The 56,792-nt window shown below is 54.0% G+C and carries 54 protein-coding genes, 1 tRNA gene and 1 pseudogene (1 of these 56 running past the window's edge); 41 read left to right on the top strand and 15 right to left on the bottom strand.

Translation table 11 applies throughout. The features are described from left to right. Together HMPREF0908_RS06855 and HMPREF0908_RS06850 are read left to right on the top strand one after the other, a co-directional pair. Nucleotides 1–624, top strand: partial view of a GntR family transcriptional regulator gene (locus HMPREF0908_RS06855; protein WP_006690743.1) — the 3' portion only. Its footprint begins 21 nt before the window's first position; 624 of the gene's 645 nt are visible here — the last part of the coding sequence; its start codon lies off the left edge, out of view; it ends in the stop codon at nucleotides 622–624. 106 nt (nucleotides 625–730) lie between these two features. Continuing rightward, complete coding sequence (locus HMPREF0908_RS06850; RefSeq protein WP_006690742.1) at nucleotides 731–1,486, top strand: creatininase family protein; 756 nt, start codon at nucleotides 731–733, stop codon at nucleotides 1,484–1,486. Between the two features lie 98 nt (nucleotides 1,487–1,584). Here the strand turns inward: HMPREF0908_RS06850 and HMPREF0908_RS06845 are convergent, their stop codons facing one another. The 4 genes from HMPREF0908_RS06845 to amrB all read right to left on the bottom strand — a co-directional run bounded on the left by HMPREF0908_RS06845 (nucleotide 1,585) and on the right by amrB (nucleotide 6,216). Further along, complete coding sequence (locus HMPREF0908_RS06845; protein ID WP_245522928.1) at nucleotides 1,585–3,123, bottom strand: WG repeat-containing protein; 1,539 nt, start codon at nucleotides 3,121–3,123, stop codon at nucleotides 1,585–1,587. A 151-nt stretch (nucleotides 3,124–3,274) separates the two neighbouring features. After that, on the bottom strand, nucleotides 3,275–3,772 hold the full coding sequence (locus HMPREF0908_RS11290; protein WP_006690740.1) for a PQ-loop repeat-containing protein: 498 nt from the start codon (nucleotides 3,770–3,772) through the stop codon (nucleotides 3,275–3,277). Between the two features lie 234 nt (nucleotides 3,773–4,006). Next, a complete protein-coding gene (amrS, locus tag HMPREF0908_RS06835) occupies nucleotides 4,007–4,837 on the bottom strand; it encodes an AmmeMemoRadiSam system radical SAM enzyme (protein ID WP_006690739.1) in 831 nt (276 codons plus the stop codon). After that, nucleotides 4,834–6,216 carry an AmmeMemoRadiSam system protein B gene (gene amrB / locus HMPREF0908_RS06830; RefSeq protein WP_006690738.1) on the bottom strand — a complete coding sequence of 461 codons (1,383 nt, stop codon included), beginning with the start codon at nucleotides 6,214–6,216 and terminating at the stop codon, nucleotides 4,834–4,836. Before amrB ends, amrS begins: the two co-directional genes overlap by 4 nt. A 181-nt stretch (nucleotides 6,217–6,397) precedes the next feature. Here amrB and HMPREF0908_RS10850 point away from each other — a divergent pair. After that, nucleotides 6,398–6,592, top strand: a pseudogene (locus tag HMPREF0908_RS10850) (nuclease); the annotation flags it as partial. A gap of 158 nt (nucleotides 6,593–6,750) precedes the next feature. After that, nucleotides 6,751–7,257, top strand: a complete 507-nt coding sequence (locus HMPREF0908_RS06825; RefSeq protein ID WP_245522927.1) for a hypothetical protein — start codon at nucleotides 6,751–6,753, stop codon at nucleotides 7,255–7,257. Nucleotides 7,258–7,330: 73 nt separating this feature from the next. Here the strand turns inward: HMPREF0908_RS06825 and HMPREF0908_RS06820 are convergent, their stop codons facing one another. After that, the gene (locus HMPREF0908_RS06820) at nucleotides 7,331–8,050 is read right to left on the bottom strand and encodes a DUF554 domain-containing protein (RefSeq protein WP_006690735.1); all 720 of its coding nucleotides are present in this window, start codon (nucleotides 8,048–8,050) and stop codon (nucleotides 7,331–7,333) included. A gap of 355 nt (nucleotides 8,051–8,405) precedes the next feature. Here HMPREF0908_RS06820 and HMPREF0908_RS06815 point away from each other — a divergent pair, with 355 nt between their 5' ends. The 5 genes from HMPREF0908_RS06815 to HMPREF0908_RS06795 all read left to right on the top strand — a co-directional run bounded on the left by HMPREF0908_RS06815 (nucleotide 8,406) and on the right by HMPREF0908_RS06795 (nucleotide 15,019). Then, the gene (locus HMPREF0908_RS06815; protein WP_006690734.1) at nucleotides 8,406–9,767 is read left to right on the top strand and encodes an alanine/glycine:cation symporter family protein; all 1,362 of its coding nucleotides are present in this window, start codon (nucleotides 8,406–8,408) and stop codon (nucleotides 9,765–9,767) included. A gap of 262 nt (nucleotides 9,768–10,029) precedes the next feature. Further along, a complete protein-coding gene (locus HMPREF0908_RS06810; protein ID WP_006690732.1) occupies nucleotides 10,030–11,052 on the top strand; it encodes an ABC transporter substrate-binding protein in 1,023 nt (340 codons plus the stop codon). A gap of 68 nt (nucleotides 11,053–11,120) precedes the next feature. After that, entirely contained in the window at nucleotides 11,121–12,269 is a 1,149-nt protein-coding gene (locus HMPREF0908_RS06805) for an ABC transporter ATP-binding protein (RefSeq protein ID WP_006690731.1), read from the top strand. After that, a complete protein-coding gene (locus HMPREF0908_RS06800; protein WP_006690730.1) occupies nucleotides 12,266–13,957 on the top strand; it encodes an ABC transporter permease in 1,692 nt (563 codons plus the stop codon). The genes HMPREF0908_RS06805 and HMPREF0908_RS06800 overlap by 4 nt, the downstream gene beginning before the upstream one ends. Before the next feature lie 3 nt (nucleotides 13,958–13,960). Continuing rightward, the gene (locus tag HMPREF0908_RS06795; protein WP_006690729.1) at nucleotides 13,961–15,019 is read left to right on the top strand and encodes an ABC transporter ATP-binding protein; all 1,059 of its coding nucleotides are present in this window, start codon (nucleotides 13,961–13,963) and stop codon (nucleotides 15,017–15,019) included. A 348-nt stretch (nucleotides 15,020–15,367) separates the two neighbouring features. Here HMPREF0908_RS06795 and HMPREF0908_RS06790 read toward each other — a convergent pair whose 3' ends face one another. Together HMPREF0908_RS06790 and HMPREF0908_RS06785 are read right to left on the bottom strand one after the other, a co-directional pair. After that, entirely contained in the window at nucleotides 15,368–16,789 is a 1,422-nt protein-coding gene (locus HMPREF0908_RS06790; RefSeq protein ID WP_006690728.1) for a PTS fructose transporter subunit IIC, read from the bottom strand. Further along, on the bottom strand, nucleotides 16,789–17,244 hold the full coding sequence (locus HMPREF0908_RS06785; protein ID WP_006690727.1) for a PTS sugar transporter subunit IIA: 456 nt from the start codon (nucleotides 17,242–17,244) through the stop codon (nucleotides 16,789–16,791). Before HMPREF0908_RS06785 ends, HMPREF0908_RS06790 begins: the two co-directional genes overlap by 1 nt. Nucleotides 17,245–17,427: 183 nt before the next feature. On the opposite strand from HMPREF0908_RS06785, the gene HMPREF0908_RS06780 reads away from it, so the two are divergent. The 6 genes from HMPREF0908_RS06780 (at nucleotide 17,428) to HMPREF0908_RS06760 (ending at nucleotide 22,392) form a co-directional block, all read left to right on the top strand. Beyond that, nucleotides 17,428–19,320 carry a BglG family transcription antiterminator gene (locus tag HMPREF0908_RS06780; protein WP_006690726.1) on the top strand — a complete coding sequence of 631 codons (1,893 nt, stop codon included), beginning with the start codon at nucleotides 17,428–17,430 and terminating at the stop codon, nucleotides 19,318–19,320. Nucleotides 19,321–19,448: 128 nt separating this feature from the next. Then, nucleotides 19,449–19,622, top strand: coding sequence for a hypothetical protein (locus HMPREF0908_RS11040; protein ID WP_006690725.1), 174 nt, complete (start codon nucleotides 19,449–19,451; stop codon nucleotides 19,620–19,622). Beyond that, on the top strand, nucleotides 19,619–20,236 hold the full coding sequence (locus HMPREF0908_RS06770; protein WP_006690724.1) for a peptidoglycan recognition protein family protein: 618 nt from the start codon (nucleotides 19,619–19,621) through the stop codon (nucleotides 20,234–20,236). Before HMPREF0908_RS11040 ends, HMPREF0908_RS06770 begins: the two co-directional genes overlap by 4 nt. A 143-nt stretch (nucleotides 20,237–20,379) precedes the next feature. Further along, entirely contained in the window at nucleotides 20,380–20,514 is a 135-nt protein-coding gene (locus tag HMPREF0908_RS11385; protein WP_281042014.1) for a hypothetical protein, read from the top strand. 160 nt (nucleotides 20,515–20,674) lie between these two features. After that, a complete protein-coding gene (locus HMPREF0908_RS06765; protein ID WP_006690722.1) occupies nucleotides 20,675–20,950 on the top strand; it encodes a hypothetical protein in 276 nt (91 codons plus the stop codon). 80 nt (nucleotides 20,951–21,030) lie between these two features. After that, on the top strand, nucleotides 21,031–22,392 hold the full coding sequence (locus HMPREF0908_RS06760; RefSeq protein ID WP_006690721.1) for a glycoside hydrolase family 26 protein: 1,362 nt from the start codon (nucleotides 21,031–21,033) through the stop codon (nucleotides 22,390–22,392). Nucleotides 22,393–22,417: 25 nt separating this feature from the next. Here the strand turns inward: HMPREF0908_RS06760 and HMPREF0908_RS06755 are convergent, their stop codons facing one another. The 3 genes from HMPREF0908_RS06755 to HMPREF0908_RS10950 all read right to left on the bottom strand — a co-directional run bounded on the left by HMPREF0908_RS06755 (nucleotide 22,418) and on the right by HMPREF0908_RS10950 (nucleotide 23,562). Next, on the bottom strand, nucleotides 22,418–22,957 hold the full coding sequence (locus HMPREF0908_RS06755) for a hypothetical protein (protein WP_006690720.1): 540 nt from the start codon (nucleotides 22,955–22,957) through the stop codon (nucleotides 22,418–22,420). A 98-nt stretch (nucleotides 22,958–23,055) separates the two neighbouring features. Then, on the bottom strand, nucleotides 23,056–23,355 hold the full coding sequence (locus tag HMPREF0908_RS06750; RefSeq protein WP_006690719.1) for a hypothetical protein: 300 nt from the start codon (nucleotides 23,353–23,355) through the stop codon (nucleotides 23,056–23,058). 69 nt (nucleotides 23,356–23,424) lie between these two features. Further along, entirely contained in the window at nucleotides 23,425–23,562 is a 138-nt protein-coding gene (locus tag HMPREF0908_RS10950) for a hypothetical protein (RefSeq protein WP_156778212.1), read from the bottom strand. Between the two features lie 526 nt (nucleotides 23,563–24,088). On the opposite strand from HMPREF0908_RS10950, the gene HMPREF0908_RS06745 reads away from it, so the two are divergent. The 15 genes from HMPREF0908_RS06745 (at nucleotide 24,089) to glpT (ending at nucleotide 40,295) form a co-directional block, all read left to right on the top strand. Then, complete coding sequence (locus HMPREF0908_RS06745) at nucleotides 24,089–25,405, top strand: NCS2 family permease (protein ID WP_006690716.1); 1,317 nt, start codon at nucleotides 24,089–24,091, stop codon at nucleotides 25,403–25,405. 9 nt (nucleotides 25,406–25,414) lie between these two features. Then, complete coding sequence (locus HMPREF0908_RS06740; protein ID WP_006690715.1) at nucleotides 25,415–27,142, top strand: adenine deaminase C-terminal domain-containing protein; 1,728 nt, start codon at nucleotides 25,415–25,417, stop codon at nucleotides 27,140–27,142. A gap of 342 nt (nucleotides 27,143–27,484) precedes the next feature. Further along, on the top strand, nucleotides 27,485–27,964 hold the full coding sequence (locus tag HMPREF0908_RS06735; RefSeq protein WP_006690714.1) for a hypothetical protein: 480 nt from the start codon (nucleotides 27,485–27,487) through the stop codon (nucleotides 27,962–27,964). A 176-nt stretch (nucleotides 27,965–28,140) separates the two neighbouring features. Beyond that, nucleotides 28,141–28,626, top strand: coding sequence for a nucleotidyl transferase AbiEii/AbiGii toxin family protein (locus HMPREF0908_RS06730; protein WP_211204793.1), 486 nt, complete (start codon nucleotides 28,141–28,143; stop codon nucleotides 28,624–28,626). Nucleotides 28,627–28,680: 54 nt separating this feature from the next. Beyond that, nucleotides 28,681–31,869, top strand: coding sequence for a YobI family P-loop NTPase (locus HMPREF0908_RS10945; protein WP_156778211.1), 3,189 nt, complete (start codon nucleotides 28,681–28,683; stop codon nucleotides 31,867–31,869). A 12-nt stretch (nucleotides 31,870–31,881) separates the two neighbouring features. Then, a complete protein-coding gene (locus HMPREF0908_RS11105) occupies nucleotides 31,882–32,145 on the top strand; it encodes a hypothetical protein (RefSeq protein WP_006690711.1) in 264 nt (87 codons plus the stop codon). Then, the gene (locus HMPREF0908_RS11100) at nucleotides 32,142–32,291 is read left to right on the top strand and encodes a hypothetical protein (RefSeq protein ID WP_211204792.1); all 150 of its coding nucleotides are present in this window, start codon (nucleotides 32,142–32,144) and stop codon (nucleotides 32,289–32,291) included. Before HMPREF0908_RS11105 ends, HMPREF0908_RS11100 begins: the two co-directional genes overlap by 4 nt. A 408-nt stretch (nucleotides 32,292–32,699) precedes the next feature. Next, nucleotides 32,700–33,962: an adenine-specific methyltransferase EcoRI family protein gene (locus HMPREF0908_RS06720; RefSeq protein ID WP_006690709.1), complete on the top strand. Its 1,263-nt coding sequence runs from the start codon at nucleotides 32,700–32,702 to the stop codon at nucleotides 33,960–33,962. Between the two features lie 7 nt (nucleotides 33,963–33,969). Further along, on the top strand, nucleotides 33,970–34,152 hold the full coding sequence (locus tag HMPREF0908_RS11435; RefSeq protein WP_006690708.1) for an adenine-specific methyltransferase EcoRI family protein: 183 nt from the start codon (nucleotides 33,970–33,972) through the stop codon (nucleotides 34,150–34,152). A 7-nt stretch (nucleotides 34,153–34,159) separates the two neighbouring features. Further along, on the top strand, nucleotides 34,160–34,390 hold the full coding sequence (locus tag HMPREF0908_RS06710; protein ID WP_006690707.1) for an adenine-specific methyltransferase EcoRI family protein: 231 nt from the start codon (nucleotides 34,160–34,162) through the stop codon (nucleotides 34,388–34,390). Continuing rightward, the gene (locus tag HMPREF0908_RS06705) at nucleotides 34,387–35,478 is read left to right on the top strand and encodes a GmrSD restriction endonuclease domain-containing protein (RefSeq protein ID WP_006690706.1); all 1,092 of its coding nucleotides are present in this window, start codon (nucleotides 34,387–34,389) and stop codon (nucleotides 35,476–35,478) included. The genes HMPREF0908_RS06710 and HMPREF0908_RS06705 overlap by 4 nt, the downstream gene beginning before the upstream one ends. Nucleotides 35,479–35,872: 394 nt before the next feature. After that, a complete protein-coding gene (locus tag HMPREF0908_RS06700) occupies nucleotides 35,873–36,775 on the top strand; it encodes a substrate-binding domain-containing protein (protein ID WP_006690705.1) in 903 nt (300 codons plus the stop codon). After that, nucleotides 36,775–38,172 carry a HAMP domain-containing sensor histidine kinase gene (locus HMPREF0908_RS06695; protein ID WP_006690704.1) on the top strand — a complete coding sequence of 466 codons (1,398 nt, stop codon included), beginning with the start codon at nucleotides 36,775–36,777 and terminating at the stop codon, nucleotides 38,170–38,172. Before HMPREF0908_RS06700 ends, HMPREF0908_RS06695 begins: the two co-directional genes overlap by 1 nt. Further along, complete coding sequence (locus HMPREF0908_RS06690; RefSeq protein WP_040572564.1) at nucleotides 38,150–38,788, top strand: response regulator; 639 nt, start codon at nucleotides 38,150–38,152, stop codon at nucleotides 38,786–38,788. Before HMPREF0908_RS06695 ends, HMPREF0908_RS06690 begins: the two co-directional genes overlap by 23 nt. A 178-nt stretch (nucleotides 38,789–38,966) precedes the next feature. Beyond that, a complete protein-coding gene (glpT, locus tag HMPREF0908_RS06685; RefSeq protein ID WP_006690701.1) occupies nucleotides 38,967–40,295 on the top strand; it encodes a glycerol-3-phosphate transporter in 1,329 nt (442 codons plus the stop codon). A 305-nt stretch (nucleotides 40,296–40,600) separates the two neighbouring features. Here the strand turns inward: glpT and HMPREF0908_RS06680 are convergent, their stop codons facing one another. Beyond that, entirely contained in the window at nucleotides 40,601–41,782 is a 1,182-nt protein-coding gene (locus HMPREF0908_RS06680; RefSeq protein ID WP_040572563.1) for an MFS transporter, read from the bottom strand. Nucleotides 41,783–42,366: 584 nt separating this feature from the next. Between HMPREF0908_RS06680 and HMPREF0908_RS06675 the strand changes: the two genes are divergently transcribed. From HMPREF0908_RS06675 to HMPREF0908_RS06630, 10 genes are all read left to right on the top strand, one after another. Beyond that, nucleotides 42,367–44,337, top strand: coding sequence for a DEAD/DEAH box helicase (locus tag HMPREF0908_RS06675; RefSeq protein WP_040572562.1), 1,971 nt, complete (start codon nucleotides 42,367–42,369; stop codon nucleotides 44,335–44,337). Between the two features lie 17 nt (nucleotides 44,338–44,354). Beyond that, nucleotides 44,355–45,413, top strand: a complete 1,059-nt coding sequence (locus HMPREF0908_RS06670) for a sigma-70 family RNA polymerase sigma factor (protein WP_006690698.1) — start codon at nucleotides 44,355–44,357, stop codon at nucleotides 45,411–45,413. A gap of 60 nt (nucleotides 45,414–45,473) precedes the next feature. Beyond that, on the top strand, nucleotides 45,474–48,641 hold the full coding sequence (locus HMPREF0908_RS06665) for a DEAD/DEAH box helicase (RefSeq protein WP_169304138.1): 3,168 nt from the start codon (nucleotides 45,474–45,476) through the stop codon (nucleotides 48,639–48,641). Between the two features lie 126 nt (nucleotides 48,642–48,767). Further along, nucleotides 48,768–48,956, top strand: coding sequence for a restriction endonuclease (locus tag HMPREF0908_RS06660; protein WP_006690696.1), 189 nt, complete (start codon nucleotides 48,768–48,770; stop codon nucleotides 48,954–48,956). A gap of 32 nt (nucleotides 48,957–48,988) precedes the next feature. Next, a complete protein-coding gene (locus tag HMPREF0908_RS06655; RefSeq protein WP_006690695.1) occupies nucleotides 48,989–49,861 on the top strand; it encodes an ADP-ribosylglycohydrolase family protein in 873 nt (290 codons plus the stop codon). 69 nt (nucleotides 49,862–49,930) lie between these two features. Next, the gene (locus tag HMPREF0908_RS06650) at nucleotides 49,931–50,449 is read left to right on the top strand and encodes a cysteine hydrolase family protein (protein WP_006690694.1); all 519 of its coding nucleotides are present in this window, start codon (nucleotides 49,931–49,933) and stop codon (nucleotides 50,447–50,449) included. A 234-nt stretch (nucleotides 50,450–50,683) separates the two neighbouring features. Next, complete coding sequence (locus HMPREF0908_RS06645) at nucleotides 50,684–50,881, top strand: hypothetical protein (RefSeq protein WP_169304137.1); 198 nt, start codon at nucleotides 50,684–50,686, stop codon at nucleotides 50,879–50,881. A 21-nt stretch (nucleotides 50,882–50,902) separates the two neighbouring features. Further along, on the top strand, nucleotides 50,903–51,322 hold the full coding sequence (locus HMPREF0908_RS06640; RefSeq protein ID WP_006690692.1) for a hypothetical protein: 420 nt from the start codon (nucleotides 50,903–50,905) through the stop codon (nucleotides 51,320–51,322). Nucleotides 51,323–51,379: 57 nt separating this feature from the next. Continuing rightward, nucleotides 51,380–51,934 carry a hypothetical protein gene (locus HMPREF0908_RS06635; protein ID WP_006690691.1) on the top strand — a complete coding sequence of 185 codons (555 nt, stop codon included), beginning with the start codon at nucleotides 51,380–51,382 and terminating at the stop codon, nucleotides 51,932–51,934. A gap of 104 nt (nucleotides 51,935–52,038) precedes the next feature. Continuing rightward, complete coding sequence (locus tag HMPREF0908_RS06630) at nucleotides 52,039–52,401, top strand: hypothetical protein (protein WP_245522926.1); 363 nt, start codon at nucleotides 52,039–52,041, stop codon at nucleotides 52,399–52,401. Nucleotides 52,402–52,582: 181 nt separating this feature from the next. Here the strand turns inward: HMPREF0908_RS06630 and HMPREF0908_RS06625 are convergent. The 3 genes from HMPREF0908_RS06625 to HMPREF0908_RS06615 all read right to left on the bottom strand — a co-directional run bounded on the left by HMPREF0908_RS06625 (nucleotide 52,583) and on the right by HMPREF0908_RS06615 (nucleotide 53,788). Beyond that, nucleotides 52,583–52,656: transfer RNA gene (locus HMPREF0908_RS06625), tRNA-Gly, on the bottom strand. 46 nt (nucleotides 52,657–52,702) lie between these two features. Beyond that, a complete protein-coding gene (locus HMPREF0908_RS06620) occupies nucleotides 52,703–53,134 on the bottom strand; it encodes a hypothetical protein (protein WP_006690689.1) in 432 nt (143 codons plus the stop codon). A 21-nt stretch (nucleotides 53,135–53,155) separates the two neighbouring features. Beyond that, on the bottom strand, nucleotides 53,156–53,788 hold the full coding sequence (locus HMPREF0908_RS06615; RefSeq protein ID WP_006690688.1) for a hypothetical protein: 633 nt from the start codon (nucleotides 53,786–53,788) through the stop codon (nucleotides 53,156–53,158). A gap of 220 nt (nucleotides 53,789–54,008) precedes the next feature. On the opposite strand from HMPREF0908_RS06615, the gene HMPREF0908_RS10835 reads away from it, so the two are divergent. Continuing rightward, nucleotides 54,009–55,766, top strand: a complete 1,758-nt coding sequence (locus HMPREF0908_RS10835) for a methyl-accepting chemotaxis protein (protein ID WP_169304136.1) — start codon at nucleotides 54,009–54,011, stop codon at nucleotides 55,764–55,766. A gap of 122 nt (nucleotides 55,767–55,888) precedes the next feature. Here HMPREF0908_RS10835 and HMPREF0908_RS06605 read toward each other — a convergent pair. Beyond that, on the bottom strand, nucleotides 55,889–56,792 hold a 904-nt coding region (locus HMPREF0908_RS06605; protein WP_006690686.1), incomplete at its 5' end, for a phosphoribosylaminoimidazolecarboxamide formyltransferase.

Here is a 56,792-nt window from a genome sequence, read left to right as displayed (position 1 = left end):
AAATGTTCTATCACATCGTCTGTTTTGGATGCGCTGCGCAAGGAGATTTGCTCCAGTACATACGCGGATGGGCAGTTTATCACAGAAGCCGAAGTATCTCAAAAATATCGGGTCAGCAAGACACCGGCAAGAGAGGCACTTGCCGTTCTATGTCAAGAGAAGCTGCTGAGTAAGATTCCGCGTAAGGGATATATGGTGAAGAAGCTCTCTCTGAAGGAGCTGCGAAAGCTTTATCAATTCCGCAATATCCTGGAACAAGCGGCAGTAGAGCATGCAGTTCGGTACGCTGATGAGGAGGAGATTCGGCAGCTCGATGTGCTGGCTAGTGCGCGGGTGGACACGTCAGATCCGGAGTGGATTCAGGAATATCACCGTGTGAATACAGCATTTCATATTGGCGTTGCCGCAGTGATGCAAAACGAGTATCTCATCGATGTGCTGCGCAATGTGTTGGCGATTCTTCAACGAGATCTGATTGAGGATATGAAATATATCGGTGTTGAAAAGACATTGGAGGCACACAAACTTATCGTAGAGGCAATCCGAAGACGGGACTTGTCGGCGGCTCTTGCGCTCTCTGCGCAGCAGATCAATATTATTGAGCGAAAAGAGCACATGGTATGATAGAAACCGGCTGATGATGAGAGGACGCTCTCGTTACAGTATAGATGACAGCGCACTTCTGTGATGGATGAGCTGTCTGCATGATATGATGTGAGGAGGCAATGTCATGTTGAATGAACTGTGGAGAATGACTGCACATCAGGTAAAAGAAGGGCATTTTAAGAAGGCCGTTCTTGCTGTTGGCGCCTGTGAAGCACATGGACAGCATCTGGCAGAGGGATGCGATACGATCGTTTCCTATAAGCTGGGCAAAGCGATTGCAGATGAATTGGGCGATATGCTGGTACTTCCGCCGATCCCCGTCGGGTACAGCGGACATTATGATTCATTCCCCTTTACGTTGACCCTGCAGTATGATACGGTGACGCAGGTTATCTACGATATTGTGGAGTCGGTACTTCGTAATGGCATAGATACCATTCTTATCATTAACGGACACGATGGCAACATCGCACCGATTGAGGTGGCCTCACGTAAGATCAAGGAAAAATATCCAGGTGCACGCATTGCAGCACTGGATCAGTGGTGGGTTACGGCTGGTGAGCTCCTGCCTAAAGGCACATTCGAGGTCTGGAATGGCCTTGGGCATGCAGGTGAAGGCGAGACCTCAATTGCCTACTATCTGTTCCCCGAATGGTGCGAGCCAGAGCAGGCAACCTGCCGCGTACCGAAGAATCTCCCTGAGCTTATGGGGATCAAGTGGGACTTCTCCGAGCTCACCAACACGGCGCAGACTGGTGATGCGACCAAGGGGACAGCGGAGAAAGGCGAAAAGATGTTCAAGGTGCTGATTGAGTACTGCACGAAGACGATCAAGGCTCTCGATGCGGTAGATTGGCAATTTGAAGCGGATCAAAAGTAGTCGGCATAACGAAACCCCCGTTCACCATTATTGGTGAACGGGGGTTTTACGCATCTCATCTACATACAGCCTGTGGGAAAAGAGAGCCTGTTGTGCTCTTATTTCTTCGTTTGACCGACCAAGAACATGCCCGCGTCCTCGTACTGCGGTGCGATCACCATATTGCCGTTGTGGTCGATGTACCCCCACTTGTCGCCGACCTTGGCGGGCGCAAGCCCTGCGGCGAAGCTGCCGAGCTCCGTCACTGTGCTCGGCGTGAGGAAGGGGACGCGCCCCGTTTTGTCGATGAAGAAGGCTTTTCCGCCCTTGACGACGGCGGCCAGCCCCTCGTGAAAGTCCTGCACGGCATTGTACGTGGGCGCGATGGCAACACTGCCGTCCTTTGTTGCGTAGCCCCACAGTTCCGCCGTATCCTGCACAGCGGCGCGGTCCTCGGAGAAACGGCGCATCATGCGGTAGTTTGCGGGAACGAGATATGCCCCCGTGCGGTCAACGCAGCCCCAGCGGCTCTTTACCTTGACGAGTGCCGTGCCGTCAACGAATGTGCTGTTGTAGTCGTTCTTAATCGAGACGATCATCGTGCCCGTCTTGTCAATGTAGCCGCGCTTCACATTCTCATCGTCGAGCATGAGCGGGTCATAGATGTACTGGCCTGCTGTGCCGGCGACGATGGTGAACACCGCGCCGAGAAAATTCGTCGATTTTACCTTGCGGCGCACCTCGGCGAGCCCGTCATGAAAGGGCAGTGCGCTGTCGTACGGCGCGGCAAAGACCTGCGTGCCCGTCTTGTCGATGTAGGCGAGCCCCTTCTTCCCGCGCACGGCGGCCAGCCCCTCGCTGAATCCTGTGGGGATGTCCCGATACTGCGGCGCGATCACCATCGTGCCCGTCCTGTCGATAAAGCCCCACTTGCCCCCGACCTCGACAGCGGCCAGTCCCTCGGAGAAAATACTCGCCGAGGCGTACTGCGGCGCGATCACCTCTGCGCCCGTCTTGTCGATGAAGCCGACGTGCTTCTTGTCCTCCATGACGCTCGCCAGCCCCTCGGAGAAGATACCCGCATAGGCGTACGACTTCTCCGTCAGGCGGGAGCCGTCCGCGCGGTAAAAGCTCCATCGCTTGTCCACACCCTGCACGAGGGCCGCGCCGTTATGATAGGGGACGATGTCGCGGTGGACGACGGGGAGGATCAGCGTGCCGTCCGTCCCATAGCAGCCCCATTTCTTGTCCGCATCCTGTACGACGATGCGATCCTCTGTCAGCTCCTCGATGTGACGATAGGCGGCGGGGACGACCTGCTTGCCGTCCGCGCGGAGCACGCCCCATTTCTTCCCCTGACGCACGAGGAGATAGCCCTCTGCATAGGGACGTATCTCATCGTACTCAGCCGCGATCACGGCGGCACCCGTCGTCGAGACGGCGCCCCATTTCCCTGCGGTCTTGACGAGGGCGAGCGGTGCCGCATGGACGGCGGCGGACGGCTCCTGCCCGCGGTCGACCAGGATGCCCATCCCCGTGTAGAGCGGGTTGTCGTGGATGGATTCGGCGGCGGCGTGAGGCATCTGTGCCGCGATCAGGCCTGCGGCAGCGAGCGCGGCGATGGCAGTGCGCAGACGCGGCGTCTTCTTCTGTGTCATATTCATTCCCCTTCATTCTTGAAAACTCTCTTATCCTGCTGTTATTCGCGCAGAATCAGTGCTTTTCCTGCCATGAAAATGGATAAAATGAAAATCTTTGTCGCATATAAAACCCCGCACATCATGGGGAGGTGTACGGGGTTTTGTACATTTACATCCGCGCGGTGATCGCGGCGGTCAGGCCGAAGATGATGCCGGGCGCATTCGCAAAGACGAGCGGCCACTCGGGCTTCTTGCGGAAGAGTCCGTAGATGACCCACAGGGTGCAGTTGACGAATGCGACGGACGGCTGGATCCAGTCGCCCGGATGCCCCGACAGATTCCCGATGATCTGCGGGATGTAGGACACATACATACAGATCGAGAGCGCGGATGCGACCGAGCCGAGCGTCGACATCTTGTTCTTGGCGACGGTCTCCCCGACGGCAATCGCGTGTTTTCCGACGGTCTCTCCGGCTTCGATGGCATGCTTTCCAACGGTCTCTCCGACCTTGACGGCATCCGTTCCGACCGTATCTGCGACGGCTTCGGCTGTTTTTCCGACCGTCGCCGCGACCTTGGCGGCGTTCTTTTCGACGGTATCTGCCGCCGCCTGCGCTTTTTTTCCGACGGTCTCTGCGACCGTTTCGGCTTTCTTTTGTTCTTCCATGGCAACCCCCTTTCCCCGTCAGGTGTGTGCAGCACGGCTGCGCGATGTGCTTCTCTCATACCCAGCGTTCTGTTCACTTTAGCACGGCGCGTGAGAAAAAGAAAGGGTTGAACGTCCCGTAAAGTGGGAAGTTCCGTTGGAAATGAATGAGAATTGACCTCGCTTCGGCGTATCGCAGGCTCTTTTTCCTGCCTTGATCACAGGCGTATAAACCTCTGTGCTGCGCAGGCGGTATCAGCAGTTCCCGCGATGGACGCAGCGCAGATGGCGGCGGGCGGCGGCGGCGAGGCGGTCGATGACGGCAAGCGGTGTCGGCGGCAGGTTCATGCGGTGGCGCGGAAAGTAGCGGCTGATGTGGAGCGGGAGGTCGGGTGAGAGCGAGGCAAGCCAGCGTGCCTCCTCGTCCATATCCTCGGCACTGTCGTTCATCTCTGGGACGACGAGGGTTGTCACCTCGACGTGGACGCCCGCGCGGACGGCGTGCGTGATGGTCTCGCGCACGGTCATGAGGTCGCCGCCGAGCCGTCGGTAGAAGTCCTCGCGCCAGCCCTTGAGGTCGATGTTCATCGCGTCGACGTGCGGGAGGAGGCGTGCGAGCGGCTCCGCACAGATCATGCCGTTTGTGACGAGGACGACGGCGAGCCCCGCCGCGTGGAGGAGCGGCGCCGTATCCATGATGTACTCATAGGAGATGAGCGGCTCGTTGTAGGTGAACGCGACGCCGAGACTGCCGTGCGGGGCGGCGCTCAGCTCCTGTGCGAGGGCAGCGAGACGCGCGGGCGATACGTTCTCCGTCGGTATGGCGGCGTCTGCTGCTGCGATGTCCGCGTTCTGGCAGAACGGGCAGGCGAGATTGCACCCATAGCTGCCGACGGAGAGGATCGCGCGGCCGGGGTGGAAGTGATACAGAGGTTTCTTCTCGATGGGGTCGAGCGCGAGCGCGGTCAGGCGTCCGTAGTTCGTTGGACGGATGACGCCGCCGACGTTCGTGCGCGCGCGGCAGAACCCCGTCTCACCCGCACGCAGGCGGCAGGCGTGGGGACAGAGATCGCAGACCGCCGTCACGCGTGACGCTCCGACGTGAACCGCCAGATGCGGATCTCGGCGTCCTCGGGGATGCCACCCTTTTTGCGGGCGGCGCGCAGCTGCTCCTCGGCCGTCTCTGTGCCGGGGGCAGCGGGGAGCATGACGCCCTTGCGCCCGCGCGACTCGGCGATGATGCCGTAGGTTTTCGGGTCGAGCGCATCTGCGCCGTCCACGAGTTCCGGCTCGCTGAGCACATCGACCGTGATGTCGAGCGTGTCCAGTTCCTCCTCCGTCACGGGGGCGACGTGGGTGTCGTTTCGTGCGGCGTGTGCGGCATTGCGCGTGATCTCGTCGGCGATGTTCTTTGCCGACGGCTCGAACGTGCCGTATGTTCCGCGCGGCGCACTGTCCCGCGTGAGCGTCACATAGACCCCCGCGCGCCCCGTCATCTCCTCAGGGAGCTCTGCAGGTACGGGCGGCAGTTTCCCTGTGCGGACGATCGTCTCCACGGCGCGGCGGGCGAGCCGCACGTAGTCGTCCTCTGTCGCGCGGCGTTCCTCGCGGGCGCGCCGCTCCAGCATCTCATATCGCTCCACGAAGCTGCGGCGCGGATCTTCGCGCGTCACCTTGAACGACACGAGCCCATAGCCGACGCCCGTCGTCCCCTGATAGGAGAGCTTTTTGATCTTCAGTGCACGCGCGTCGAGCACGCCTGCCAGCATCCACAGCCCGCGCAGAGCGCACTCCGCCGCCGGCTGATAGATCGCGGGATCCATGCGCAGGAGTTTTAGAAAGTCGCCCTCCTCGAGGTACTTCATGCACGCCTTGTCAAACCGCGGCCCTTCGGGCGCAAAGCCGCGCGGCGCGTCGGGCGTCAGACGGTGGGAGAGGTCACCGCTCGCGAAAAAGACCGCCCGCCGTCCGAGCTCCTCCGCCACGCGGGCGATGCACCGGCCGAACACGTAGTGCTCCTTGGGCGAGAGCCCCGAGATCCCGACGCGCACGAGACGAAAGTCCGTCGTGTGTGTCTCAAGGAAGGAGAGCGGCACCATCACCCCGTGATCGAGCGCGGCACCCCGTCCGCCGACGCCGCCCGCCGCGATCCCCTCGGCGGATGCCGCTTTTGCGAGCTCCTTGGCAAAGGGCTCATCGTAGTCCGCCATGACGCGCAGATCGGGCGCGCCGAACGCGGCGAAGTCCCCCGACGCCATCTCGCCCGGCGCGATGTGGAAATAGTCTGCGTACATCACCGTGTGCGGGCTCGCAACGATCACCGTCGCGGGCGCGAGCTCTGCCGCCTCCTTCATCGCGCGTTCATAAGCGTTAAGTGTCAGTTGGAGCTTTCGCTCCTCGCCCTGCCCGACCTCCGGCAGGAGGAGCGGCGGGTGCGGTACGGCATATGCGGCAACGATGGACATGGAAAGACCTCCTTACGAAATACTACTGTATTTATTCGATGTACAGGAGAAAAGCCCTGCATGATTTCATGGTGTCCTTCGTATACAATGCAGATGAAAATTAAATCTGCCAATCATTTACCAACAACGTTCCAGCGGCATGGCTACTTTTATCGCACGGCGGTGCTGAATTTATCAGTGCTTCCTTCAGGCAGAAGCAGAGGGGGTCAATGCTATGTGTGAACTGATGGAAAAATTTGGTGAGAAGAAGCTGGAAGAGGGGCGTTGTGAGGGAATGCTGGACAGGTCACGCTCGCTGCTCAAGCTGAACGTCCCTGTCGAGGTAATCGAGGCGTCGAGTAGTTTGACGTGTGCGGAGATTCTAGGGAATCGCTGATAGAGAGCCTCTCAGATTGACATGCTTCATGTTATCCGTACCTCTTGTGGATATGGATTCGACAGGAGACATGGAAGCCTCTGCTTCTTTTGATGGTTTTTATGCTATACTAATGATATCGATGGTTTCTCAGTAAGTGGACAGAGAGGATGAGAGAGATGAAAAAGGGATTGATCCTGTTGGCGGTCTTCATGTTCGCCCTGACAGGAATTTCTATGGCAGCGGGCATCAACCAGATCAATCGGGATGGGCACGTTCTGAACTATTCGGACATTGCACTTGGCGGTATTATGGCGGGAACAACGCGCGCGGAGGTCGAGGAGATATATGGTGCGCCGACCACGCGGACAGAGCCGGAGTGGAGTGATGCGCGGAATGACATGATAGATACGTATACCTATGGGACGTCTTTTCGAGTGATGTTTATTGGGGACCGTGCCGAGTTCATCAACACGGATGCGCAGAACGGCATCGCGACGCCGGCAGGCGTGACCGTCGGTGACCCACAGAGCAAGATTTTGCGCATCTACGGCAAACCGTATCGTTACAGCAAAGCAGAAAATGGGAAAGAGACCTTCGTCTACCGTGACCAGTATCACATAGGGCTTGCATTCACCGCCCAAAGGGGCTTTATTACTTCGATTGGAATTGTCGGATCGGAGTGATTCGACCGATGTGTCGACATATGTATGAAAACAGCCTCCTGTATCGATCATGATGCAGAAGGCTGTTTTTCACTCACACCATCCCCCGGAGGGCGGCGATGACGAGGGCGGGGAGGAAATTCGCAACGCGGATGTTCGGCAGGCCGAGGAGATTCGTCCCGATGGCAAAGATGAGGATGTTGCCGACGCAGCTGAGCCCGGCGAGGGCGCTGTCCGTCATGTAGGGGGTGAGCAGCCCCGCGAGGGCGAAGATCACGCCCTGAAAGAGCCCGACGGAGACGGAGGAGAAGATGCAGCCCTTGCCGAGAGTCGCCGTGAGGAGCATGATGATGACGCCGTCGAGGACGCTCTTGGTAAAGAGGACGGACGGGTCGCCGAGCAGGCGGTCGTTGATCGAGCCGATGACCGCCATGGCGCCGATGCAGACCGTGAGCGAGGCGGTGACAAAGCCCTCGATAAACCGTGTGTCGCCCGCGCTGCCCGAGACGCGCTTCAGCCACGCGCCGAACGCGGTCATGCGCACCTCGATGTTCAGCAGCTCGCCGACGAGGCCGCCGACGATGAGGCTCGTGATCATCATGTAGATGCCGCCGAGCGCGAGCTGCCCGTCCGCATTGGCGCTGAGCATCGTGCGCAGCGTGCCGTCGAGCCCGAGGAACATCACGGCGAGCGCACAGGCACGCATCAGCGTCTCCTGTACGCGCTCCGCGATGAAGTGGCCGCAGCCGAGCCCCAGGATGCCCCCGAGCGCGATGGCGGCGACGTTGGCGATGATTCCGATACCGGGGAGCATCGTCCCACCCCTTTTCCCATTTCGTGATGGTATATTCTACTCCATTTCACGGTGGATGTAAAATGAAGATATGTGATGTGACGATCCGTATCAATGGTGGAGGGGGGGGGCAGCGCCTCATCTGGCCGATCCCCCGAAGGGGGGCACGCCCCCTTCGGCTCGCTGCGCTCGCCACTTCCCCGTAGATGGGGAAGCTATTATGCCGTTACTCCCCGAAGCCTCCCCCGTATGACGGGGGAGGGGGACCGCTTGCGGTGGTGGGGGCACACTGATTCCTGTATACATACAGATTCCATAGACATTTAGCACTTTATCATGGTAAAATGTGCGCATATTTTTTTCGGAGGGATCTTGTATGGAATCGTTTCTTCCCGTACTGAATGCGGTGGACTCCTTCCTCTGGGGGGCGCCGCTCATCGTCCTGCTCGTGGGGACAGGCATCATGCTGACGCTGCGTCTCTCGCTGATCCAGGTGCGCCGCCTGCCGCGTGCGCTCGCGCTCATCCTGCGCGCGAAAAACCGCGGAGAGGGCGACGTGTCGAGCTTTAAGGCACTCTGCGTCGCGCTTGCCGCGACCATCGGTACGGGCAATATCGTCGGCGTCGCGACGGCGGTCAAGGTCGGCGGCCCCGGTGCGATTTTCTGGATGTGGATGGCGGCGTTCTTCGGCATGGCGACAAAGTATGCGGAGGGGCTGCTCGCCGTGAAGTATCGTACGACGGATGAGCGCGGCGAGATCGCAGGCGGCCCGATGTACTACATCCGTCACGGCATGGGGGAGAAATATCGCCCGCTCGCAGGATTTTTTGCGTGTGCGGCGGTGCTCGTCGCATTCTTCGGCATCGGGACATTTCCGCAGGTCAACGCCATTGTGGACTCGGCAGAGCTGTCCTTCGGCGTGCCGCGTCTCGTGACGGATATCGCCCTCACGGTGCTGATCGCGGCGATCACCATCGGCGGCCTTCGGAGCATCGCCGAGGTCGCCGCGCGCATCATTCCCTTTATGGCGGTTCTCTACGTGGTGATCAGCGTCGGCATCATCGCGATGCACATCGACGGAATCCCCGCGGCGATCGGCCTGATCCTCGACGGGGCATTCACCGGCACGGCGGCAGCAGGCGGCTTTGCGGGCTCCACGATCATGATGGCGATGCAGAACGGTATCGCACGCGGCGTCTTCTCCAATGAGTCCGGTCTCGGCTCTGCGCCGATTGCAGCGGCGGCGGCAAAGACGAAGGAGCCCGCCGAGCAGGGCCTGATCTCCATGACGGGCACCTTCATCGACACGATCATCATCTGTACCATGACGGGGCTCGTCCTCGTCCTCACAGGAGCATGGCAGAGCGACACGGCGGGCGCGGCGATGACGGGCGCGGCATTCACGGGCGCGTACGGGCACATCGGCGGCGCACTGCTCACCATCTCGCTCGCTCTCTTCGCCTTTACGACCATCCTCGGGTGGAACTACTACGGCGAGCGCGCCATCCTCTACCTCGCGGGCGTGCGTGCGATCCTGCCGTACCGCCTCGTCTTTATCGCGCTCATCGCCTGCGGTGCCTTCCTGAAACTCGAGGCGATCTGGGTCCTCGCCGACATCGTCAACGGCCTCATGGCGATCCCGAACCTCATCGCGCTCATCGCTCTCTCGGGCGTCGTCGTCCACGAGACGCGCCGCTACTTTGAAAAGCTCGAGCGCGGGCGGCGGTTTATGAAGTAAATGTGAATGGGCTGCTGTACGAAGCTGGAAAGCTTTGTGCAGCAGTTTTTTTAAGTATGGATGAAGTTTACAACATCATGAAGGATTTCATTTCATCAGCGCTTGCTAAAAAATGTAAATCGTGCTAATTGACAGAAGAGATAGGCAGGAATATAATGTGACATATAGAATTGACGTATTCAAATTTCTTTCATGAGGTTCTCGTTTGTTCATGGGGAAAGAAGAATGCGTGGAGCGGCTGTTTATTTAATGAGGTGAATGTATGAGAAAATGGAGTATTCTCACCGTCTTGGCGGCGATGCTGTGCACCCTGCTCGCAGCGGGATGCGGCGGCGGTCCGCAGCAGAATGCTGCGAGTGACGGAAAGAACAAGCTGGTCATCTACACGTCGATGAAGGAGTCGCTGATCGGCGGCATCGTCGAAGGGTTTAAGAAGAAGTATCCCGACATCGAGGTCGACTATCAGTCAGCGGGTGCGGGCAAGCTGATGGCAAAGATCGCGGCGGAGAAACAGAGCGGGCACATCCTCGCAGACGTGATCTGGACGAGTGAAGTGCCTGACTTCTATAAGATGAAGGCAGACGGCGTGCTGGAGAACTACAAGCCCACTGTCTTCGATGAGCTCGTGAATCCATTCGATGACTATGACGGCACGTTCACGGCAGCACGTCTCGGAACGCTCGGCATCACCTATAACAAGGACAAGATCTCGACTGCTCCGACGCAGTGGAGTGATCTGACGAAGCCGGAGTTTACGAATGCATTTGGCATCGCTGACCCCGCTCTTTCGGGAACGTCGTATATGAGTATTGCACTCCTGCAGAAGCAGTTTGGCTGGGAGTTCTTTGAAAAACTGGCCGCGAACCAGACCCGTATCGGCAAGGGCGCGGGACAGGTCATTGATGACACCTCCTCGGGCGAGCTCGCCGCATGCTTGGGCGTTGACTACATCACGAACAATAAGGTCAACAAGGGCGCACATGTCGCCCTTGCCTATCCGCCCGAGCTGCTCGTTGTACCGAGCCCCGTGGCGATCTTCAAGGAATCAAACAACATGGATGCGGCCAAGAAGTTCGTCGACTATCTGCTGAGCAGTGAGGCACAGCAGATGATCGCCAACGAGGGAACCGTTCCTGTCCGCAACGATGTCGATATGCCGGAGAAGTTCGGTCTGCCGAAGCCGGCAGAGGCCCTCCAGCGCGCCATTAAGGTGAACTATACGGAGATCCTCCCGCAGAAAGAGGAGACGATCAAGAAGTTCACAGAGATTATCGGTAAGAAGTAGCTGCGAAATCGGTCGTTCCTGTGAGGGCGGTGGAATGAAACAGTTCATTCCGCCGCCCTTTTCAGTATATGGGGATGCACGAAAATATTGTGCGCGGTACCCTGTGCCGTGTGGAGGAGGGCTTTATGGATATTATCCGTGTGGAGGGCGTCAGTAAAAGCTATGGCGATCACCATGTCTTAGCCGATTTGTCACTGACGATACGCAAGGGAGAGTGCTTTACCCTGCTTGGGCCTTCGGGCTGCGGGAAAACAGTGCTGCTTCGCCTGATTGCAGGGTTCGAGTCCCCGGATGCGGGCAGGATCTATCTGGACGATACACTCGTTACCGACCCTGCGGAGCAAGTGGAGATACCGCCGGAGCGCCGCGGCATCGGACTCGTCTTCCAGGACTATGCGGTATGGCCGCACATGACGGTCTTTGACAATGTCGCCTACCCGCTCAAGATCGCGAAGCGTCCGAAGGACGAGATCCGTACGCGTGTGATGGAGATGGTGGAGATCGTCGGGATGAAGGGGCTGGAAAAACGCCTGCCGTCGGAGCTCTCGGGCGGCCAGCAGCAGCGCGTCGCGCTCGCGCGTGCACTTGTCGGCAAGCCCTCGCTCCTACTCCTCGATGAGCCGCTGTCGAATCTGGATGCCAATCTGCGCGAGGAGATGCGCTTTGAGATCAAGGCATTGCAGCAAAAGCTGAATGTCACTGTCCTCTACGTGACGCACGATCAGGAGATCGGGCTCGCGATTTCTGACCGCGTAGCGATCATGGATGAGCACGGCGGCATTCAGCAGATCGGTACGCCGTGGGAGATCTTTGAGCGGGCAGCGAATCCCTTTGTGTTTAACTTCATGGGGATTGCGAACTTCCTTCCGGTACGGCGTGAGCAGGACCTTCTCTTTGTCGGTGACGGCACGCAGCGCATCGATACTGAGCTGCCGGAGGGGGATGCCGATCATTGGGCAGCAGGGTTCCGCCCGTCGGATGTCATGCTTTCTCGTACGGGAGACGGGCTGAGCGGGATCGTGCGCCGCGCGAACTTCCTCGGTGCGACGATGGACTATCTGATCGAGATCGATGGGACGCATCTGCGCACGAGTATTGAGACACATCGTGCCATCAGCGATGATTTGATGTTTCGTGCCGGAGATCCGTGTCGGGTGAAATTCCTCAGCCTGCTCTGGTTTGGTGCGGATCAGCTGAAAGAAGAGGTGGGCAAATGAGTGCTGTGAGTCGTCCCCAGAGCTTTGGTATGGCGCAGGTGATCCTGTTCCTTGCCATTGCCATTCTGGTCATTGTGGTAGCCTTCCCGGTTCTGCTGATTCTCTTCAACGCATTCTGGGTGGACGGATCGTTCAACTTTTCGAGCGCGCTGGATATCCTCAAGGAGCCTGAGACGTATCAGGCACTGCTCAACTCCCTCATCATTGCCTCATGCACCACAGTGGGCAGCACGATCGTCGGGACATTCTTCGCGTGGCTCGTCACACGGACGGATTTACCGCATAAGACCTTCATGAAAGGAATGTTCCTCGTCCCCTTTATGCTGCCGTCCTTTATCGGCGCACTCGCGTGGAAGATGCTGCTCTCGCCGAATGCCGGCTTTATCAATCAATTCTTTATCGATCATTTCGGCTTTTCGGGCCCCATCTTCAATATCTACACCTACTACGGGATCAGCGGCGTGGAGATCATGTACCTTTTCCCGTTTGTCTTCATTCAGGTGTGCGGCGCCCTTGAGCGCATGGATCCGACGCTCGAGGAGTCGGCGCGCATCTCGGGCGCGGGGCTTTTTACGATCACGCGAAAGATCACGATCCCGCTCGTCTTGCCGAGTATTCTCTCGGGGGCGCTTCTCATCATGCTCTATTCGATGGCGCATTTCGGCACGGTGGCCGTCCTCGGCATCGAGAACGGCATCTATAATATCCCGACGCTGATCTATGAGCGCATCCATCAGAGCGGCGGCAGTTTTGATGCGATCCGTACGGGAACAGTGCTCGCTACGGTGCTCGTTGTCACGGCGGCGTTCATCATCTGGCTGCAGCGCAGGATCCTCGGCTCGGGACATTATCAGATCATCGGAGGCAAGAGCTTCCGCCCCATGGAGCTGAAACTGCGCGGGCTGCGCTATCCGCTCCTCATCTTCTGCCTCGCGTATATCGCCTTTACAATCCTGCTGCCGACAGCCGTTATTTTCCTGGTCGGCAGTCTCAAAACCTATGGGCTTTCGTTTGCGCTCAGTAATCTGTCGCTGGATAATTACAAATTCATCCTGTTCGACTACAAGGTCACGCGCGATGCGATCTTCAACAGCGTGACGCTCGGCTTCACGGCGGCAGTCATTACCATGTTTGCCGGCGTCATGATCTCCTATGTCATCGTCAAGATGAAGGTGCGCGGCAAGGGTATTCTCGAGTTCCTCGGGATGCTGCCGTTCTCTGTTCCCGGATCGGTTATTGCGCTCGGTGTGATCCTCGCGTGGAGCGGGCAGTTCGGCATCAACCTCTACAATACGGTGTGGATCATCCTGGTCGCCTACATCGCCCGCTACATGGCGTTTTCTCTCAAGGCAAACTCCGCCGCGCTGGAGCAGGTGCATGACTCGCTCGTCGAGGCGTCGCGTGCCTGCGGGGCGACGATGTGGCAGTCACTGCGCGATGTTGTCCTGCCGCTTGTGCGGCCGGGGATGTTCGCCGCGTTCTTTCTGATCTTCCTGCCCTCACTGCGTGAGCTGACCGTATCGATCATGCTCTATGCACCGACGACGCGCACCATCGGTGTCGCGATCTATACGCTGAACGAGGACGGTGAGACGGTCATGTCGGCGGCACTGGCGGGCATTGCGCTCATCATCATCATCATCGGTCAGACGATCATCAATCATTTCACGAAAAAGGCGGGGGTGTAAGGTATGTCGTATGTGCGTTTAGTGGATGTGACCAAACGATTCGGCGACGTCACCGCCGTCGATCACCTCAATTTTGAGATCGAAAAGGGCTGCTGCTTCTCCATGCTTGGCCCGTCGGGCTGCGGAAAGACAACGACGCTGCGCATGGTGGCAGGATTCGAGGACCTTTCCGAGGGGGAAGTGTGGGTCGGCGACCGCCTGCTCTCCTCACCGAAGAAAAATCACTATTTGCCGCCAGAGAAGCGGAACTTCGGCATGGTGTTTCAGGCATTTGCCGTCTGGCCGCATCTGTCGGTCTATGAGAATGTGGCGTTTCCTCTGCGTATCCGCAAGCTCCCCGAGACGGAGATCCGCCAGCGTACCACCGAGGCACTGAAGGCGACGAATCTCCTGTCGGCAGCGGAAGGAAGCCCGGACTTCCTCTCGGGCGGCGGCAAACAGCGCGTGGCACTCGCCCGAGCCCTTGCGATCAATCCCGATGTCATGCTGCTCGATGAGCCGCTTTCGAGTCTCGACCCGCATCTGCGTGAGGAGATGCGCTTTGAGATCAAAGAGCTGCAGATGAAGTACGGCTTCTCCATCATCTACGTGACACATGATCAGTCGGAGGCAATGGCGCTCTCGGACTACATCCTCGTGATGAAGAATGGCGTCATGCAGCAAATCGATACGCCGCTCAACGTCTATAACCATCCGGCCAATAAATTTGTTTTCAGCTTTATCGGCCTCTCGAACTTCCTGAAGGCATCGTGGCAGGACGGGCGGCCTGTCCTCGAGGGACACCCGCTGGATACTTCCTTCGTGCCGCCGGAGGAGCTGCGCAGTGCAGCTGCGATATCTCTCGCCAGCCGTCCGTCTGAGATCGATTTTGCCCCGACAGAGGCGACGGATGCACTGCACGGCATCGTGACGCGCAAGTCCTATCTCGGTGAGATCATCGACTATCAGATACAGATTGGCAGCCAGTTCCTGCGTGTGCAGAAAGGACGCCGCGAGCAGGGACCCGCCGAGGGCGAGAACTGTGCGGTGCGCCTCCTGCGCCCATTCTGGTACGAGGACTGAGAGGGGCAATCCCTTTCCTCTGTCCATCCGAAAACGATCAATATAACCCACTCTCCTTTTCTCGTCTCACAGCAACTACTCTCGATAGAGGTACATGTGAGACAGGAAAGGAGATTTTTTATGCGAAACTATCTGCCGCGCGTGGACCGGATGGTCGGGACGGGGCTGGTCGTCGTCTACGAGACGCGCCGCTATTTCGAGAAACTCGAGCGCGGGCGGCGGTTTATGAAGTAGGAAAATAGAGGGATCGCTGATAAGATGCAGTCGGTGTTTCTATGAGTAATGGAAAAAGCACCTCTGTACGAAGGAGATAACTTCGTTCAGAGGTGCTTTTGTGAGCTGCAGGAATTATTCCTTTGTCGCGTCAAGTTTTGGCTTTGTAAAGAAGAGAATTAGGACGATGATGGCTGCGCCGAGCAGCATATCGAGCACATACCAGAGCTTCCCGTCCACGACGCCTGTGATGGCGACGACGCCGCCGAACGCGACGATGGAGGTGATGCCGTGGAGCATTCCAATCGCGCCTGCAATGGAGGTGCCGATGGCGCATGCGATCCATGTACGGCGGAAGTCCTTGCCCGCAAAGGGGATAGCACCCTCCGTGATGCCTGCCGACGAGAGGAAAAGGGCGGAGATGCCGAGCTGACGATCTGCCGCATCATAGCGGCTGCGCAGGATAAAGGAGGCAAGTCCCATTCCGAGCGGGGGAATGGCGCAACACATACGGAATACACCGTTTGGTCCGAGGATCCCCTCTGCCATTAGTGCGAGGGTAAATGCTGTTGCCGCCTTGCTGCACGCACCGCCAAAATCTGCTGCTGCGAGGAGCCCGATGCCGATGCCGAGGGCGAATGCGCCAGCACCATTCAGCTGATACATGACGTGGATCATGAACTGAACGAATGCATTCAGTGGGACGGTTAGCAGGTAAATATAGAAGATACCTAGTACGAATGTCGTTACCAGAGGGATGATGAAGGTCGGCATCATGGGCTGCAATACCTCGGGGACGGCGATTTTCTTCATCCAACGGACGAAGTAGCCGACGAGGAAGCCGAGGAAGAGCGCCCCGAGAAAGCCTGTAGCAATATGGGACTCGCCCATAGGGGTGTTGGCGGCGTGGCCGAGGATAAAGCCAGGAGCGATTGCCGCCTTACTGCCGATGGCATAAGCGATGTAGGCGCAGAGCACGGGCACCATCATGGCAAATCCTGCCATGCCGAGATCGTATACATTCTGCCAGAACTGATTGCTCGGAATGATGCGGCCGTCCTCCACCGTGCCTGTGATGAGGGTAAAGGAGAACATCATACCACCGGCGATGATGACCGGCAGGAAGTAGGAGATACCTGTGTTGAAATAGCGGAACAGCTCGGTGCCGAGGCTGGTTTTTTCCTCCGGGGCAGGACTCGCCGCGCGGGTACCCGAGGTATGCGCCTCCTGCGGTGCGCTTGCCGCGACGCTTTCTGCGCGGTCGATCAGTGCGGCGGTCTGCTTGATCGCCTCCGTGGGGCTGACCTCGATCACACGGCCCGCCGCGCGTTTCGCGTCAAACCGATCGGCCATCTCGACACTGACGGCGACGGCGAGGATGACGACATCGGCAGCATCGACTTCCTCTTGGGAGAGCTCGTTGTCGATGCCCATGCCGCCCTGCGTCTCGATCTTGCAGTCGATGCCGCGTTTCTTACACTCCTGCTCAAGTGCTTCCTGCGCCATATAGGTGTGCGCAATGCCTGCGGTGCAGGCAGAAATACCGACGATTTTCATTAGAATGCCCCCTCAATTTCCTGCAGCAGCGCGTATATGTCCTTCGTGGAGTTGGCTGTGGAGAGCTGCGCACGGAACTCATCGTGAATCAGCTTCTTGCTGAGTGCAGCAAGGATCTTCAGGTGCAGATTGTTATCTGCCGTACTGCCGACCTTTGGCACGCCGATGAGGAAGACCATGCGGGCATCCTCGCCCTCCTCTGTCCCCCAGCGTACCGGTGTCTTGAGTCGCGCAAAGGCGACAAACGGTGTACTGACCCCCTCTGATTTCGCGTGCGGCATGGCAACGCCATCGATCGTGTAAGTCGCGAACGATGCTTCCCGTTCCAGCACGTCACGCTCATACTGGTCAGCGTCCCGGACGGCACTGTTTTCCCGATGCGTAAGGTGGTGAATGACCTCGTTTTTGGAGGAGAAGGAGTCCTCCAAAAAAACAAGCTGATTTTCATGAAACATAGAAACGCCTCCTTTTTTGCCTTTCGTTGGTCAGTATATCAGAATACGTGCAAACCTCCAGTTCGAAAAATTCCGTAAAGGGTTCGGAAGTCGTGCCCCTTCTCCTGAGGAAACAGAGCGGGTACTTTCGAATGGAGGGAAAATGCGCTATAATTTACAAAAAGTGACGGAGGAGGAACCTGCATGAATCGATGGCTGCAGCTGATGCTGCTTATGCCAGAGGATGAATTCATTACCTACAAGGCACTCTCGGAGGAGCTGGGGATCTCCGTCCGCACGGTGTATGATGACATCACACGGCTGAATGAAATGATGCTGGAGCATGGAGCGCAGCTCGTTGCGCGTACACATCATGGAGTGACGCTCGACGTGCACGATCGCGCGCGCTTCCTTCACTTTCTGGATGCGCTCGGCAGCGGCGATACGATCCTCGGCGATACGTCGGAAGTCCGCATCGGGAAAATCATTCGAACGCTCTTCTACAGTTCTGCTCCGTGCAAGAGTGATAATCTCTGCGAGGCACTCCACATCAGCCGCTCCACGCTGAAGAAGGATCTGCGCGGCGTGCGCGCATTGCTCGGTATGTATGATCTGAGTCTCGTCCATCAGCCCTACGCAGGGCTCTCGATCAGAGGGGCGGAGAAGGATATCCGCCGCTGTCTGGTACGGATGAAGCGGAGGATCCTTGCGGGAGATGGCGGCATTCTGCATCAGGAAGTTCAGCAAACAGGCCGCGTTTTGCAGGAAATATTCAAGCAATATGACTGCCGTATGGCGGCATACTCCTTTCAGGATTTTGTTCTGCATATCGATGTGTCGATCGAACGCATGCGACAGGGGCACGAGATAAGGGATGAGGCTCTTCCGTCACTGCCCGCTGCACCGCAGGATGAGGCGCTGTCGCGGGCGGTTGTCGTTGCTATGGAGACACAGTATCGGATGCGGTTCTCTGCGGGTGAGTGTCGCTATATTTTGCTCCTGCTGATGAGCAGGAAGGTGCTCTCGTGGAAACAGGCATCGACGGCGGCAGCAGATGTCTATGCGGTAGTCATGGAGATGCTCGCCGCCGTACAGCGTACGTTCTGTTATGATTTTTCGCATGATTTCGAGCTGATTGCCAGCCTTTCAACCCACTTGATCCCGCTGCGTACACGTCTCCTGTGTGGGATGCAGCAGGAGAATCCCGTCGGCAGGGAGATTCGCGAGGGCGGGCCGCTGGCGTATGAGATGGCAAATGTGGCGTGCGGCATCCTGCGCAGTGCATATGGCTGTGAGGCCTCTGCCGATGAGACCGGCTATATCGCGCTGTATTTTCATGTCGCCCTTGAGCGCATGCGTGCACAGCGCAGAAAACGCGTCCTCATCGTCTGCGGTGCGGGAAAAGGGGCGGCAATGCTGCTCGCCCACACCATCGAAGAGAACTACGGAAAATATCTTGAGGTGATTGGCACCTATGAAGCGGCGGATTTCTCCGATACTGATCTTCAAGCGGCGGACTATATCCTCTCGACCATTCCCCTTCGTGAGACGCTGCCTGTGCCTGTCATAGAGCTGGGCGATGTCCTGCCGTGGCAGGCGGGCGGTGACCTTCGTGCACACCTGATTCACGATCGTCAGGAGGCAATGCTTGCGTACTTTGCGGAGCAGCTCTTTCTCCCGCAGGTGAGTGCAGCGACGCGGGAGGATGCCCTGCGGAAGATATGCGCTGCGGCAGAGGCGGTAGAAGAGCTGCCACAGGATTTTTATGATGCAGTCATAGAGCGGGAGAATATTGGCGGGACAGCACTCGGCAACCTCGTGGCGACGCCGCATCCTGCGCGCCCCATGGGGGAGCGCAGCTTTGTCGTTGTCGCTGTATTGAATCAGCCGATCCTATGGGGGGAGGAGGATGCGCAGATCCTCTTTCTCATCTCTATGAAGGACGGCGGAGACCGTGACCTTCCTCAATTTTACAAGATGATCGGTCGTTTTCTTACCAATAGGACACTAGTGCGGCGATTGATTAAGCGCCCGACTTTTGACGAACTGCGCACCATATTTTCCGCTCTTGCAGACGAGGTATGCCAGATGGACTGATGTGCTGGTTCTGGTGATTTTGCCGGTAAATATGATATAATTGCCTTGGGGAAGCAACTCTCCTTTTCTCGTTTCACTGCAACTACTCTCGATAGAGGTGAATGTGAGACAGGAAAGGAGAATTTTTTATGCGAAACAATTTGCCGCGTGTGGACTGGATGGTCGGGACGGGGCTGGTCATCGTCGCGATTCTCTCCGTGTTCTATGGGAGCGCAGAGCTGACGAGCAATATCGCGTCGGGGCTGATCGGCTTTCTCGGGCGCACGGTCATGATGCGCGGGGAAAAGGAGGGGACGCGATGAGTGCAGTGCTTCCTGCGTCTGCCATGCGGCGCGTGACCTGCCGTGAGCTGCGCCTTCTCGGGGCGGCGTACCGCCTGCCGCTCGCCTATGCCGCCGCGCGCTGCGCACGCGAGACGAAGCTCTACCTGCACTGGACGGCGGGGCACTACGGGCAGTTCTTCGCGGACTACCATGTGCAGGTCGATGCGGACGGCGGCATCTACGTCATCGGGGACGGCGTACTCGATGATGTACTTGCCGCGACCTATCGGCGCAACAGCGGGAGCGTCAGCATCGCCCTCCTCGGCTGCGTCGGTGCGACGACGGACGACCTCGGGTGCGAGCCGCCGACGGCCGCGCAGATCGAGGGGCTGGCGATGGCGGTGACGGCACTCGCCGACGGCCTCTGGCTGACGATCGATAAGGAGCGCGTCCTGACGCACGGCGAGGCCGCCGATAACGAGGACGGCGTGCGCGCTCATGCGCCCTATGGACCGCGCACGACATGCGAGCGCTGGGACCTCGAGTATCTCGGTACAGCGGAGAGCCCCGCCTTCGCCCCGTGGGCGAAGGACGGCACGCGCGGCGGCGACGTGCTTCGAGGAAAGGCACAGTGGTATCGTCAGCACAAGTAGACCGTCCTGCCAAGGCTGGGAGGACCCTCATATATGATCACGGCACCCCACAAATTCCGATCCATAAAAATAACCGTCAGTCATATAATGCATTCAGCAAATATGACCGGCGGTCATTTTATTGGGGAAATCAAGGGATGATCATGGAACGAACAAAACGCAGGCATTCCTTCCTCGTCATACTGAGCACAGTTGTGGCGTTCGCCTTGCTCTCAACGGACATCTTCCTGCCCGCTCTGATCGATCCCCCTTTGGCCGCGGACGATGCGATAAGCTGACGCCGTATCCTCCCGTCATTTTATGCAGCCATAAAAATTAGCAGTAAGTCCTAACAGAACTTAAATTCATTTTATATCCATTTCCCATATGCACATCGTATTCTATCCCCAGAAACCGTGATAGGTTGACGGCAGCGCCGTCTGAAAGGATGTGGTTCACATGATGACAACAAAGATGATGAAGCGGACTGCGATCGCCGCGATCGTCGGCGCCATGAGCTACGGTGCCGCAGGCGTGGCCGAGGTATCCGCGCACGCGCTCAGTGTACCGGCAGAGCGCGCGTCGTACACGAGCTTTGACGGACGCGATGATGTTCAGCAGCTCGCATGGGGCGGACGGCGCAAGAGCGGCAGCAAGCGCTACTCGAAGGGAAGCATGACTACGGCCGCCATCGCAGGCGCTGTCGTTGGCGCGATCATTGCGAAGAATACCTGATATTCGGAGATCATAGGGCACCCACTCCTACGGGGGCGGGTGTTTTTTTGTGCTATAATATCTGCAAAGGAGGAAATCGAATGATATATTCCGCTTTTGCCGGGGCAATGCGCACATGTGCCCTGATCGGGGCACTGCTCGGTCTTATGCCGTTCTCTGCCGCCGCACATCCCGTGGACGATCCGGCGGATCCTGTCTACCGGGCGCGGACGGTTCTGCCCGACGCGGCAAAGGCGCGCCGCGACGCACCGGCACTCGAGACGCTCCGCGCCGCTGCTCCGCGTACGGTGCATCTCGCCGATGCGGCGGCGACGGCGGAGACGCGCCGGCTCTATGCGTATCTTACAGCGCTCGGGCGCCTGCAGTACACGATCTACGGACATCAGAACGACGCGCATCATAAATTTTTTCGCATCGACAGCGGTACGAACTCCGATACGAAGGACATGACGGGCGCACTCGCAGGGATCGTCGGGCTCGACGCACTCTCGCTGACGGGCGAGGAGCTGGAGCTGACCGATGCGGAGCGCGCAGCGGGCATGAGCTGTGCGGACAAACTCGAGCGGATCGCGGCGGAGGCGTCGAACGAGGGCGCGATCCTGACGCTCTCCATGCACATCCCCAACCTTGCGCGCGCGGCCAAGCGCCCGCAGGCGGGCGGCGGCTATGACTTTTCGGGCTATTCGCCGGACGATCTCTCGGGGCATGTTCTGCACTGCGCCGTTCCGGGCGGCGATCTGCACCCGGTCTATACGGCCTACCTCGATATGGTCGCGGATTTTCTGCTGCGCATGCAGAGGCGCGGCATCCCCGTGTTCTTTCGCCCGCTCCATGAGCACAACGGAGACTGGTTCTGGTGGGGCGCAGCGGGGACGGACGGCGCGGACTATACTGCGCTCTGGCAGTACACGGTCCACTATCTGCGCGATGTGCGCGGCGTGCACAATGTGCTCTACGTCTATGCGCCGAACGCGCCGTTCTCATCGGCGGAGGACTATCTCGACCGCTATCCGGGCGATGCGTACGTGGACGTATTCGGCTTTGACTTCTACGACGATGACAACGATACGCCCGCCTTTTTGAAGCGGCTCGAGCATGCGGCGGCGCTGGTTGTGTCCGCGGCGGATGCGCACGGCAAACTCCCCGCGCTCACCGAGGTCGGCGTTCATAAAAACGGCGGCGGGCTCGCGCTCAGGGGCAATGACGATCCGCATTGGACGAGTGCCGTGGCAGCCGTCGCGCGGCGTCATCATATCCCGTATCTCATGACGTGGGCGAACTTTGAGCAGGAGGAGAAGAACTTCTACCAGCCCTTCATGGTCAGCGATACGCGCGGCCACGAGCTCGTCGACGGATTCATCGACTACTATAATGAGGAGACCTCGCTCTTCGCCGACGGCCTCGGAGATTGGCGGGGATTGCCTGTGCCTGTGCAAAGATGATGTATAGAAACGCCATCGATTCGCACTAGTCCAGTGCGTATACACCGACGGCTACGACATGCTCGTCCATTCGGTGTGACATCATGTAAATGTCTTTCCGTGTTTTTTTGCAGTATACGCGTCCGAGCTGCGTTTTGTCATCGACTTTTTGACGCTGAAAGAGCTTCATCATTTTGTCCGGGGTCAGCCCGTTTGTGAGACAGATTGCGGTGATGAGCTTGGTTGCATCTGCCGTCATCTCTTTGTTGTCCGGTCGGTAGAGCGTCACTGCGCGGTACAGGAGACCATCTCTTGTATAAAATGCGACTTGCGTGGTGCTGGGTGTAGAGGCAAGATAGGCCGTAAAGCCGTCCTCAGAGATCTCTGCAGTGTATTCGGGCGCGGACAGTTCAATGTGAAATTCCTCTCTGGAAAGCCAGCTGTTTAGCTCCGTGAGGAAGGCGTCATAGCTGATGTCATCGCGCAGGGGGATGGGGACGGATTTTTGCGGCGCCGCCAGCGCCGTTCCCGCAAAGAGGAATAAAGTAAGGGTGCAGACGAGTGGGAAAAGCCATTGCCTTTTCATGTGTTTTCCTCCGAAATCTTCTCATTTCACTGATGGACGGCATAGATACTCATCGTTACAAATGGGCCAACGCGGAGATAGTCGGAGCCCATCATCTGCTACCGCGCATTGCAGTAAACGCGACTGACCTTGAACGTCGTTTCCGGCGTGACCCATTTCAGCTCGTCTGGGGCGTATACCTCCTCTGCGGGCTTCCATAGGAACAGTTCAGACATTTCATCGTGTGTCATGCCGCTGGCGAGAGCAACGGCGGCAATCACCGCGATCGCTTCGTTGAGACCCTGCACATCGATCACTTCGGTATCTGCCGCTGCACGATGCACATAGGCGCGGTCGGGCGTCATATAGAGATCGACCGTGACACCGCTCGGCGTATGGGATGTATAGAGCGGTATCATGAAATCGGATTTTGCTTTGTCGTATGCGGGCGGAGTCAGGACGACAGGGGAGTCCTCCCCATGCAGAACCTAGTTCACTCGGTTGACAAAGACCGCGGCATCCGCATTCTCGATCAGCGGGAATTCCTTCTCGGCAGCATGCACAGATCCCCCATATAGGAGCAGCACTGCGGCAAAGAAGATGGAACATAAAAGATTCTTGTACATAATGTGTTCTCCTTCGCTGAATTCAAAATCTAAGGAATAATTCTCCGAACATGTTGAAAATCCTTTTGGAGAGAACTTTATGTATGGGCGGCAGCAGAGCACGTGCAAGCGCTTCTTTTGCATACCGGAGAGGAAGCCGTGAATGCAGCAAATATGTATAATAGCGCAATCACTATGGATACGCACAGCGTAGACTGCCTCGCGACGCAGGAGGGGAAAAGCTCCTCGTCGAGTACTGCATCCGAATAACAGCGGGCTGGCAGATCGTCGATGTGCTCCAGCCGTTTGCGCGCAGGGCGGCTGTCGTCCTCGAAAAGTCTGCTTTCACTGCGGGGATCATTCCTCTGCATTGGCATCTGACACACGTTCGTTGGCGGCACACATCATAATCCTCCTCATATTGAGAAGGACGCGGGATTTTAGAGATGCAGGAAATATTTTCGTCTTTATTATTGGAAAAGTTTGATAACGGGTTTATAATAAAGCGTCTTCAATTTTTTATGATTGCCTTTGGGAGGCGTGTCCAATGAATTCATTCTTTGAGCGGCAGTTTCGGCTGCAGGAGAATCACACAACGGCGACAACGGAGGTCATCGCTGGGCTCACGACATTTGCAACGATGGGCTATGTGCTCGCCGTTGTCCCGCACATGATGGGTGAGGCAGGCGTTCCGACGGGAGCGATGCTCACGGGCATGGTGCTTATGATCTTCGCTGCGACGATGGCGATGGGGCTGTATACGAACCGTCCATTTGCCCTCGCGCCCGGCATGGGCAGTGTCGCGATTTTTTCGATTACGATGGTGCAGCTGCAGAATGTACCAATTGGTGTGGCGAGTGCGATCGTTTTTCTGAGCGGATTGCTTTTTATCATCGTGACAGTGCTTGGCATACGCAAGGCTATTGTCATGACAATCCCGCGCGGCATCAAGATCTCGATCGGTGCGGGTGTGGGCATCTTCCTCGCCGTGATCGGGATGCGCAATGCAAAGCTGCTCGCAGCAAATGCGAAGAAGGTCGCGCTCTCGTTCGGCGATCTCACACAGCCGGTTGTCCTCCTCGCGGCGATCACATTCATCATCCTGCTGGTTCTCTCTGCACGTAAGGTGCGCGGTGGAGCTCTCATCAGTATTCTCGCGGGAACGGTGATCGGTATCCCCATGGGCGTCACCAAGCTCCCCGAGAGCATCTTCCGTATCCCGGACAGCATCGCCCCCATTTTCTTCAACTTTGACCTTGGTGGTGCGCTCAATCTCGCGTATCTGCCGTTCCTCTTTGCGTTCTTCCTGCCGGATTTCTTCTCGAGCTTCGGCACGGCGATCGGCATTGGGGGCAAGGCAGGTTTCCTCGACAAAAATGGCGATCTACCGGGGCTTGACAAGGTCTTTCACGTGGACTCCATCGCCGCGACGATCGGCTCGCTCTTTACGATCCCCGTGCTCATTACCTATCTCGAGTCCGGCGCGGGGGTCGAGGCGGGCGGCCGCACGGGACTGACGGCGTGCACGACGGCCCTCGCATTCCTCCTCATCCTCGCGGTGACGCCGCTCGCACTGATGATTCCTGCAGCGGCGACGGCACCTGTTCTCATCTATGTCGGTGTCAGCATGATGGCGGGTATGCGCAATCTTGACTATACGGATATCGCCGAGTATATCCCTGCATTTCTCTGCGTTGCGTTCACCGCGTTCACGTTCAACATCGCGAACGGCATCTCCGTCGCCTTTATCTCGTTCGTCATTATCAAGCTTGCCATGGGGCGCACGGCGGAACTGCACAAGGGACACTATCTGCTTGCCCTCCTGCTCGCGTATTATTTCTACGCCATTGCAGGGGTAAAATAGGAGTATGGTATGGATATTGACATCCTTCTGACTGATGGAAAGATATACAACAGCTATCTCAAAAAATTCATCCCGGGCAATATTGCCGTCAGCGGCGATCGCTTCGCCTATGTCGGCATGGACGAACTGCCGCTCACACCGCGGTGTACGGTCGATCTCACGGGGCAGTACGTCATCCCTGGGCTGATCGACTGCCATATGCACATTGAAAGTACGATGTGCGCGCCGCGTACGTTTATGAACGGCGCGGTGCGCAGCGGTGTGACGACGCTCATCGCGGAGCCGCATGAGATCGCAAATGTATTCGGTCTCGCAGGCATCCGCGCGCTGATGCAGAGTGCGCAGGACGGCCCCTGCGATGTCCGCATCGCCATCCCCTCGTCCGTTCCGTCGACGAATGACGCGCTCGAGACGGCAGGTGCCGCGATCGATAACGATGATGTCGAGGCGCTCATGCACATGGATCAGGTGATCTGCCTCGGCGAGGTGATGAACTGCCGCGAGGTCATTGCGGACGCGCACTCCAAGACGAATCGTCTGATCCGCCAGATTCAGCACGGCCGGCCGGATTTCTCCATCGAGGGGCACTGCCCGCGCTTCGTCGGATGGGAGCTGGCCCAGCTCCTCTGCCGCGGCATCCGCTCCGATCATACGGATCAGTCGCTCGAGGGTCTCGCACAGCGCGCCGCAAATGGAATGTTCATCCAGTTGCAGGAAAAGACACTGAAGAAGGAGTTCCTCGATTACCTCATGGAGAACCGTCTGTCGGGGCGTTTGGCCCTCGTCACGGACGACACGATGCCCGATGACTTCATGCGGCGCGGGCAGCTGGACCACCTCGTCCGGCGGAGCATGGAGCTCGGCCTTGCGCCCGAGGAGGCGGTCTATGCGGCGACCTATGCACCCGCGCAGCATATGGGGCTGCGGGACAAGGGTGCGATTGCCCCCGGCCACGTCGCCGACTTCGTCGTGCTCTCGGATCTGCGGGCCTTTGAGATCGAGCGTGTCTGGCGCGCGGGACGGCAGGTCTTTGCGCGCGGCGAGGCGTGGGAGGAGCCGGAACGGGACACGTCGTTCCCCGCGCATTTTTACCGCAGCGTGCATCTGGCGCCGCGCAGTGCCGAGGACTTTGTCCTGCGTGCGCCGATCGCGGAGGGGGCGGTGCTCTGCCGCATCCTCGAGGTGCAGGAGCATACGACCTTCGTTGCGGAGGGGCGGGCAGAGCTGCCCGTGCGCGGCGGTGTGATCGACTGGGAGAGCAGCCCCTACAACCTTGCCTGTGTCTTTGAGCGGCACGGTAAAAATGGCGGCTGCGGCATGGCACTCGTCGGTGGGACAGCGCTTACGCGCGGTGCCGCGGCGACCACCTATGCGCACGACAGCCACAACCTGCTCGTCCTCGGACAGACCGCGGCGGATATGCAGGCGGCGGCGAACGCCGTCATTGAGGCACAGGGCGGGGTTGCTGCGGTGCGGGACGGCAGTGTACAGGCCTTTGCGCCGCTGCCGATTGCAGGCATCCTCTCTGACCGCCCGCTCCCCGTCCTCGGCGAGCAGATCGCGCACGTTCGCCGCGTCCTTGCGGAAAACGGCTATCGGCATGATAATGCCATCATGTCCTTTGCGACACTTGCACTCCCCGTCAGCCCCGATATCAAGCTGACGGACAAAGGCATCGTCGATGTGCGGCGCGGAGAGATCGTGCCGCTGATGGTGGAGGTTCGGCCAGCAGAGTGAATGTGATTTCACCGACAAAAAGGGACGACGGAGCGAGTATTCTCGCTCTGCCGTCCCTTTAATAGAAGATCGGACACTATGGCCCTTGCTACGTGTCTGGGTCGTTTCCTCTGTAGAAAAAAAGATAGAAATTCTACATTAATGACGTACTTCATTGTATCAATAATTCCGTAAAATGATTGATTTCCTCCTTCTAGTCCAATATAGTTGAACTAGGAGGAGCAGATATGATAAAAACTACAAATATGATATTAGCGGAGCTGAGCTCCTATGCAAATCCCAAAGCAAAACTATCCCACCTCGTCAAAGAGGGAATATACATCCAGATTGTAAGAGGCCTCTATGAAACAGATCGAGATATCTCGAGGCATCTTCTTGCCGGAAACATTTATGGACCGACCATCTTACATTTCTTTTGCGTATGCGTTGGGATTCTGCGGTATGATCCCTGAGGCTGTCTATGTGGTTACAAGTGCTACGTTTGAAAAGAGAAAGAATAAGAAATATCAAACGCCTTTTGGCGTGTTCCTTTATCGAGATGTTCCATCCGCCGTATTCCCTTTGGGCATTAGACGCTTGCAGGAGGGGGACTATTTTTATCGCATCGCAGAACCCGAGAAGGCACTTTGCGATCAGCTTTATACCATGCCGCCGACTGCAAACACAAGGGAACTGTCTGCACTCGTGTTTGACGATCTCCGCGTGGAAGAGACAGCGTTTCAGAGTTTAAGCGCGGAGAAAGTTGCATTTCTCGCGCAGTTTTATCGATCGACAAATATAAGACAACTTGCCACATTATTGAGAAGGAGACTGAGAGCATGAATGCAGGAATTGAGCAGATGCTGCATTTGACCTTGTGGCGTACTTTCCTGCACTGGAAAAAGAAGTGCGGTCATTCGGGCTGAATCTCACCGTCGAAAAAAGAAAAATTACGGGAAAGCAATATCCAGTCAGCGTTTTTGAAGGGGAATACGAAAGAGCATCTGCTATTGTTTTATGTGGATGAAGGTTTCACGGGCGGCGTCTCAAGGGATGAGAAAATCAAGATCAAATTCGAGATCGATGTATGGCCGCCCACACACGCGACGTTCGAGCATCGGTATCAGCTCCGACCATCTCCATACAGCATTGATCTGTACGATTTGCCCTCCTTGTTTGCCGGAAAGATACACGCTGTCATCTGCCGCGCATGGAAAAATAGGGTCAAGGGAAGAGACCTGTACGACTATGTTTTCCTGCTTGCAAAGGGCGCGGCTGTCAATCTGGAGCATCTGCGCGCACGTCTCATTCAGTCCGAGCGCATCTCACCCGATGCCCCTTGTGATCTCCCGGAGATCAAACGGATGCTGTGCGAGCGGTTTGACACTATTGATTTTGCACAGGGGCGGCAGGATGTCGAACTGTTCATTCGTGACAGATCGAGTCTCGATCTATGGAGTGCAGATTTTTTCAAGCAGATCACGGAGAACCTGAGGGGGCGGTAGGTAAAACGTTTTCAAGATATTGGATATTATACAAGATGAAAGATGTGGGAATATATGAGCAGATTATCGTATAAAGCATTGACGCCAACGGATTGCGCAGAACAGGTGGAGGAATATCTGGATGCACTCACATGGGCGCTTCAGCAGAAAGATATCCATAATATTGCTCTTGCGGGAGCATATGGCTCCGGAAAAAGTAGTATCATTGAAACCTTCTTGAGAAACGAACGTGAGAGAAAACACATTATTTTCGATCACCTTTGTAGTAAAAATCGCATCATATCAGACGTATCAATGAAGATATCGATGGCGGAGTTTGAAATTTGTAAGGGAGATACTGACAGACAGGAAAAAACGTGTCGGCATGATGATTCGTCTCAAACCCTGAACGAAGTATCCGAGTGGATCCTTAAGCAGATTTTCTACAAGGTGGAATCAGATAAGATTCCACAGAGCCGCTATCATAAACTCTGCGATAGATCCTTTTGGAATGACTATTACAGTGCTGTTCTTGTTCTCTTTCTGAGCATTTCACTTGTTTTTCTGTTTGTTCCTTTTACCCTCGATCGAGTGGTGGCTCTCGTTGACTGGATGACACTCCGGAGTGGGGGTTCGACTGTAACATCTATGGGTGGGTTATTTCTTTTTGTATTATTTATCCTTGGAATGGCTGTTTATAAGTGGCGATTCCTGTTTTCTCATCTCAAGCTGAAATCTTTGAAACTGCCCGCAGGTACTGGAATCGAATCGGAAAGGGAATCAGAGTCCGTATTTAACAGGCATCTGGATGAAATTGTCTATTTCTTTGAAGTGACGAAATACCGCGTTGTATTTTTTGAGGATTTGGATCGACTAGATGAGCCAAATATATTTGTACGCCTGCGCGAACTCAATACCCTTTTGAACAATAGCGATGCAATATCGAAGAAACCTGTTGTCTTTGTTTACGCTGTTCGTGATGATTTGTTTGGTAAGGAAGACCGAACAAAGTTCTTTGATTTTATCATTCCTGTGATTCCAATCATCAACACGACCAACTCCAGAGAAGCGCTGCTGGAATGGCTGCGAAAAGAGCAAGAAAAAGACAAGTGCTGTCATAATATCTCGGAGCAGTTCATGAGGGATGTGTCCCCCTATATTGCAGATATGCGTATCTTACGCAATATATGCAATGAATTTCTGATCTATAAGGGAACATTGAAGAAAAGTAGAAATACTGCCCTTGCGGATCACAAAATATTTGCAATGATCCTCTTTAAGAATCTCTATCCGCAGGATTTTGCTCATATTCAAGGAGAACAGGGCATTATCAAAGAGGTGTTTGCAGGAAAGCCGTTGTATAGAAACAGAAAAGAAACGGAGTTGCGGCAGTGGTTAGACTCTCAGCGAAACTACGCATCTGAAAAAGAGGTTTTGAGTAAGGAAAAAGAGCTACGCGATTTGTTACATGCTCCCCTTCGCACCATGATTGACGAGTACAATATCGGTTTGGTGAGAGAGAAAGCAAAAAACAACGGCTTGTTGGTATTTCTTGTTTGCCGTGGTTATATTGATGAGGCATACGCAGATTACATCAATTATTTTAAGGGAGAGAGTTATCCCGAGAGTGATCGGGACTTCATACGTACAGTTAAGGAACAAAGAGAAACTGAGTTTTTTTATGAACTCCATAAACCTCTTGCCGTGATTCAAGATCTAAGTGTGGAGGACTTTGGGCAAAAGGAAATTTATAACTGCGATCTCGTGGATGCACTTCTTTCCCATGATGGGGCGGAGGAGAAAAAGGAGGCGCTATACACTAGGCTAAAGTTTTCGGACAAAAGGAGTTGGGAATTCCTCTGTTTTTATGTCGAAAGTGGAAAGCAATCCGGAAGGCTTATTGAAGCGCTGGCAATGCGTTGGACGAATATATGGGTTTCGATTGAAGATTATCGGTGGATATTCGAGGATCAACAAGATTTGTTCCTTGCACGGATTTTGGAAAATGTCCCAAAGAAAAGAATTGGTGAACTCAATGTTAGTGGACTATTGACCAATGTTTTTGAGCGGAATGCAAATATCCTGCAACGGTTAAAGGGCGTAAGAGCAGATTGTATATGCGAAGCATTGGATATACTTTCTGTTCAATTTCATCACCTTGATATTGATGGAGTATCAAAAGTGATTTTGGATGATATATTCACAAAAAATCGTTATGTCCTGAATGTGGATATGGTACAAAATGTAATTGTACATGTTGCGCCCCTCTTGGCGAAAGACTTTCCTGCAAAGAGTTATACAGTTGTTCGGAAAGCCGGATACGCACCTCTTGTGGATCGTGTCCATGACAATCTGATTTTCTATATAAAGGAAGTTATGCTCCAACAAGAACATCTTGCGGACGATGAAGCAGATGTTTTAGCATTATTGGATCGGTTGATCGAAGAGATTGATCTTTGTCAAAGGCTCATTGACAAAGAAAACTTTCGTGTATCCAAATTGCGCGATTGTTGCTATGGCCATCTCCAAAACTACGAGGAAGGTGTTCGTCGGATATGGGATACGATTTTATCGACGAAAAAGCTAGCAGCAACGTGGGAAAATATCTATGTATATTGGTCACAGTTTCAGATAACGCAGGAGCTGCATAAGTTTACCGTGGGAAATGTTGATTCCCTGAGGGAATCAGCGGCAGAGTATCTGGATGGCGATTTTATCCGCGCATTTGTCAATGGCGGATTTGACATGTCGATTCTGCGTATACTTCTGCCTCTGGTACGGGAAGAGCATATCGATGCGAATACGGTCACTGAGGACTTTCTGGAGCAGATCATTTTTGCGCCGGAGTCAAGTCCTGCGCTGAGAGGGGAACTCCTTCAACAGTATGGGATTGGACATATGACGGAGCGGATTGCAAAGAATCTGTATAGCCTACAGTTGCCGATGACAAAGGAAATCTTCTTTGCTGCATGGAACTATCTCAGTCACTCTGAGCGATTGGATCTCATGGCGGCGTGTGCGGATCTTTTGGGGAGCGAAGATTTTGAGCGGTGCTTTGATGATATGGATGAGCCTCATCACGATTTTGTGGATCGTACTAAGCATAAAGTTCGGATTTCCAAGACGGATGTCAATGAGAAGATCGCACAACGATTGAAAGATATTGATTATATTACTAGTTTTGCAGATGAAGCAAATCCTGCAACGGAGGACGATTCTATAGAGGCGACAGTCCTTGTGTGCTGGGTGAAAGCTATCTCATAAGACTTTGATACGATGGCGGACGGAAGTCGTGTCCTGCAGATGGGGGACGGCTACATCAATGGATGCCGTGTGCTCGTTGCGTATGACTTTGCAGGTGTCGGCTCCAATGGGGCGGGGCGGTTTGACATCCTTGAGAGCACGGGAAGCCGCAGTCTCTATCTCACATGGGACATTCGCCATGCGGACACGGACAGCATCAAGCTGAACGACCATCAGATGCTGCACCGCACGGCCCCCCATTCAACGAATCGATTGCGGGCATCCACCTCGGCATGACCTTGGCAGAGGTGACGGCGACCCTCGGCGCGCCTACGCAGGCAGGAAATCTGAATTGCTATGTGAGTACATACGGCTGGTACTATGCGCCCCTGCGCATTGCCGTCACGTTTGACGCGGATACCGTCACCGCATCCTTCTGCTGAAGGGTAGCCGCGTGATCCTGGAGCGTTCGGGGCTGAACTGCGAGAATGCGCCGTATCAGTTCGCACAGGCGTACCATATGAAGCACGTTCCGCACATCAACGATGACGATCGATATTCCGATCGTGGGAACTATGCCATCGGCGGTGAGGAGCACCTCTTCTTCGGTAACCGCATGGAGTACATTATGTTGAGCAAGTATTGGAACAGAGGGCATAGCAAAGCCTGTCTCTGCAAATGTAGGGGCGAGATTTTTGTTTTGTGTTATCAATGTGAGTTCAGGATGCATAAGATGACGTAAATCTTCCCCGAATTTCTAGCAGCCGATGCCTACATCTGTACGGCGGTTTTTCTTTATGTTATAATCGGATTAAGGAAGATGGTTTCATAGAGAGAGTGACGGTAGCGGTATGGCAAAGAATACAGATCTGAATAAGGCGGCAAAAGCGAAGAAGGATGAATTCTATACGCAGCTTTCAGATATTGAAAAGGAGTTGTGCAATTATCGTACGTATTTTGCAGGAAAGGTTGTTTTCTGTAACTGTGATGATCCCTATGAAAGTGCATTTTTCAAGTATTTTGCAATGAATTTCAATGCTCTTTACTTGAAAAAGCTCATTGCGACTTGTTATCAAACCTCTCCTCTGCGCGGCACGGAACTCCAATACTATGAGGAGGGAGGGCAGCAGGGGTTTGCCTCCTTTGTGGATGCCGTATCACCAAAAGATATTTCACGTAGAACCTATAAAATTGAAATCACAGAGGTCAAGGATGAGAATAAGGACGGTAGGGTTGATCTCGCAGATGTGGAGTATCTGATTAAAAATAAGAAAAATACACTCACACTACTCAATGGCGACGGGGACTTTAGAAGTGCGGAGTGTCTGGAACTCCTGCAGGAAGCCGATGTCGTTGTAACGAATCCGCCATTTTCCCTGTTTCGTGAGTTTATTGCTCAGCTTGTCACATATGAGAAGGATTTTCTCATCATTGGAAATATCAATGCGATCACTTATAAGGAAGTGTTTCCACTGATCATGCAGAACAGACTGTGGCTGGGTGCGTCGATCCACAGCGGCGATCGGGAGTTCCGTGTGCCGGACAGTTATCCGCTCAATGCTGCGGGATGTCGGGTTGACGATCATGGAAGAAAATATATCCGTGTCAAGGGGGTGCGTTGGTTCACAAATATTGACTATGATGCGCGACATGAGGATCTGATCCTCTACAAGCATTATACGCCGGAGGAGTACCCGCGCTATGATAATTATGATGCGATTGAGGTAGGAAAAACGGCAGATATTCCATGTGATTATTTCGAGCACATGGGTGTCCCGATTACCTATATGGATAAATACAATCCCGATCAATTTGAGATCATTGGTGCGGACTATCAGGTGGCGGAGCCTGTCGTATTATACAATGGAAAACGAGGGACGGGACGATTTTATTTAGCAGAGGGGGTTGACAAGAATGCTGTAAATGCGCATGATTCGACAGACAGACAGACAGACAGACAGACAGACAGACAGACAGACAGACAGACAGACAGACAGACAGACAGACAGACAGACAGACAGACAGACAGACAGACAGACAGACAGACAGACAGACAGACAGACAGAATGTTGCGGAGATTATACAGCCGCATCATCATCCGTCGGAAGGTGTAACGGTATCATGGGCGTCCCGATCTCCTTCCTTGATAAATATAATCCCGATCAATTCGAGATCCTTGGAGCAAGCGAGAGCGAGGGAAAGGGATTCTCACATGGAATCTGGGATTCCACAAGCGGTGTTGCACAGCCGCTCCTGCACGGCGAACGGAAGTATAAGCGTCTCTTTATCCGATACAGGATGTAATGGCATCATGGGCGTTCCCATTACATTTCTCGACAAATACAATCCCGATCAGTTTGAGATTATCGGCATGGCAAAGCGCGGTGCTGGCGATCCTGCGCTGCGCTCCAAGGTATATACCAAGGCTGACTATCCCAACTATAGTGACCTCAATGCAACGCCGGTGCTGATCGGAGCAAATGGCATACCAAAAAACACATATCCACGTATTCTGATTCGTAGAAGGATGGTATCATCATGAAGATTGAGCTGCAAAAAATCCCTGTTCGAGCCGTCGTGGAGGGATACCTTGACAGCGCGGAGAACGGCGTTGTGGGATATGGCGGAAAACTCAACATCCGACCGGCATTTCAACGTGAATTTATCTATAAGGATAAACAGCGCGATGAAGTAATTCATACGATCAAGAAAAATTTCCCCCTGAATGTCATGTACTGGGTCAAAAGCGGAGGGGAGCATTTTGAGCTTCTGGACGGCCAGCAGCGCACGATCAGCATTTGTCAGTACGTTCATGGAGACTTTTCGATTGAGCACAGAGCGTTCCACAATCTGACTGCTGAGGAGAAACAGCAGATACTGGACTATCCTCTCATGGTCTACATCTGCGAAGGGACGGATCGGGAAAAGCTGGATTGGTTCAAGATCATCAACATTGCCGGTGAGCAGTTGACGGCACAGGAACTGCGCAACGCAATCTATACGGGAGAGTGGCTTGCCGAGGCGAAAAAACGCTTCAGTAAACCCCTGTGTCCTGCACATCAGCTTGCCAAGGACTATTTAAGCGGTTCGGCGATCCGCCAAAATTACTTGGAGACGGCGCTCCGATGGATTGCGGCGCGAGATGATATTGAGATCGAGGACTATATGGCACAGCACCAGCATGATACGAATTGCAGTGATTTGTGGCTTTACTTCAAAGGTGTTGTGGATTGGGTACAGGTTACGTTCCCGCAGTATCGCAAAGAAATGAAGGGCTTGGAGTGGGGAATCCTTTACAATAGGTATAAAGACGGGAAATATGACCCGAAAACACTGGAAGCACGCGTTGCCGCACTGATGGAGGACGATGATGTCACGAAGAAGTCCGGTGTATATGAGTACGTGCTCGGCGGTGCGGAGAAATGTCTGAGTATACGAGCGTTTTCTTCGAGTATGTCCCGTGCAGCATATCAGCGACAAAAGGGAATCTGTCCAAAATGTGGGAAACAATTTCAAATAGAGGAGATGCAGGCGGATCATATCACGCCGTGGAGCAAGGGCGGGAAAACAACCCCAGAGAACTGCCAGATGCTCTGTGCGCCATGCAATCGAAGGAAGAGTAATGTGTGAGTGATGGAAATAGGGAGACGATAGTATCCTATCAATCTTAGAAGATATCCGAAATATAGCGGATGAGATAAACAGCCGTCCTCGCCGAGTTCTTGGCTATTAAACACCAGCATAACGGTTTAATACCTTCTTGGGTGAAGTATACGCTATTGAAACATTCCTTAACTTGCTCTTGCAATTCACGAGAAAATCGAATGATGTATTTTCTCCCTTTTTGGAAATCTATATCACCTTTTTCACCAGATGCTGCTCAACCGCATGATGACGTGATGTGTATATGCAACATGCCTGTCCCTCTGTGGGGCAGGTTTTTTCTCTTGCTGCGGAATATGCTATAATAGGAGAAAAGCAAAGAGAGTGTTTCTCAGACTGTACGCGGCAAAGGAGGTGCATCATGCAGCGGCGATACATTTTTGCGGGACTGGTGCTTGCTTTGTTGGTCGGTGTATTCTTCTCCCTCCGCGCCGAGCAGCGGGCGCTGATCGACTTCGAGCAGGTGGAGCCGATCCCGGGGTACAAGATGGAGATGCGCGAGACGCCGCTGCGGGTGGCGATGATCTCTGTGCTGAACCACGCGCGCACGGAGGGGTATCAGAGCCAAATGGTGCGCAGTCTCGGGCGGCTGCTCGGGCGGCCGGTGCTGCTCCTGCACCGTCGCAGCTACGCCGAGATCAATCAGCTGCTGGCGAAGGGGGATGCGGATGTGGCGTTCCTGTCGAGCGGTGCGTATATGGTGTATGGGAAAAAGGAGGATGTGCGTCTCTTGGCGATGCCGGAGCGTGGCGGAACGAACTACTATTTCTCGTATGTGATTGTCCCGCGTGCGAGCAGCGTTACCTCGCTCACGGAGCTGCGCGGGCGGCGGTTCGTCTATGTGGACCCGATGAGCTACTCGGGCTATCTTGAGCTGCGTGCACATCTGCGGAAAATGGGCGAGGATCCCGAGCGGTTCTTTCGCTCCTCTTACTTTACCTACAGCCACGACGACTCGCTGTGTGCGGTGGCGGACAGCCTGGTGGATGGCGGCGTGATTGCGAGCCTGACGTATGACTACTATCAGGAGTATGCGCCCGCGATGCTGGAGCAGGTGCGGATCGTACAGGTGCTGCCGGGGAGCGGGATGGGGCCTGTGGTGGCGCGGCGCGATCTGAGGGAGGCGGATGCGGTGCAGGAGATCCTGCTGCATCTGGACAGAGATCCGGAGGCAAAGGAGGCGATGGAGCAGCTGCTCATCGACCGTTTCGTGCCGCCGCAGCCGGAACTCTATCCGCGGTTCTCGCCGGAAGAGGGGATCTGATGCAGTATTTTGCAAAGCTCCGCATTGCGGGCAAGCTGACGGTGATCGTGATGGGGATTGTGCTGCTCTTCGCCATTCTCTCGGGTGCGCTCATGCTCGTCACGCTGTCTGACATCATGCGTGCGTCACTGGAGCGGCGCGGGCTGAGTGTGGCGGCAGAGGTGGCGGAGCTCAGCAGCGACGCGTTGCAGACGGGCAATCTCTTTGCGCTCGAGGAGCTGATCCACACAGAGAAGCGCAACAATGACTTTGTATCGTATATCTTTCTGCTGGACACGGACGGACGTGTGATGGCACATACCTTTACGAAGGGAATGCCGCTGCATCTGCGCGAGCTGCACGGGGCGGGCGGCGCAGAGCCGGAGGTGCTGCGCGTGGACACGAGCCTCGGGAAGATCCAGGACATCCGCTGGCCCATCGAGGGCGGTGCGCTCGGCGCGGTTCGCGTCGGTGTGAGCGAGGATGCGCTGCGGGAGCTGTTGGTCTCCAATGTACTGAAAATGCTCGGAATAACGCTGGTCATCCTGCTCCTCGCGGCGGTGCTGATCTTTCGCCTGTCGGAGATCCTGACGCGTCCGCTTCATCATCTGATGGAACGTGCGGAGCATATCTCCAAGGGGCATTTCTCGGGGCGTGCGATCACGTTTCCCGCGACGGATGAGATCGGGCGTCTGGCGAATGCGATGAACGATATGGAGCGGCATCTGCGCGAGGGTGCGCAGGAGCGCAGTCGTCTCCTGCGGCACATCATCACGGCGCAGGAGGAGGAGCGCAAGCGGATTGCAATGGAGCTGCACGACGAGAGCGGGCAGACGCTGACGGCACTGCTCTTTTCCCTGCGTGCGCTCGCGAACGAGACGGATGATGAAAATATGCAGAAGGCACTGCTTGCGATTCGTGACGAGACGGCGGATACGCTCGCGCGGCTGCGCAGTCTCGCAGTGGAGCTGCGCCCGCCGGCACTGGATGAGCTGGGGATCGAGGCGGCACTTGAGAAGCTGGTCGCGGACTATCGGCGCAAGCACGCGGTGGGCATCGAGCTCGTCTGCGCGGTCGAGACGGTACCCGGTGACGTGGAGAGTGTGGCAGTCTATCGGATTGTGCAGGAGTGCCTGACGAACATCGTGCGGCATTCCCACGCGACGCGGGCACTGATCCGGCTGACCGCAGGTGCGCGCATCGTGCTCTATGTCAAGGACAACGGCATCGGGATCACACAGGAGCGCATCCGTGCGGCACGGCGGGAGAAGCATCTGGGGATCTATGGGATCGCGGAGCGCGTGCGCCTGCTCGCGGGGCGGATGGAGCTCTCTGCAGAGCTGCCGGAGTGGACGACGGTCTATCGCATTGAGCTGCGCGGAAGGGGGCTGACGGATGAATCTGATGATTGTGGATGACCATTTGCTGATCCGCGCGGGGATCAAGCTGCTGCTCAAAAACACGTCCGCCTATACGGTGACGGCGGAGGCGGAGAGCGGCGAGGAGGCACTGCGGCTGCTGGCACAGCAGCCGATCGACCTCGTGATCATGGACATCTCGATGCCGGGGATGGGCGGGCTCGCCTGCATCCGCGAGATCCGCGCGCACTATCCTGCGGTGAAGATTCTCGTGCTGAGCATGCACGAGGATGAGGAGTATATCTACAAGGCGATGCAGTACGGGGCGATGGGCTATCTGCCCAAGACCTCGGCGGATAACGAGCTGTTCGATGCGCTGCAGGTACTTTCGCAGGGGCGGCGTTACCTCAGTCCGAACGCGCAGCAGTCACTCATGGATATCATGTTCCGTCCCGCAGAGGAGGCGGCGGATGATCCGCGCAGCGTGCTCACGGCGCGGGAGCGAGAGGTCTTTGACGAGCTGATCCACGGGTATACGATCACGGAGATTGCCGAGCAGCTGCATCTCAGTGTCAAGACAGTGGACACACATAAGAAACATATCTACGAGAAACTCCACTGCAGTCGGCGCAGCGAGCTTGTCACGCTCGCCCTGCGGAATGGGCTTTTGCAGTAGCGAGCCGAGACATATCAAAAGAACCCCACATCAGATTTTTTCTGATGTGGGGTTCTGTATTTCTGATGGAAAAATGGGGAGAAATCCGAGGGAAAAACAGAACTTTGCCGATGGTCGGGCAATGCTGCATTCGCTATACTGCAGACAGCATAAAATTTCACAAAGGAGATGAATTCATATGTCAATTTTTTCACCGGCACCGCACATTGAGCGGCTGCCCGCCGACCAGATTGACGAGCGGTACAAGTCACTCCGACGGCAGGTCTTTCTCGGGACGTTCATCGGGTATGCGACCTTCTATCTGATTCGCAAGAACTTCAGTCTCGCGATGCCCTACATGATTCAGGACTACGGCTACTCCAAGGCGGATCTTGGTATCGTCCTGACCATGCTTTCGGTTGCATACGGCGTGAGCAAGTTCGTCATGGGCAACATCTCGGATCGCTCGAATCCAAAGTATTTTGCCACGCTGGGCCTCCTGCTCAGTGCGCTCGTGACGCTCGCGTTCGGCGTCGTGCCGGGGGTTATGACGAGCATTCCGATCATGTGCGCCCTGAGCTTCATGAACGGATGGTTCCAGGGGATGGGCTACCCGCCGTATGCAAAGTCCATGGTGACGTGGTTCTCCCAGACCGAGCGCGGCGCGTGGTGGTCGTGGTGGAACGTCTCGCATAACCTCGGCGGCGGGTTGATCGCACCGCTGGCGACGGCAGGCATTGCACTCTTTGGCACATGGAACAGTATCTTCTTCTTCCCTGCGCTGATCTCCATCGTCCTTGCCTTCATCACTTTCTTCCTCCTGCGCGACACGCCGCAGTCCTGCGGTCTGCCGCCGATCGAGGAGTACAAGCACGACTACCCGAAGGAGCACGGTGCCGTCATGGAAAAGCAGATGACGGCAAAGGAAGTTCTGATGAAGTACATCATCAAGAACAAGCTGCTCTGGTATCTGGCGATCGCGAATATCTTCGTCTATTTTATCCGTTACGGCGTCGTCGATTGGGCGCCGACGTATCTCGCGGCGGTCAAGGGCTTCTCCAAAGAGAGCTCGCGCTGGGCATACTTCCTCTATGAGTGGGCGGGCATCCCGGGCATGCTCGTGAGCGGCTACCTCAGTGACCGCGTATTCCGCGGACGGCGTGCGCCCGCAACGATGATCTTTATGACGTTCGTCATCGTCGCGATCCTTGTCTACTGGTTCAACCCGCCCGGCAATGTCCTCGTGGACAACCTCGCACTGATTGCCATTGGCTTCCTCATCTACGGGCCGGTCATGATGATCGGACTGCAGGCGGCGGACATGGTGCCGCGTGTCGCAACGGGCGGCGCGACCGGCCTTACGGGCCTCATGGGCTACATCGTCGGCTCCGCGTTCGCGGGCGTCTACATGGGTTTCGTCGTTGACCACTTCGGCTGGACGGGCGGCTTCATCAGCCTCCTCGCTTCCTGTGTCCTCTCGATCTTCTTCCTGTTTATGACCATGGGCGGGAAGAAAAGAACAGAATAAAGGAATCGTTACATTCCCACATAAAAATCCCGCCGCGTTCGGAATGCTCCGAATGCGGCGGGATTTTGTGTGTATTTAGGAATCGCTGATAAAATGAAGTTGGTCAGATTGGCGCAGATTTTTGTCCTGTCAGGGAAGCTGCTGCCGGTGCAGCGGCAGCGATGAGAGTGACTGACTTGTCGAGAGGCTGCTCAGTGATAAGAGATTACATTTCCATGAATAAGGTGATGGGGAAAAAAGGCTACCGCGTCGCTCAAGCTGCTGCGTCATGTCCCTTATGTATGCTTTATCAGTGCTTCCTCAGATCACCGCAGATTCCTGTGATGCACATTTACCGCTGGCAGGTAGACCTTCCGGCAGAGCAGGGCGGCGACGAGTGCGATGGCCGCGCCGATGTAGCCGATGTGGGCGATGTGGTCAGCCCCCGCTGCCAGCCCGCCGATGTACGTTCCGCTGCCGATGCCGAGGTTGAAGATCCCCGAGTAGATCGCCGTCGCGACCGTCGATGCGTCGCGCGGGACCGAGGTGAGCACCTCCGCCTGGAACATCGTATTGTAGAGCGTTGCGAGCACGCCGAGCACCATCGTGAGTACGATCATCGTGCCGACGGATATGGATGCCGCCTGCCAGAGAAAGAGCATGACGGCGACCCCGACCAGGCACCAGCGCAGCAGGGAGAAACGGCACCTGCCGTACATGCGCGAGAACACCAGGCTCGCGATGATGCCGCTCACCCCGAGCAGCATGAGTGCCGCCGTAATGAGATCGGGCGAGAACGACGCGACCGTGTGCAGGAACGGCTCGATGTAGCTGTACATCGTGAAATACGCCGTCGCAAAGAGCGCCGTCATGACGTAGATGCACGCGAGCGCAGGCTGACGCACGAGCGACGGCAGCTCGCGGACACTGACCCCCGCCCCCGGCGTGCGCTGCGGCAGGAGAATCGCGAGATAGACGAACGCGGCAGCGGCGACCACGGCGAGCAGGAGGAACGTCATGCGCCACCCTGCGGCGAGACCGATCACGCGGCCGAGCGGGAGCCCGACAATCGTCGCGACCGAGCTGCCCGTCACGATCATACCGAGTGCCGTCGGCTGATGCTCGCGCGTCACGAGACGCGTTGCGAGCGGCGCGGCGATCGACCAGAAAATCGAGTGCGCGCAGGCGACGACAATACGCGCCACGAGCAGCATATCATAGCTTGTCGCGATCCCTGAGATCATCTGCCCGATACCGAAGAGCGCCACCATCAGGAGCAGCAACTTCTTCAGCTCCATCCGGCAGGTCAGCAGCATCAGCGGCAGCGACAGCAGGGCCACCACCCACGCGTAGATCGTGATCATCTGCCCCGTCGCCGCCTCCGTCATGGAGAACGACTCGGAGATATCGATGAGCAGCGCGATCGGCATAAACTCCGACGTGTTGAAGATAAAGGCCGTAATCGTGATTCCAAACAGCATCATGTACTGGCGCGACAGCATCGTCATAGTGCATCCCTCCCTATCTGTGTTTTCCTTGTGTGACAGTATCCACATTGTAGAGAAAAATAAAAAAAATGCAAGGGGGGAAACGCCCTTTTTTGCGGATTTTCCGCGATCTGTATAAAACTGTAAAATTGTGATAATGGCGCGCGTATTTTACCTGTGTTATAATGATGATATAATTTAAATATAGGAAGCACTGATAAATTCGGCACGACCATCTTGACGCATCTTTTTTGCCCACTTATCGTTAGCAAATCCTCCACAGAGCCTCTGCTATGCGTCCGGTTTGCTGCCTCAATCGGAAAAATCTACGCCAATCTGGCATATCTCATTTTATCAGCGATTTCTTAATTGAATTGATCAGAAAACCGGTAGAGTGACACGGAGTCAATCGAGGTGGATATGAGAGAAGATAGGCGAATCATCTTCGCTTTTATGATTTAGCTGTAGTGTTGTCGGCCCATCAACTATTGAGGCCACTATGTACCGAATGGTCGGCACAATCGTGTAAGAGAATGGCGGATACGCCGCTTCCTACGCGATCATATTTCGTTGAGATTGTAGTTTTTCAGTTACGAGGATGAATGATGGCTGTAAAAGTATCAGTATATGGATCGGATAAGGAGTCCGATGAATATATAGGCGCTCTGAAATTGAAAAAAATAATCCAGGATGGGATGCCAGCCTCCGCAATGGGGGAGATAGTTCTTTTTGCCAGTGCTACGCTTTACGGGCAAACCGTCAAGGATATTGATCTTTTTTTGCTTGGCAATTTAACTAATTATTATGTGGATGGAGAATTTGTTGTTGAAAAAGAAGAACAGAAAAGAATACGCGAAAAAGTAGATGTGCATAGTTTTTGTACTGCAATCGAAATTAAACGTCATGACATTTCTGGTATCGTATTACAAGGAACGGATTTTTATGTTAAATATGGAAACAAATTGCATTGTGTAACAAACCAGTCAAACAAGCAGAAAATTTCAGCAAAAGCATTTTTTGAAAGTGCGTTATCATTTTCTCCGTTTGTTACAAACCTTATCTGGTTTACACAGGCTACATCAAATGATATTAATAGACTGCTCACCAACGGGAGAGGAAAGCTTCCATCGAATGTTTTAGGGGCAGATTTTGACTTCAAGACGTTGATTCGATTATTGTTTCTTCAGAAGCCGCCATTCAGGACACGGTCTGGTTATGTTTTTGATTCGAACTATGAATCTCGCAATGTGGCGGATTTCCATAGGGCATTGATGCTGTTTTCAAGATCAAAGGAGCAGATGGGGGAGCTTACAAGGCGTCGAATAGAAAGGCTAACGACTCAGTCGCTCTCTGGTAGATTACTGATTGATTCTAAAGGGAAGCTGTCGATTTATAGAGGAAGAGCAGGTACCGGAAAAACGGTAAGACTTATACAAACAGCAATCAAGCTGGTGGATGAAGAACAAGTGCGAGTGCTTATCCTGACATATAATAGAGCTTTGGTTTCAGACATAAGACGATTGTTTGCACTGGCGGAACTCCCAGATATGTTTGAGGAAAACTGCGTCACTATCAATACGATGCAGTCGTTTTTCTTTCAGCTTGCGAATAACTTGCTTTATGATGGACGTATGCTCGGGGATGAGTTTTTAGAAAAGTATGATTCTATATTGAGGGAGATGAATGTGTTCCTGTCAGATGATGATGCTATTGGTCTAGCCAAGGAATCTATGGCAGCGGATCAGACGCTTGACTGGGATTATGTACTAATAGATGAAGCACAGGATTGGAAGGCGAGTGAAAGAGATGTTGTCCTGAAACTCTTTGAAAAGGGGAAAACGATCATCGCCGATGGAGGAAACCAATTTGTCAGAAGAGGGCAAATGTGTGATTGGGCTACGGTAAGGGATCGGAACAATATCAAGCTAAAGTATTGTCTGCGACAAAAAGAAAACATCGTGTCTTTTTTAAATGAATATACGCAGCACGTTGATATGCCTAGTGAGAAAATCATATCAAATGGCAAGATGCCTGGTGGAAAAATCATTATCATTTCAGATAATATGCTCTTTGATGTGCACAAGAGGGAAATGGATTCTTTGATTAGGTGTGGTAACATTGCATACGACATGCTTTATTTTGCGCCTCATTCACTCGTAAAAAGGAGCAATGGTGAGTCGCAGTTTGCTTTAATTAGGGAATTTGAGCGACACAATATATTTTTTTGGGATGGAACAAACAGCAGCAATAGAGGAAACTATAGCACGGCAAGCGATGAGGTAAGAGTACTTCAGTATGATTCGGCACGAGGACTCGAGGGATGGACCGTTGTATGCATGGATTTTGATGTTTTTCTTGAAGAAAAGTTGGCAGAGTATATTGAGGGTGAGGTTGACTCGCTGTTATTAGAGAGCCCCGAGGAAAAGAAAAGAAAGTATATATATAATTGGGCGATGATACCTTTCACAAGAGCAATTGACACTCTCGTCATTACGATAAAGGATAAAGAATCATCGACAGGAAAATTATTGAAAGAAATAGCTAACGAATGCAGAGACTATGTCTCCTGGATGTAATCAGACGGGATGATTGAATGAATGAGCAGCTTATTATCGACATGGCTCGACCGTATGTTAAGGACGGTTTTATTACCTATGAAGAGTTTGATTATATATATGAGATACTTTCTCTAAAAGAAAAATATGCTGTAGTAGATATTTTATACAATAACGGCATTGATCTTATAGACGCTGACGAGCAGGATGAGGATGCTGATGATAAGTTTGAAGTTCTTTATGACGATGGACTCTTTAAAGATACGGGATTTAAGGCCCAAAATCCAAAACCTGTTGTTGTCAATGAGGTTGTAAAGCAATCAAATGAAATCTTATGCGCGATGATCCAACAGGGGAATTTGCAAGCGGAGCAGGATTTGTGTGTGAAAAACAAAAAGCTTGTAGATAAGTATGCTTTGGGATATGAAAAGCGATACCGACATAGGCTTGATTTTGATGATATTGAACAGGCTGGCTTTATAGGGCTTATAACGGCGGCAAAAAAATTCGACATCAGCATGGGGTATTCTTTTAGTACGTATGCAGTATGGTGGATAAAACAGGCAATTACAAGGGAAATAATGGATCATGGATTTGTGATTAGAATACCTGTTCATATGATGGAGCAGATAATCAAGGTTGCAGGTGTAGAGAACATGTTTAGTGAACTGAATCGAGAGGAACGCATCGTAAAAGTAATGGATGAAACTGGTTATAAAGAGGAACGGGTAAGAGAATGCATGATGTTGAAGGAATATGTGCTTACTTATTCCTCCTTAAATGTAACGGTAGGGGAAGATGAAACTGTTGAACTGGGAGAATTCCTTTCAGATGATGGTGCCATTTCAATTGAGGAGATGATTGAGAATAAGGAATTACGGAGAATGTTGGATGATGTTCTGAATACTCTTACAGAAAAAGAAAAAAAGGTTATTAAACTTAGATTCGGTCTTGAGGATAACCGACAGTGGACATTAGAAGAAGTGGGAAAGCTGTTTAATGTTACGAGGGAGCGTATTCGACAGATAGAATCAAAAGCGTTAAGGAAGTTACGCCATCCATCGAGATTGCATAATATAAAAAGTTTCCTAGAGTAAAGGAGATTAGAGATGAGCGGGTCAATAATTATTAACCAAATAAAAGATAAGATGAGTACATTGAATATTGACGATAAATCTGTTGTCGTTCTGAAGGGGATTCCTGTTTCTGCTGTTGATCCAGAGGTAGACAAAATTGTTTTATCTGATGTAGTGAGTGATAAGATGGGCTACTTTATGTCTATCTACGGCAAAAGAAAGTTCTTGTCATACGAAGAATTTCTCTTAATATCAGATTTTGCTATCGCACAATATAAAGAGATTATTATCTTGAAGAATAATCTTTATATGGATTTGTATCCAGTAGAGAACTGCTTTACAGATGATGTAAAAAACAGTTTACTTGCGCACTTTGGAGAATCCAAAGTCGATGAAGATGATGAAACTTATATTGGAGATATTGATGAATATATTGCAATATTTGATGGAATCAAAGAATATAATGGCTATCTTCTCGGGGCCTACAATGAACCTTCGTCTTTGAAGAGTAATAAAGTAGTTCATAAAAATGTTTTTGATCAAAAGAAATTTGATATAACATCAGCGCCGGATAATGCATCGTTGGAAATGGACTTAATCGAGGAGAGTGATTATATTGATTTGGTGAAAAGAGTGTTTTCGGAGCCTGATGAGCTGTATATCAGAATATCTAACTATACGGGAAATATGAATCGGCTTAAGGATCATATTGCCCTTTTAGCATATTACTGGAAGGATTATACCGAGATATTCTATATTCAATCGCAAACTGTAACAGATGAATTTGACCATCGAGATGAGTATGGAGATATTTTAAGGAAGTATTGGGGCTATGATTCATATCGAACTTTGCCCGTATATGATATGGTTAAAATTGAACAAGGAGAAAAGTCTGTTATCAATGTATCTCAGGAGTGCATTATATCTAATCTTGTAGAACAGGTTGAAAACTGTGATGAAGATAAGGATTTTAGAGATGTATTTGTTACCGCACCTACTGGGGCTGGGAAGTCGGTAATGTTTCAGGTTCCGGCAATATATCTTGCAGAAAAATTTAATTTGTTGACTATAGTAATATCCCCACTGATCGGTCTTATGAACGACCAAGTGAAGAACCTTGAAATGAGAAGTTATAGGCATGCAAAGACCATAAATTCTGATATTTCGCCGATTATTAAGCAGGATATCATTGATAAGGTGGCAGACAGTCAGTATCACATATTATACATCTCTCCGGAAACACTCCTCAGTAGAAGTGATGTGGAGCAGCTTATTGGAGATCGCACAATAGGGATGATTGTTATCGATGAGGCGCATATTGTCACCACATGGGGCAAGCAGTTCAGACCAGATTATTGGTATCTAGGCGATCATATTAAAAAGTTACGAAAGAAGCAGATTGAGAACAAACAACGATCGTTTGTTGTTGCTACGTTTACAGCTACAGCAATTTATCGCGGTCCTGAGGATATGTACACAGAGACGATAAATAGTCTCCATATGCTGAATCCAATCACTTATCTTGGCTATGTTAAACGAGGGGATATTGATATTGTCATAGATCAGAAAAAGAAAGCTAAGGGAGAGCGTGCAGAGTATGAGTTAGATAAGTTTGAGCAGATCGAGTCTGTCTTAAAACGGGCGATACTCACAAATAAGAAAACGCTTATCTATTTCCCGACGGTAGCACTCATTGATAGATGTTATGAGTTTTTACGAAACAAGCATGAGGTCGAGCACATTGCCGTATATCATGGTTCTATGACGAAAGATAAAAAGCAGGAGAACTACGAGAATTTTTACGAAAAGAAAAAGCTGGTAATGCTCGCAACTAAAGCATTCGGTATGGGAATAGATATTAATGACATAGAATTAGTTGTTCATTTTGCACCGACGGGTAATGTATGCGACTATGTCCAGGAAATTGGACGTGGAGCGAGACGGGAGGATTTAAGAGGGGAAGCTTATTACAATTACAACCGGAGAGACTTCAAATACATAAACATGCTGCACGGCTTGTCTGCTATCCAGGATTATCAGTTGGTTAAGGTTGTAGAAAAGATAAATGAGCTTTATCAGAAGCATAGACAGAGTAATCGTCAAGATATGACAAAAAAGAGGAATACTATGCTTCTGGATGCCGAGAGTTTTTCATATATTTTCAGGTCTCCCATCAGTGATGAAGATGAAAATATTAATAAGGTAAAGACTGCTCTTTTGCTTATACAGAAAGACTTCGAGTCGAAAATCGGATTTTCTCCCGTGACGGTAAGACCGATTCCTATGTTCTCGGTAGGCTTTTTTGAGATTGATCCTAAAATACAGGATAAAATACGCAAAAAGTATCGTAATGATGTGCTAGAGGAGATCGAGTCCAAAAGACATATATGTCGGGTTAGACTAGGTTCTATATGGGATAAGGGCTACAAAACATTATCCTTTCCAAAGTTTAAGTTTTTGTTGTACTCAAAAAAGGGCGAGGAGTTGGATTTTGTAAATGATTACCCTATGACGCCTGCGTTATGTGTTGATGTGATATTCGACAATGACTATGTAAGTACATTTAAGAATGTATGGAGGGCGATTCAGAAGTTCATATTTAAGAAGGTACAATCCAATGAGTTTACATCGATGAAAAAGATTGCTGATGAAATAAAAAAGAAGTGCCATTTTAGTGAGTACAAGGCAAGGACGATAAGCGAAACTCTTATAGCCTCTATGGACTCTTACCGTAAAAATTTTGCAAAGACGCAGACACCGATTGCGAGGGAGAGAACAACCTCTGATGGTAGTTCCTATCAGTTCAATGTTGCTGTAAATTCATATTTCTCGTGGGTAGAAAAAGGGTTTGATAACATTGACCGGGAAACGACGGCTGGAAAGTTATATCTCATCAACGATACAAAAAATCGGACGAAAGAATACAGTGTAATACTTGGCATACTTGAAGCTTTGGATTGTTTGACTTTTGAAATGCTCGGCGGAGCTAACAGTCAGCTTTATATTTATGTAAACCAGGTGCAGGCATTGATTAACATCACAAATGCACCCCATAGCTATCACAACAGACTGCTTGATATGGTAGCAGAAAGACACCTGATCTCGGTGAAGATGCTGACCTATATTTATGAGGGCGGATTCTCAAATGATGAGATGTGGAATATTATTGAGGACTATTTCCTTGGGAAGATTCCGGAAAAGGTTGAAAGGGAGTGTAAAAAAGAGAAACCAGATATGGTTTTTGATTAACGCTAAGTGAGGCATGCTTCTCCTTCGTATTTAGCGATATCCTAAACATACAGAAACTGCGTGGCTGATCTTTCATCTATTCCCCGAGGGGGTGATGCCGCACACCATCGTGGCTGAACTGACAGGATGGGGGATCAAAGGCACATCTACTTCGTCGCGGAGACGAAGGGGACGCTCTCATCGCTCCAGCTCCGCCCCATCGAGGAGGCAAAGATCGCCTGCGCAAAGAAACTGTTCGCGTCGCTGCACAGCGACTGCGTGATCTATGAGCATGTGAATGATTTCCAGACGCTGCTTAACCGCGTGATGCGGTGAGGGGGGTGTGATTCCTTTAAGGAGGCCATACGATGCTGGGAGCGATCATTGGCGATATTGTCGGCTCGCGGTTTGAGTTCGACAATCACCGCAGCAAGGACTTTGAGCTTTTTGCGGAGGGCTGTTTTGCGACGGATGACAGCATTATGACGCTGTCCGTGGCGAAGGCGATCATGGAGACGCAGAGGGAGGCAGCGGACACATCTGCAGCGGATGTCGCGGGGCTCTCGGATGCGGCAGAGGCGGAGGAGGCGTTTTATGCGCGCCTGCGCGCGAATGCGGTGCACTGGATGCGGAGCATCGGGCGGCACTATCCTGACTGCGGCTATGGCGGGCGGTTCTACTGGTGGATGTTTATCACCGATAACCCTGCGCCCTACGACAGCTTCGGCAACGGTGCGGCGATGCGCGTCAGTCCCGCGGGATTTGCCGCGCGCAGCATGGAGGAGGCCATCGCCCTCGCCAAGGCGGTGACGGAGGTCACGCACAACCACCCCGAGGGGATCAAGGGCGCGGAGGCGACTGCCGTCGCCGTCTATATGGCGCGGACGGGGTGCACGCAGCAGGAGATCGCCGCCCATATCGTGGAGCACTACTACGCGCTCGACTTTACCATTGACGGGATTCGGGAGGACTATATTTTTAACGAGACCTGCCAGCATACTGTGCCGCAGGCGATTGAGTGTTTCCTCGAGTCATGCTCCTTTGAGGATGCCATCCGCACGGCGATCTCACTCGGCGGGGACAGTGACACCATTGCTGCGATTGCGGGCGCGATCGCTGAGGCGTACTACGGCATCCCCGGCGCGATCCGCACGCAGGCACTCTCCTATCTCGATGACCGCCTCCGTCCCATCTATGATGAATGGGAGGCGCGCTATAGGATGGAGCAGAGAGCGCACTGAGAGCTGAGAGAACAGAAAAGCTCCCGCGCGCCGACAGCGGCGGGAGCATCAGAAAATGGAGGGCATACAATGAAGAAGGCAATCGTCGTTGTGGATATGCAGAACGACTTCGTGGGCGGCGCACTCGGCACGGCGGAGGCACAGGCAATGCTGCCGCGCATGGTGGAGAAGCTGACGGCGGCGCGTGCGGCGGGGACGGAACTCGTCTTTACCATGGATACGCACGGCGCGGACTATCTCGCGACCCAGGAGGGGGAGCATCTGCCTGTTCCGCACTGCATTCGCGGCACGGCGGGCTGGGCGATCGTGGAGGAACTCCGCTCCTTCGCCGATGCGGCGGCCGCCGTGATCGAAAAGCCCACGTTCGGCGCGACGGCACTCCCCGCCGCCCTCGCGGACTACGATGCGATCGAGTTCGTCGGGCTCTGCACGGATATCTGCGTCATCTCGAACGCCCTCCTCGTGAAGGCGTTCTACCCCGAAAAGCGCATCAGTGTCGACGCCGCCTGCTGTGCGGGTGTCACGCCCGAGAGTCATACGACCGCGCTCAACGCGATGCGGGCGTGCCAAATCGAGGTGCGCGGCTGATTTTATTTCGTTGATACATTCCCAAGCAGCGGATCGGGAGGTGCCGTGGATACGGTATTCCCTGATCCGCTGTTTACTTATACTCTGGAGCACATTTCCTAAAATCAAAAGAAGGAAAATAAAAGAGAAATGCCGAATAAATTAAAAGTGAATAGTCGGTATGTTTTGTTTAATACAAAATAGAGATCGAATAAGGAAGATGTGGTGATAGGAGGTCTGCGCACCATCATTTTTATGACAGCATTATGCTTCTTCGGGATGGTGAGTGTTCCTGCCTTTGCCGGTGCGCCGCTCAATGATCTGTCTGACTATGCGGCCTTTGGTGAGGTGCGCCGCAGTGACGGCGTTGTCGTCAAGTATCCCGCGCCGTATGAGTATTTTGCTTATATGCACAACATATTCGCTCGTCAATTATTACAGCAATATCAATAAGATGAGCGGCATCGTATCGATATGTTTTATTCGGAGACGGACAGGAAGCTGCAGCGCTTCGCGGGACTGAGCGCGGCCTATCAGCGCGGGATGCTGTATTTTATGGAATTCCCACAGAAAAACAACGGCATCTACCTCAGTACCAATGCGGAGGGCAACATTGACGCTCTGCTGATCGAGGTCAGTTATGATACCGGTGCAGGGCCTGCCTTCGTTGAAAATGAGATCCTCATCTCGTTCGTCAGTGCGCTGCTCGCGGCGGACATGCCGGCTCTGCGCACGGCTGCTGCCCCTGTCATCAACGGGCAAAAGGCCTATGTTGATATTTGGACAACCCCATTGAGAACGATGATGGGACAAAGCGGCGAGGGCTTTTATGTTCGCGTCATGAGCCTGCCGAACGATCAGCCGTTCTGCCGCATTGCCATCTTTCGTCCTTGACTGCATCGGGGGACTGTCATCCATCGGACATTGTATGCGTAAAGGAGGTCAGCAAATATGAAAATCCTGCAAAAAATCGCTGCTGTGTTTGTGTTTTGTTCTGCGGTTTTATTTGCATCCTCTGCCGATGCAAGAGTCGTGCAGATCTGCGACATGGGTGCATATGCACTTTATAACGAAGGCAATGCAGTCCTTGCGGCACTTGACCGTCCGTATCGTTTGACCGAGCTGACTCACATTGGCCGAGTTTCCAAAGACAGTGACTATGATCTGTACCTTTCATCCATCGGGGCAAAAGGAGAGGCCGCGGTTGTTTCGTTTTTCTGCAATGACAGAGGCTTTGTTTCCAAGGTCATCATCATGGCAGACGGAAATAAACCGAATACTGTTCCCTATGTTGGAAGTGCTCTTGCCTCGCTGCTGATCGCCATGGGTGTATCTCACGATGAGTTTAACGTGTTGGCAAAGAAGAGTCCGCTCGTCGGCAATGGAACCTATGACACCGTATGGGCGCGTGCACTGGGACGGCGTATTATCCAGGAGATGCATGGTGATACTGATGCAAAAGGGAACCTGATCATTACGGTGCGTCTGACGGCGGAAGACAGTTGATCTGTCCCGTGCAGATGGGACATCGGGCAGGAGTGAGGCGGCAGTGTCCGCTTTTGCGGCCTGTGGTTTGTTCGTTTATATTTCGCAGTAAGAAAGGGATGGTGATGTCTATGTGCAACGGGAAGAATGTATTCGCAGTCATGCTTGCGCTTCTGATCGGACTTGTCATCGCAGGTGGGCCGGCGCGTGCAGATGCCGCGACGATCTACATTTATCAAGGCAAGGGCGTTGGCGTGATGGCGGATACGACCTCGCGCTGGTTTGATGGGAATGCAGGTGGTGTTGCCTGTACCTTTGAGCGTGAGCATACAGGTGTCTTGACGTATCGCTTTACGCGCACAGCAAACGGATGGGAGTATGAGACGTTCGGCACCAGACCATCTTACTACGATGCAAAGCCGATCATAAACGCCATCCTCAACTATATTGTGACGGGGAATACCACGCAGGAATACAACCCGTCATAAATTGCAAGCCGCATAATCGAAATTGTTCTGCCCCCCATAGCTGCGCAGCAATGGGGGATTTATGCTGTTCAGGGGGCATAGACCGTGATGCAGGAATGTGAGATCCAATGAGGGATCATGGATGTGAGTACATTTCGCACAGCAAAAAAGAGCCGTCAGTATGACGGCTCTTGTATTTCTCTGGAGCGGGCGATGGGAGTCGAACCCACCTCTAAAGCTTGGGAAGCTTTCATTCTACCGATGAACTACGCCCGCAGTGGTTGCTATAATAGCAGATTTGGAACTGTTTGTCAAATGCGCCTCACTCCTCGGGCAGGAGCATGGCGAGGTCGGGCATGAGCTTTGTGATGTCACGGACGAAGACGCGCAGGACGCTCGTCATGACCTCGGGGTCGAACGCATCGGGGTTGTGCGGGACGACGACGTCGGCGTGGATGGCGGTATCGGAGGTGAGGTAGAACTTGATGAGGCGGCTGTCCTGATTCTGCCGCATGAGCCAGCCCGTGAGCAGCATGGCGTTCGTGTCGTCGACGGCGTTCTGCGCAAGACGGACGCGGATGGTCGCATAGGCCGTGCTGTCGATGATGACGGCGATGGGCAGGCGCCGCTCCTCTGCCGCAATCTCGCTTTCAAAGACGGTGGTGTCGCGGTCGTCGCCCAATTCGCGGACAGAAAAACCGGTGATGTCTTCCTTTTTGATATATTTCTCGAATGCCTTGGCCGCTTTGATCACGACCAATCACCTCCTAGTATGTTATTCCTCTTCGTATGCAAATTGATCCGTATCCGCATGATAGGCGAGCCGATACCGAACGGCAGGCCTGCCTGTGTCGGTATAGAGCTCGCGGCCGAATGCGAGCGCGATGTACGGATGGTCCGCGCTGTGCTGCACGGATCCGATATAGACTTGAAAATCGTCAGGGATCGGATTGTAGTAGTCGCTGCTGTCGACGTAGATGCGCCAGGCACCGTCCGCCGGCGACTTTCCGACGATAACGCCGCGCCCCGAGGCGGGCGGAGCACCCGGCGGACGCCAGCCGGCACGTGTGTTGATGCTGCAGTAAAAGAACAAATGCCCGTCACTCATAAACGCCCCTGCAGAGCCGAGCCCCAGACGCGATGCCGGTGCACTAAAGTGAAAGACGTTCTGCTTGCCCTCCCACAGGGTAAAATGCAGCTGCGTACCCATCTGTGCGAGCGTTGCCTTGATCTCTGTACCGCCGACCTGATAGTAGGCGCGGCGGACATCGCTGCCCTGCTCCGTGCGCAGGGGCTTTATGATCAGCTGGGCGCCGGAGACGGGCGGCAGTGCCGCGGATGCGGTCACAGCAGCAGTGAGCACGGCGATGGATAGGATCAGCAGGAGGAACATCTGATATTTTTTCATAACCGTTCTCCGCCATCTTCTAACGATATTTTATTATAGCATAGCGCGCGGAAAAGGGAAAGAGAAAAGAAGTGCCCGGCAGGAGACATATTGTGTGAATCTCCACAGAAAACAAAAGTTTTATAAAAAGAGGATTTTTGCGGCAGCGCGCGAACTTCTAATATAAGAGACGCACGAGAGAGAAAGGGCTGTAAAAATGAAATCTTTGCGGAGTAAATTCATGCTGGCGCTGATGGCGCCGGTGATTGCGCTGTCGGTGCTCATCATCGCGCTGCTGCTCATCATGGCAGATATGCGTGGTCGCCACATGCAGGAGCAATTCCGTACGATGCTGTACACGGACTACGACAATATGATCGGCGTCGCGACGGAGCTCGCACGCAGTGAGGTGCAGAGCGCCTACGATATGTACCGGGACGGACGGCTGACGGAGGATGAGGCAAAGGCAGAGGCGATTGCCCGTGTGAAAAAGCTGCGCTATGGAGCAGACGGCAGCGGATATTTCTGGATTGACGACACAGACTGCCGGCTGATCGCGCATCCATTTTTGGAAAACAAGGAGGGCACGGACCGCAGAGACGACCGTGACCCCGACGGCAACTATGTCATCCGCAATCTCATCACCGCGGCGAACGATGGGAGTGGATACAGTAATTTTATGTGGGAAAAGCCGGAGGACGTCGGGACGGGGAAGCTCTCACCGAAACGTGCCTACTCGCTGAAGTTCGCCCCGTGGAACTGGGTGATCTCGACGGGCAACTACGTGGACAACATCGATGCATATCTTGCGGAGCGCAGTGAGGAAAGCCGTGCAGCGACGCATGAGGAACTGGAACTCTCCATCCTCTGCATTGTGGCTGCACTTGCCCTCTGTGCGGTATTGGCACTCAAGGTCAGCGGCAGCGTGACACGTCCTGTCGTTGATATGGTGCGTGCATTCTCGAAGAATGAGGCGGGCAAGATAAAGATCCACCGCGTGGAGACCAGCAGCGCTGACGAGGTGGGCGTTCTCGCAGGCACGATGAATGACTTCGGTGAACAGATTAAGTCGATGGTTGCCTCACTCGGGAAGCGTGCTTCCGATCTGAGCACGATGTCGGGGACACTCAGCACGTCGAGTAAGAATGTACTCAGTGCCGGCGAGGAGCTGAGCCGCACCATCGAAAACATCGCGAACGGCTCGACCGATCAGGCAATGCATACGCAGACGATCAGTGACAACATCCAGTCGATCGAGCACTCTCTCCAGAAAAATGAGGACCTGCTTCGCGATCTGAAAGAGGTGAGCACGCGTGTCGCCGAGGAAAAGGAGCACGGCACGGCTGTGGTGCATGACCTCCTGCAGGAGACGGAGCAGGCAAACGCCAACGTCACGGCAATTACGCGCCTCGTCAATGAAAACAACGAGAGTGCCGGCAAGATCGGCGAGGCGAGTACGATGATCGAGTCCATTGCCGAGCAGACGCGCTTGCTCGCACTGAACGCTGCCATCGAGGCGGCGCGTGCCGGAGAGACGGGGCGCGGATTTGCTGTGGTTGCCGATGAGATCCGCAAGCTCGCCGATCAGTCGAGCAGCTTTACAAAAGATATCAAGGAAATCATCACAGAACTGACGCACAACTCGGAGAACGCCGTTGCGGGGATACAGAATGTGGAGCGCACAGTGGCCGTCCAGACGGAGGCGATCAACTCGACGCGCAGCAACTACATGAGCATCGCATCCTCCATCGAGCGCCTCGAGTGCGCAACAGCGTCACTAGAGGCATCGATGTCGGCCATCTTTGCCAATGTCAGAGAGATCACGCCGCTCGTCACCTCACTCGCGGACGGGGCGCAGAACAGTGCCGCGAGCACCGAGGAAATGGCGGCGAGCATCCAGCAGCAGACGAGTGACATCAACGGCATGGCGGATGTAGCGCGTGAACTCGCCGAGGCGGTGCGCATCATCCATGGACAGATCGAGGCCTTTGACGTATAATCGTCATGGCGTTTGTCCATCATAAACGGGGCTGCGGTACGAATGTTTCGATTCGTACCGCAGCCCCGTCTCTGTCTTTTCGCAGTGCCAAGCTCCCTATAGGATGAGGGCTGTGTTCCTCCTCAGTGATGGAAGAGGCGGATGTGGGTCATTGCCATAGCAATACCGTATTTGTCGCAGGTCGCGATGACGTTGTCGTCGCGGATCGAGCCGCCGCTCTGCGCGATGTAGGAGACGCCGCTCTGATGAGCACGCTCCACGTTGTCGCCGAACGGGAAGAACGCGTCCGAGCCGAGCGCGACACCCGTGACCGTGCGGAGGTAGGCGCGTTTCTCCTCGCGTGTAAAGGGCGCGGGTTTTTCGGTAAAGAGCCGCTGCCAGTCCGCCGCGAGCAGGGCGTAGTCGTCCTCGTCGCCCGCGACGTAGACGTCGATCGCGTTGTCGCGGTCGGGACGGCGCACATCGTCACGGAATGGGAGTGTGAGCACCTGCGGGCTATGGCGCAGCTGCCAGATATCCGCCTTGTTTCCTGCGAGGCGCGTGCAGTGGACGCGCGACTGCTGTCCCGCGCCGACGCCGATCGCCTGTCCGTCCATCGTGTAGCAGACGGAGTTCGACTGCGTGTATTTCAGCGTGATGAGTGCGAGCAGGAGGTCGCGGCGGGCGGCAGCGGGGATGTCCTTGTTCGCCGTCGGGCGATCCGTGAGACAGTCCTCCGTGATCTTCACATCGTTGCGCTGCTGCTCGAACGTGACGCCGTACACGTCCTTGCGCTCGATGGCGGGCGGCGTATAGTTTTCATCCATCTGAAGAACGAGATAGCTGCCCTTGCGCTTGGACTTCAGAATCTCCAGGGCCTTCTCCGTATAGCCCGGCGCGATGATGCCGTCGGAGACCTCGCCGCGCAGGAACTCTGCAAGACTCTCGTCGCAGACATCGGAGACGGCGGCAAAGTCGCCGTAGGAGCTCATGCGGTCCGCGCCGCGCGCCCGCACATAGGCGCAGGCAACGGGCGAGAGCGCGCGC

It is taken from the genome of Centipeda flueggei ATCC 43531, from assembly GCF_000160695.1.
Classification (GTDB): Bacteria; Bacillota; Negativicutes; order Selenomonadales; family Selenomonadaceae; genus Centipeda; species Centipeda flueggei.
Note: the sequence above shows the minus strand (reverse complement) of the source record. Positions and strands in the feature narration are given on the sequence as shown.

What these genes read in the sequence shown, in the direction of transcription:
- HMPREF0908_RS06850 (WP_006690742.1), top strand. Translation starts at nt 731, where the DNA reads ATGTTGAATGAACTGTGGAGAATGACTGCACATCAGGTAAAAGAAGGG.
- HMPREF0908_RS06845 (WP_245522928.1), bottom strand. Translation starts at nt 3,123, where the DNA reads ATGACACAGAAGAAGACGCCGCGTCTGCGCACTGCCATCGCCGCGCTC.
- HMPREF0908_RS11290 (WP_006690740.1), bottom strand. Translation starts at nt 3,772, where the DNA reads ATGGAAGAACAAAAGAAAGCCGAAACGGTCGCAGAGACCGTCGGAAAA.
- amrB (WP_006690738.1), bottom strand. Translation starts at nt 6,216, where the DNA reads ATGTCCATCGTTGCCGCATATGCCGTACCGCACCCGCCGCTCCTCCTG.
- HMPREF0908_RS06825 (WP_245522927.1), top strand. Translation starts at nt 6,751, where the DNA reads ATGAAAAAGGGATTGATCCTGTTGGCGGTCTTCATGTTCGCCCTGACA.
- HMPREF0908_RS06820 (WP_006690735.1), bottom strand. Translation starts at nt 8,050, where the DNA reads ATGCTCCCCGGTATCGGAATCATCGCCAACGTCGCCGCCATCGCGCTC.
- HMPREF0908_RS06815 (WP_006690734.1), top strand. Translation starts at nt 8,406, where the DNA reads ATGGAATCGTTTCTTCCCGTACTGAATGCGGTGGACTCCTTCCTCTGG.
- HMPREF0908_RS06810 (WP_006690732.1), top strand. Translation starts at nt 10,030, where the DNA reads ATGAGAAAATGGAGTATTCTCACCGTCTTGGCGGCGATGCTGTGCACC.
- HMPREF0908_RS06805 (WP_006690731.1), top strand. Translation starts at nt 11,121, where the DNA reads ATGGGGATGCACGAAAATATTGTGCGCGGTACCCTGTGCCGTGTGGAG.
- HMPREF0908_RS06800 (WP_006690730.1), top strand. Translation starts at nt 12,266, where the DNA reads ATGAGTGCTGTGAGTCGTCCCCAGAGCTTTGGTATGGCGCAGGTGATC.
- HMPREF0908_RS06795 (WP_006690729.1), top strand. Translation starts at nt 13,961, where the DNA reads ATGTCGTATGTGCGTTTAGTGGATGTGACCAAACGATTCGGCGACGTC.
- HMPREF0908_RS06790 (WP_006690728.1), bottom strand. Translation starts at nt 16,789, where the DNA reads ATGAAAATCGTCGGTATTTCTGCCTGCACCGCAGGCATTGCGCACACC.
- HMPREF0908_RS06785 (WP_006690727.1), bottom strand. Translation starts at nt 17,244, where the DNA reads ATGTTTCATGAAAATCAGCTTGTTTTTTTGGAGGACTCCTTCTCCTCC.
- HMPREF0908_RS06780 (WP_006690726.1), top strand. Translation starts at nt 17,428, where the DNA reads ATGAATCGATGGCTGCAGCTGATGCTGCTTATGCCAGAGGATGAATTC.
- HMPREF0908_RS11040 (WP_006690725.1), top strand. Translation starts at nt 19,449, where the DNA reads ATGCGAAACAATTTGCCGCGTGTGGACTGGATGGTCGGGACGGGGCTG.
- HMPREF0908_RS06770 (WP_006690724.1), top strand. Translation starts at nt 19,619, where the DNA reads ATGAGTGCAGTGCTTCCTGCGTCTGCCATGCGGCGCGTGACCTGCCGT.
- HMPREF0908_RS11385 (WP_281042014.1), top strand. Translation starts at nt 20,380, where the DNA reads ATGGAACGAACAAAACGCAGGCATTCCTTCCTCGTCATACTGAGCACA.
- HMPREF0908_RS06765 (WP_006690722.1), top strand. Translation starts at nt 20,675, where the DNA reads ATGATGACAACAAAGATGATGAAGCGGACTGCGATCGCCGCGATCGTC.
- HMPREF0908_RS06760 (WP_006690721.1), top strand. Translation starts at nt 21,031, where the DNA reads ATGATATATTCCGCTTTTGCCGGGGCAATGCGCACATGTGCCCTGATC.
- HMPREF0908_RS06755 (WP_006690720.1), bottom strand. Translation starts at nt 22,957, where the DNA reads ATGAAAAGGCAATGGCTTTTCCCACTCGTCTGCACCCTTACTTTATTC.
- HMPREF0908_RS06750 (WP_006690719.1), bottom strand. Translation starts at nt 23,355, where the DNA reads ATGATACCGCTCTATACATCCCATACGCCGAGCGGTGTCACGGTCGAT.
- HMPREF0908_RS10950 (WP_156778212.1), bottom strand. Translation starts at nt 23,562, where the DNA reads ATGTACAAGAATCTTTTATGTTCCATCTTCTTTGCCGCAGTGCTGCTC.
- HMPREF0908_RS06745 (WP_006690716.1), top strand. Translation starts at nt 24,089, where the DNA reads ATGAATTCATTCTTTGAGCGGCAGTTTCGGCTGCAGGAGAATCACACA.
- HMPREF0908_RS06740 (WP_006690715.1), top strand. Translation starts at nt 25,415, where the DNA reads ATGGATATTGACATCCTTCTGACTGATGGAAAGATATACAACAGCTAT.
- HMPREF0908_RS06735 (WP_006690714.1), top strand. Translation starts at nt 27,485, where the DNA reads ATGAAACAGATCGAGATATCTCGAGGCATCTTCTTGCCGGAAACATTT.
- HMPREF0908_RS10945 (WP_156778211.1), top strand. Translation starts at nt 28,681, where the DNA reads ATGAGCAGATTATCGTATAAAGCATTGACGCCAACGGATTGCGCAGAA.
- HMPREF0908_RS11105 (WP_006690711.1), top strand. Translation starts at nt 31,882, where the DNA reads ATGGCGGACGGAAGTCGTGTCCTGCAGATGGGGGACGGCTACATCAAT.
- HMPREF0908_RS11100 (WP_211204792.1), top strand. Translation starts at nt 32,142, where the DNA reads ATGACCTTGGCAGAGGTGACGGCGACCCTCGGCGCGCCTACGCAGGCA.
- HMPREF0908_RS06720 (WP_006690709.1), top strand. Translation starts at nt 32,700, where the DNA reads ATGGCAAAGAATACAGATCTGAATAAGGCGGCAAAAGCGAAGAAGGAT.
- HMPREF0908_RS11435 (WP_006690708.1), top strand. Translation starts at nt 33,970, where the DNA reads ATGGGCGTCCCGATCTCCTTCCTTGATAAATATAATCCCGATCAATTC.
- HMPREF0908_RS06710 (WP_006690707.1), top strand. Translation starts at nt 34,160, where the DNA reads ATGGGCGTTCCCATTACATTTCTCGACAAATACAATCCCGATCAGTTT.
- HMPREF0908_RS06705 (WP_006690706.1), top strand. Translation starts at nt 34,387, where the DNA reads ATGAAGATTGAGCTGCAAAAAATCCCTGTTCGAGCCGTCGTGGAGGGA.
- HMPREF0908_RS06700 (WP_006690705.1), top strand. Translation starts at nt 35,873, where the DNA reads ATGCAGCGGCGATACATTTTTGCGGGACTGGTGCTTGCTTTGTTGGTC.
- HMPREF0908_RS06695 (WP_006690704.1), top strand. Translation starts at nt 36,775, where the DNA reads ATGCAGTATTTTGCAAAGCTCCGCATTGCGGGCAAGCTGACGGTGATC.
- HMPREF0908_RS06690 (WP_040572564.1), top strand. Translation starts at nt 38,150, where the DNA reads ATGAATCTGATGATTGTGGATGACCATTTGCTGATCCGCGCGGGGATC.
- glpT (WP_006690701.1), top strand. Translation starts at nt 38,967, where the DNA reads ATGTCAATTTTTTCACCGGCACCGCACATTGAGCGGCTGCCCGCCGAC.
- HMPREF0908_RS06680 (WP_040572563.1), bottom strand. Translation starts at nt 41,782, where the DNA reads ATGACGATGCTGTCGCGCCAGTACATGATGCTGTTTGGAATCACGATT.
- HMPREF0908_RS06675 (WP_040572562.1), top strand. Translation starts at nt 42,367, where the DNA reads ATGGCTGTAAAAGTATCAGTATATGGATCGGATAAGGAGTCCGATGAA.
- HMPREF0908_RS06670 (WP_006690698.1), top strand. Translation starts at nt 44,355, where the DNA reads ATGAATGAGCAGCTTATTATCGACATGGCTCGACCGTATGTTAAGGAC.
- HMPREF0908_RS06660 (WP_006690696.1), top strand. Translation starts at nt 48,768, where the DNA reads ATGGGGGATCAAAGGCACATCTACTTCGTCGCGGAGACGAAGGGGACG.
- HMPREF0908_RS06655 (WP_006690695.1), top strand. Translation starts at nt 48,989, where the DNA reads ATGCTGGGAGCGATCATTGGCGATATTGTCGGCTCGCGGTTTGAGTTC.
- HMPREF0908_RS06650 (WP_006690694.1), top strand. Translation starts at nt 49,931, where the DNA reads ATGAAGAAGGCAATCGTCGTTGTGGATATGCAGAACGACTTCGTGGGC.
- HMPREF0908_RS06645 (WP_169304137.1), top strand. Translation starts at nt 50,684, where the DNA reads ATGACAGCATTATGCTTCTTCGGGATGGTGAGTGTTCCTGCCTTTGCC.
- HMPREF0908_RS06640 (WP_006690692.1), top strand. Translation starts at nt 50,903, where the DNA reads ATGTTTTATTCGGAGACGGACAGGAAGCTGCAGCGCTTCGCGGGACTG.
- HMPREF0908_RS06635 (WP_006690691.1), top strand. Translation starts at nt 51,380, where the DNA reads ATGAAAATCCTGCAAAAAATCGCTGCTGTGTTTGTGTTTTGTTCTGCG.
- HMPREF0908_RS06630 (WP_245522926.1), top strand. Translation starts at nt 52,039, where the DNA reads ATGTCTATGTGCAACGGGAAGAATGTATTCGCAGTCATGCTTGCGCTT.
- HMPREF0908_RS06615 (WP_006690688.1), bottom strand. Translation starts at nt 53,788, where the DNA reads ATGAAAAAATATCAGATGTTCCTCCTGCTGATCCTATCCATCGCCGTG.
- HMPREF0908_RS10835 (WP_169304136.1), top strand. Translation starts at nt 54,009, where the DNA reads ATGCTGGCGCTGATGGCGCCGGTGATTGCGCTGTCGGTGCTCATCATC.